This window comes from Limnothrix redekei LRLZ20PSL1 (assembly GCF_043235035.1).
Taxonomy (GTDB): domain Bacteria; phylum Cyanobacteriota; class Cyanobacteriia; order CACIAM-69d; family CACIAM-69d; genus CACIAM-69d.
This window is the reverse complement of sequence record NZ_JAZAQF010000030.1, coordinates 1-51,574: the sequence shown is the minus strand read 5'-3', so window position 1 is coordinate 51,574 and position 51,574 is coordinate 1. Positions and strand designations below refer to the sequence as shown.

The following is a 51,574-nucleotide window of genomic DNA, read 5'->3' as shown; positions in this document are numbered from 1 at the left end:
GAGCAAGGACTATGAGTTGTATTCGGAGACGAGTGAAGGGATGATCTATGGCTGCTTAATGCATTTGATGGTGAGAAGATTGGCTGCTCTAGATGCTTAATAATTGATTTATAAATCAGCTCTAATTCTAATCAGCTCCAATTAACCCAAGCCGGTTAAAACAAGACCAAGCAAATTCAGAAGAATAAAGATAAGCTAAGGCTACTCGATCGCCTCGGGATCAATCCCCTGTTGCCGCAACAGTTCCGCCAGGCGATCGGCTCGTTGTCGCTCTTGATTAGCCATTTGTTGGGCCGCTTGCAGATTCTCAACTAAATTTCCAATCTCATCGGGAATTGGTAAGAAGTTTCCTGTCTCTTCCTGTCCAAAGCGCAAGAGGGAACCTTGAACACTGAGCTGCAAACCTAAAACACGCGATCGATGGTCTTCAATGGGGATGTAGCGATCATCCCATAACCGATAGCCCTGAAGTTGCCCTGCAATCCACTCATTTTTAGGATCAAACAACCAATATTCTTGGATGCCCATTTGTTCATAAAGAGCATATTTGTGCCCTTGGTCTTCACTTTGGGTTCCCTTGGAAGTAACTTCAAAGATGATGCTCGGAATTTGACCCTCTTGCCAAGTCTTATAATTATCTCGGCCGCCGGGGGCTACTCCAAAGATCACCATCACATCAGGAGCAACCCGCAACCGAGGAAGATCTTGGCTGTAATACAAAAACTGATTGGCTAAAACAGTTGCTTGTTGTCCTTTAAGGTGTAGTTCTAGCGCTTTGAGAATGGCAATAATGGCGTTGAGATGAAGATAAGTTTCCGCTACAGGCTTTCCGTCAGAGGAGGGGTAATCAACTTCTGGATTTGAGAGATTTGAGAGTGAATCAGTTCCTGTTTTTAGGATGAAAGGTAACATGATTAGGGCAGCCGGCACTGCTAAGAAATTAACTAGACTAAGACTGCATTTAGATCGACCTTCATCATCAAGATGAGCTCTAGAAAGATGGTTAAATCGTCAGAAGCAAGATGTTGCTTTCTCAAAATTTATCCAGGGTTTTCCCAAAGACGATTGCCGAATCGGGGGGATTTTGCTATGATGTCTGCGCTTAAGCGGATATGGCGGAATTGGTAGACGCGCTAGATTTAGGTTCTAGTGCCGCAAGGCGTGTAGGTTCAAGTCCTATTATCCGCATGGGTTCAGCGCAGCATGTTGCGAATTGAACGGTTAACTAAATCCTATGATGATCGCCCGGTATTGCGAGGACTGAGTTTGTCCTTGCGACCGGGCGAAATTTATGGGCTGCTGGGCCCCAACGGCGCGGGCAAAAGCACGACGATTAATATCCTGGGTCGCCTGTTGGTGGCTGATGGGGGTGAGCTGTGGTTGGGCGATCGCCCCTTGGCCCAGGCTCCCCGCCACTGGTTGGGAATTGCCCCCCAGGACAACTTGCTCTACAAAAGCCTGACCTGTGCTGAGAATTTAGATTTTTTTGCCAGTTTGTATGGTCTGCGGCGATCGGAACGGCGATCGCGTTTGGCTCAGTGCTTGGCTTGGGTGGGCTTAACCGATCGTGCCGATAGTCCTGTGGAAACCCTCAGCGGCGGGATGCAGCGGCGGTTGAATGTGGCGATCGCCCTGGTACATCGGCCCAAGTTGGTGATTTTGGATGAACCCACAGCGGGTTTGGATTTGGAAGCCCGTTATGACCTGTGGGCCATGATTCGGGATCTGAAAAAGCAGGGTTTGACAGTGCTGCTGACCACCCATTTGCTGGAGGAGGCGGAGCGCCTGTGCGATCGAATTGGAATTTTGAGTCAGGGGGCGATCGCGCTGGAGGGAACTTTGGCGGAGCTGCGATCGACCATTCCCGCCGCTGAGTTGGTGCGGGTAACGACGGCCGATCGCGCCGGGACGATCGAACGGGTGGAGCAACTGGGCTGGCCCTGGCGGGAAGCTGGGGGAGAGCTGGTGTTGTGGTTGCCGGAGTCCCTCAGTTTGCCGGAGTTGCTGGAGCGGCTGTCGGGCCTGCCGATCGATGGCTTGGCCCGTCAGCCCGTGGGTCTGGAGGCAGTGTATTTGGAAATCACGCGCCGTAGCCTGGCGGTTGGGGCGCGATCCAACTCGGCTTGATTACTCTGCCTGATCTACTTGCTCGATCTCGATCAGTTGACTGGCTCACCATAACCGGCTCACCATCACTGGCTCACCCGCCTGATCGATGGGTTTGATCCACTTTGAAGGCTGATTAGCCTTGGGTGAGCCGCTCCAGGGTGGGCACAAAGTCCGGGTAGGAAATGGCCGCCGCCTCTGCCCGATCGATGGTGGTGGTTCCTTGGGCCACCAACGCCGCGATCGCCAGGCTCATGGCAATCCGATGATCCGTGTGGCTGTCCACATCGGCCCCCCGCAGTTGCACCGGGCCGGTAATTTCCAGCCCATCCGGCTGTTCCGTCACCTGGGCCCCCATTTTTTGCAGGGCCGCCGCCATCACCGCCAGGCGATCGCTCTCTTTCACGCGCAACTCTTCCGCATCGCGAATTACGGTTTTGCCCTGGGCCACGGTTGCCGCCACGGCCAAAATGGGGATTTCATCGACCAACCGAGGAATCAGGGCCCCGCTAATTTCGCAACCGTTGAGGGGCCCATAGCGCACCCGCAAATCTGCCACCGGTTCGCCCGCCGCGTCGCGCTCGTTTTCGAGGGTGATGTTGGCTCCCATCTGGTGCAGCACGTCGAGGATACCGGTGCGGGTGGGGTTAATGCCCACGTTCTCGATCGTCAGGTCAGAGCCGGGCACGATCGCCGCCGCCACCAGCCAAAAGGCCGCTGAACTGATATCCCCGGGCACGATCACCCGCTGGCCATGGAGCTTGGCCGGGCCGACCACCGTGGCGCTGATGGTGTCCGGATCCACGATCACCTCCGCCCCAAACGCCCGCAACATTCGTTCGCTGTGGTCGCGCGACAGGGCCGGTTCACTGACGGTGGTTTGTCCCTCGGTCATCAACCCCGCCAGCAAAATGCAGGATTTGACTTGGGCTGAGGCGATCGGGGATTGGTAATGAATGGGCTGGAGGGCCTGGCCCCGCACGGCCAGGGGCGCGAGGGTGTTGTCACGGCGGCCCCAGATTTGTGCCCCCATCGTGGTCAGGGGCTTCACGACCCGACCCATGGGCCGCGATCGCAGGGAGTCGTCGCCCGTAATTGTAAAGAAGCGATCGGGATGGGAAGCCAAAATGCCCAACATCAGCCGCAGGGTTGTGCCCGAGTTGCCCGCATCCAACACCCCGATCGGCTCCTGCAGATTGCCGATGCCAATGCCGCGCACGGTTACCCGATCGGTGTTCAGCTCGCTAATTTCGGCTCCCAAGGCTCGGAAGCAAGCGGCGGTACTGCGGGGATCTTCGCCTAGCAGCAGGCCCTCAATGGTTGTTTCCCCTTCCGCCAAGGCCCCTAGCATCAGGGCCCGGTGGGAAATGGACTTGTCGCCAGGGATCCGCACGCGACCCACGAGGGGGCAGCCCTCGGCAGTGGGAGAAAGGATCAGCCGTTGGCGGGCGTTTACAAATTCGGATGTTACGATCGGGTGGAGCATCGGAAGATCGACAGGGTTCGGACTCGCGATCGCGCCGGGAGAATTGCCACAGGCAGAATTGCCCTAGGCAGTGATTGGCTTACCGGGCCCTAAAGGCTTGGCAAACCCATCGCCCAGGCTCGCCCGACAATCCTATCGCTTTCCGGGTTTTGCGCGTGATGCTTCTCCTGAGCCAACAAGGCCGCAACCTATGTCGCCGATTCGTCACCGCCGTCCGATTAGCCTGTCGCTGTTGTCGTTAGATTTACCAACGGCCGCCTCGATCGAAACTTCCGCCACGATTTACGAAAATGAGCGCGATCGCTTCCATATTCTGCTGGCGGAACCGGCAGTGAAGGCGATCGAACCGGTGCTGATGCCCGGTTATGCGGCCAATGCGGAACCCCAGGGCGATCGCAGCTTGTGGCTGGAACTTTCCCCGCAGCGGGCTGTGTTAACCATGCAAAGCGCCAGCGGTTTCCACTACCGTCACCTGTGGGAACGGGGGGTCTATGGCATCAGCCGCTATTGGCTCCAGGAAGCCACAGACCAGGGCTACGAACAAATTCGCCTCCGCAACTTCACCCGCAGCCTCACCCTGTCGGGCCGGCCGGTTCCCGATTGGGTGCGTTTGGAATATGAGCTTTGGGCCCAGAATTTGCCTCTAGGTCGCTATGTGTTGAACCTAGAGGTGTTTTAGGTATCTCAATTTGGGGCCTCAAATCCCCAGAAACCGTGCCAAATCTCAGCGAACAAGGGGCTTAGGGCCTGTCGTCAAATCACCTGAAACCCTGATTCCACCGTTGGCAGATCGTGGGAGGCAAGGGGCTTAGGGCCTGTCGTCATTTCCATCGCCGTAGGGGTTGGGTCTCCCAACCCTAACCCGGGCGATCGCCACAACCCTGTCCACCCCTGGGAATACCCGAGGATCACGGGAACTGGGCGGGGAAACCCCGCCCCTACGACTGATTGGTTTAAAGAACGAGGTCATCAGGGTTTCAGGAAATTTGACGACACGCCCTAAGCCCCTTGTCCTGACGGCTGGGACATGGAAAATCAATGTGCCCGCGACCTGTGAGTTTTAAGCGGCTTTAGCGGCTTCGTAGCGCTGGTTAATCACCGGCCAATTCACCACATTCCACCACTGCTGGAGGTACTGATCGCGCCGGTTGCGATAGTTCAAGTAGTAGGCATGTTCCCAAACGTCGTTGCCGAGCAGGGGAATTTGACCCTCCATCCGCGGGCTGTCTTGGTTGGCGGTGCTGGTGACGGTGAGTTTTCCTTGGCGATCGAGCACTAGCCAAGCCCAGCCACTGCCAAAGCGCTTGGCTCCCGCTTGGTTGAACGCGGTTTGCAGGGCTTCAAAGCTGCCAAAGGTGTCTGTAATTGCCCGGGCGATCGCCCCAGTGGGTTGGCCGCCCGCGTTGGGGCCCATGCTTTCCCAAAACAGGCTGTGGTTGTCGTGGCCGCCGCCATTGTTGCGAACGGCGGCGCGAATGTCGGCGGGCAGCGCGTCGAGATTGCTGATCAGATCTTCGATCGAGCGCTTGTGCAGTTCGGGGTAAGGCGCGATCGCGGTATTCAGGTTTTTGACATAGGCGGCGTGGTGCTTGTCGTGGTGAAACTCCATCGTTTCCCGATCGATCGTTGGTTGCAGTGCGTCGTAGGCGTAGGGTAAGGGCGGTACTTTGAAAATTTCGGGTACGGTCGGGGTGGTTTGGGCGATTGGAGCGGCGATCGCCCCATCTTGTCCCCACAACAACCAGTCTGCCAGGGTGAAGCCCGCAGCCGCAGCCAAGGATTGCCGAATTAGCGCACGACGAGAGAGAGCCATAGGTGAAACCCTCGAATTGTTTTTTGTGATTTTTTGATTTTTTGAGGCCGGTTTGAATTTGGTCGCCTGCCCTAGGCCGGGAAGATCCGCAGGCGGCGGTTGGGTTCCTCGCCAAAGCTGGTGGAGGTGAGCTTGTAATGCTCGATTAGCTCGTGCTGCATTTTGCGCACATGGGCCGATCGCGGCAACAACTCCACCGGTTGCCCCTTGGGAATCACAATGTTTTCCACCGCCAGCCGCGCTTCTTCGAGGGCTTCCAGCTCGTCATCGCTGGCATTGTCCGCAAACAACCGCAGATCCACCGGTTCCACCTCACCGCCCTCGTCGTCCAGCTTCAGAATCCGGCGCAGGGTGCGGGCAATGTGGGCCGTGCTGTTGGACTTCAGGATATAGATCGGCAGTTGGCGGGTTTTGGCCAGGTGGCGCAACTTGGTGTGATTTTTCAAGTGGGTGCGCAGGGCCAGCACCGCATCGGCCGTGTCCAGCTCCTTGGTCAAAACCACCGGCAAATTCAACAACCGAATCGCCTGCTCCAACTGGTGGCGGCTGACGGCGTAGGGGTAGACGTAGAGATAGCCATTTTGCTTGAGGTCGTCCGTTTCATCGATCGCCCGGGGGCTGTAGTCTGTGCGATCGAGCAGTTGGGCGAATTCCTCGTGGGGCGTGGCGGCTCCCAAGGGCACGACGGCCCGGCGATTGGGCGGTACGGGGGTCATTTGCCCGCTCGATCGCCAGCCGCGATCGCCCTTGCTGGGGCCGCCGTTGCGGCCCGCTGGAGCCAGGGATCGATCGGTGCCCGCCGTTTCCGCTTCCGGCAGCTCGTGGGTAATCGTCACCTGGCCTGTTTCACTGATGGTGCGCACCTGCCGCTCGGGAATCCGCCCGCGCAACAGGGAATCCACCGTGGTGGCCACATCCTCATGCACCACCCAGCGGCTGCGTTCCTGCATTTCCACCGCCACCTCAAAGGTCGGCGGGGCCTTGCGTTCCAAGACGGTTTTTTGGGAGCCGCGTCGCCGGGCCTCTTCGTCGCCCAAGGTGACGGATTGAATCCCGCCGACCAAATCCGAGAGGGTCGGGTTTTTAATCAAGTTCGCCAACTGGTTGCCGTGGGCCGTGCCCACCAGTTGCACGCCCCGCTCGGCGATCGTCCGGGCTGCCAAGGCTTCTAGCTCTGTGCCAATTTCGTCGATCACGATCACCTGCGGCATGTGGTTTTCCACCGCCTCGATCATCACCTTGTGTTGTAATTCCGGCTCGGCCACCTGCATCCGTCGGGCCCGCCCGATCGCCGGGTGCGGCACATCCCCATCGCCCGCAATTTCGTTGGAGGTGTCGATAATCACCACCCGTTTCTGGAGTTCATCGGCCAACACTCGGGCAATTTCCCGCAGGGCCGTGGTTTTGCCCACGCCGGGCCGCCCCAACATCAAAATCGACTTGCCACTTTCCACCAGGTCGCGAATCGTGGCGATCGTCCCGAACACGGCCCGCCCCACGCGACAGGTGAGGCCAATCACGTCGCCCCGGCGGTTGCGGATGGCGCTGATCCGGTGCAGGGTTTGTTCGATCCCTGCTCGGTTGTCGCCGCCAAAATGACCAACCCGAGCGGTGGCATAGTCCAAATCGTCGCGGGTGACGGTTTTGTCGCTGAGGCTTTCGGTGCGGGCACCGGGGAACCGGGCCTCGGGCAACCGCCCAAAGTCCATCACCACCTCCACCAACTGACTCAAATCCGTATGATTTTCTAAAACTTTCCGCAGGTGAGGCGGCAAAATACCCAGAAGTTGGCTCAGGTCATCGGTGCTGCGAGTGCGACCCAGATCGATCGCTTCGCTACCCACAGCCGGTGCGCCAGCGGAATCAGCCATTGCTGCCAAGTCAGTTCCTTCCTTAACTTGTTGGGCGGTTTGCAAAGTCACGGGACGATCGCCAGTATCGGGAAACATCACCATAAGAGCTAATTAACAGCAAGAGGGCGCGGCAAGTTGGACTCGGAGCAAAGCAGCGCTACAAACCTAGCCACGGGCTAAGGCGGCAGCGCTGCCAGCGGAATCGGAGCATGGGGAGATTTGAGCGGAGCGAACAACGGTTGCGCCAAGGTCAGCGCCTCGGCCAGTAATTCGGGTTGGGTTTCGATCGGCACGGCTTGGCCCGCTGCCAGTTCCAGGGCCTCGAGCCGATCGGTCACGGGTTTCAGGAGCGATCGGGCATAGCTGCCATAGGCCACGCCGGCCAGGCGATTGGGCCCCAACAGATCTAAATCTCGGAGCTTGGGTACGGTGCGATCGTTCGTGCCCCCGGCCAACTGCACAAAGCCGGGTAGCCGCAATTGCAAAACTTTTTGGCCCAGGGCGATCGCCGCGCGCGTGGCCCCTGCGCCAATGTCGCCACTCATGGGCCGCCCGTCCGTTTGCCAAATCAGGGCGCAACCGGCCGCTCGCAAGCCGGGTGCCATCAAGTCGTAGAGCGATCGCAAGTAATCTGCCAAATTTGGGCCATCGGGACAACTGACCGCCACCAACTGCAACCGATCGAGGTGGGGTTCCACCGATCGCCACAGCCGCGCAAAATCATCATAGCGACCCGGAACCGTGTGGATCTCGATCGCCTCCACACCCAGGGGCAACACCAGCGAGGCGATCGCGCTGGGGGTGGACACGTACGATCGGGCCCCAATCAAATCCAGCGGGCAAATATGCAAACAGCGGCCGCAGCCGTAGCAAAGGCTTTCGGTTACGCCGCCCGGGTCGATCGCCCCCGTTGGACAAACCCGCTCGCAGGGCCGAGAACAATCACTAGGGCACTGAGTTGGGTTAAACTGGGCTTTGCGAAAGTGGGGGTCTTCACCGTCGTTCAAGCTAACCATTAGCCAGGGCGATCGACCCGATCGGGACTGGGCAACCTCCAAGCCCGATCGCGCTGCCGCAATCACCGCCGGATCAGCAGCCACATCCACACAGTCAGCCCCCGCTAGCCCATAGACCAGGGCCAGAGTCCGGATGGCCGGCAAATGCTGGAAACTCGCGCCACAAATCAGCTTGAACCAGCACCCCGACTGCAATGAAACCAGCGGCGAAGGAAAAAGACTCACCCTTCCATGCTACGCCCCCCCGCCAACTTTGCGATCGCCCTAATTTTGTCTAGATGCGTAGACGATGCAGTTGTGAAATAATAATTGCGGTTGCTTGACGGCTTCAGATATATCGCTCTAATAAGCTTTTTGAACTTTTTGTACACCCTTACCCAAGCATACTCAAAGCACGCAACCGGTGCATCTCAATCAGAATTTATCCTTGTTAGCTAGGACGACATCGTTTTTATCTAAAATCCGACCTGAAAGTCTTCATCTCTTTTGAATTTTTTGACAGTGTTTGGAAACAGAAGCCTCAAGCCTTGATAAATTATCAATATCCGGTTGTCTGCAGTTTATTCCTTATCTTGTGATCTGATGTTTGACGGCAAAACCATATTAATAACTGGTGGAACTGGCTCCTTTGGCAAACAGTTAGTCCGAACATTATTTAACCGCTACCAGCCCCGGAAAATCATCATCTACTCCCGCGATGAGCTGAAGCAGTATGAAATGGCTCAGGAGTTTACCTCGGAGATCATGCGTTTTTTCATCGGAGATGTGCGCGATCGCGATCGGTTATCGCTCGCCATGCAAAACATTGATTATGTTGTCCATGCAGCCGCCCTCAAGCACGTCCCGATCGCGGAATACAACCCGATGGAGTGCATTAAAACCAATATTCATGGAGCCAGCAATGTCATTGACGCTGCCATGGCTTGCAACATTACAAAGGTTGTAGCGCTATCCACCGACAAAGCAGCTAACCCCATCAACTTATACGGCGCAACTAAACTAGCCTCTGACAAACTATTCGTAGCTGCCAACAATGTGGTTGGAGCACAAGACACCCGATTCGCTGTCGTTCGCTATGGCAACGTCGTTGGTTCTCGCGGATCAGTCGTTCCTTTCTTTCAAAAGTTGGTACGTGAAGGAGCCACTGAAATCCCCATCACCGATCCTCGGATGACCCGCTTTTGGATTACCCTGCAGCAGGGTGTTGACTTTGTCATTAAAAGCTTTGAAAGAATGCAGGGAGGGGAAATTTTTGTTCCCAAAATTCCCTCTATGAAAATTACAGACTTAGCAACGGCCATTGCTCCGAACTTGCCCCATCGACTGGTAGGCATTCGCCCCGGCGAAAAACTCCATGAAGTCATGTGCCCAGCCGATGACTATCACCTCACCATTGATTTTCCCGATCACTACGTCATCCGTCCAACGATCGAATTTTCGAGACCTCTCGACTGGGCCTTCAATCGTTTGGGCGAGCAAGGCAAACCCGTGGGAGAAGGATTTCAGTACAGCTCCGATCGCAATGATCGCTGGCTGAATTCAGTAGAGTTGCTGGATATGATTTAGCTATGGAAACCGGCTACATTCCCTACGGCCGACAAGATATCTCAGCTCCTGATATCCAAGCAGTAGTTGATGTTTTGCAATCCGACTGGCTCACGCAAGGGCCGGCAATTCCCAGATTTGAACAAGCCGTGGCCGAGTACTGTGGTGCTCGATATGCTGTCGCTGTTAGTAGTGCCACAGCAGCCCTACACACCGCATGCTTGGCCGCCGGATTAGGGCCAAGCGATCGGTCTTGGACTTCACCCAATACTTTTGTAGCATCGGCTAATTGTGCACGCTATTGCGGCGCGAACACTGACTTTATTGATATTGACCCCAAAACCTATAACCTCAGCATTCCTGAGTTAACCAAACAGCTAGAGGCTGCTCACCATCGTCAACAGCTTCCCAAGGTCGTTATTCCTGTTCATTTTGCAGGACAGTCCTGTGACATGGCAGCCATTGCCCAACTGGCTCAGACCTATCACTTCACAACCATTGAAGATGCATCCCATGCCATTGGTGGGCAATACCGTGGTCAGCCCATTGGTTGCTGTGCCTACTCGGATATGACTGTGTTCAGTTTCCATCCTGTCAAAATCATCACAACTGGTGAAGGGGGGATGGTACTCACCAATCGTGCAGATCTGTATGAAAAACTGATTCGGTTGCGCTCCCATGGCATTACACGCGACCCCAACCTGATGCGAGGGTTATCCGACGGCCCCTGGTATTACCAGCAGTTAGAATTGGGGCTCAATTACCGCATTACAGATATACAGGCTGCTTTAGGTTTTAGTCAGCTTCAACGACTTGATGAATTTGTTGCCCGTCGTCGATTTTTAGCCGATCGTTATAATCAACTGCTCCAATCACTTCCCCTTATACTGCCCTATCAAGACCCCAACACTAACTCTAGCTGGCATTTATACGTCATTCAGTTAGCTGAACCTGATCTTATTCGTCGCCACCGATCCATTTTTGAAGCCCTTCGTCAAGCGGGCATTGGTGTTAATTTGCACTATATTCCAGTGCACCTGCAGCCCTACTATCAAGATTTGGGGTTCAGTCATCAATCGTTTCCCGCAGCAGAACAATACTACCAACGCGCTATTAGCCTCCCCCTCTACTATGGCTTAACGGAGTCAGCGCAAGATCGTGTCGTTGCAACACTAAAAGAGGTCTTGCAATGAATATTGCCATTATTCCTGCTCGAGGCGGCAGCAAGCGAATTCCTCGCAAAAACATCAAGAATTTTTGTGGAAAGCCCATTATTGCCTGGTCAATTCGTGCCGCGATCGACAACAGTTGCTTTGATCGGATCATTGTTTCAACGGATGATCAGGAAATTGCTGATATTGCTCAAGAGTGGGGAGCTGAAGTTCCGTTTATACGTCCAGCCAACCTAGCCGATGATCACACTGATACACTATCTGTCGTTAACCATGCCATTCAACAATTGATGCTAGATGGACAATCACCAGAGTTTGTCTGTTGCATCTATGCCACTGCTCCCTTTGTAGTCTTTACTAATTTAGCCACCGCCTTACAGTCCTTGATTGAGCACTCAAGTAACTACGCTTTCTCAGTGACTAGTTTTCCCTTTCCAATTCAGCGTGCTCTCAAAGTGACAGATGAGGGTCGAATTTCCATGTTTTATCCTGAATACCAAGCGACTCGATCTCAAGACCTAGAAGAGGCTTACCATGATGCTGGCCAATTTTACTGGGGACGTGCCCAAGCATTTCTTGATCGTCAACCCATTTTCTCGAATCATGCGATGCCGATTGTGCTTCCCAGATATCAGGTGCAAGATATTGACACCCTAGAAGATTGGCAACATGCGGAGCTATTATTCAGTACACTTCAAGAAATATCTAGTTCATCATCATTGACTCGCCCTCATCCAGATTGATAGCCAGTCAGCATATCTAAGCTCTTTTGTTCAGTATCCTTTGAGACGATGCGATGACCTTCCAAACCGAGCAAGAAAATTTTTGGGCAGGTGAGTTTGGCAGCGAGTACATTAGTCGCAATATAGGCAGTGACTTATTGGCTTCAAACCTCGCTTTTTTTGCCAAAGCGTTGGCACAAGCGAGTCAGCTTCACAGCTGCATTGAGTTTGGAGCGAATGTTGGAATGAATCTCAAAGCACTGCAGCTCCTGTATCCCAAGCAGGATCAGTATGCGATCGAAATCAATCCAACAGCGGCAGCAGAGCTAGCCAAACTCATTCCTTCTGATCAGATTCACGTCAATTCTATTTTGGGCTTTACACCCGATCGCACTTGGGATTTGGTGCTCATCAAGGGTGTCTTAATTCATATCAATCCAGACTGGCTCCCGCAAGTTTATGAGGCGCTCTATCAGTCAACAGGAAAATACTTGTTGATCTGTGAGTATTACAACCCTAGCCCTGTCACCATTAGCTATCGAGGCCATACTGACCGGCTCTTCAAACGAGACTTTTGTGGCGAAGTTCTTGATGGATACCCCGATCTCAAACTGATTGATTATGGATTTGCCTACAAGCGCGATCCTAACTTCCCCCAAGATGACATCACCTGGTTCTTGATGGAAAAGCGAGGTTAAACATGCTGACTTATTGCAATCGCTGCGTCATGCCTGATACCAAGCCGGATCTACATTTAGACGAGCAAGGAATCTGCAACGCTTGTCGAAATTACGAAAACCGAACTGCCATTGACTGGGATAGTCGCTATCAAGAACTACTTCAGGTTCTTGAAAAGTATCGCCGGCCAACCGGTAGCAACTGGGATTGCATTGTTCCAGTTTCGGGAGGAAAAGATAGCACCTACCAAGTCATTCGCATCTTGCAGCTAGGGCTAAACCCTCTTTGCGTCACATCAACGACCTGTGATCTATCCAGTATTGGTCGTAAAAACATTGAAAATATCAAGCGATTGGGTGTAGACCATATTGAAATGTCACCCAATCCTAATGTCCGGGCCAAACTCAATCGCATTGGCTTGACACAAGTTGGTGATATTTCTTGGCCCGAACATGTGGGAATTTTCACGATTCCTGTGCGAGCCGCTGTTCAGTTTAATGTTCCCCTGATTATTTGGGGGGAAAATTCTCAGAATGAGTATGGCGGGCCAGCATCCGCTGCTGAGAACAATACCCTCACCCGTCGCTGGCTCGAGGAATTTGGGGGGCTTTTGGGTTTACGGGTTTCAGATTTGATTGGCATGGAAGGTATTGAGGCCAAGCACTTAATTCCTTACACCTATCCCAGTGATGAAGACTTAGCAAAAGTTGGGGTGACTGGCCTCTTTTTAGGCTACTACCTACCTTGGGATGGATTGTCAAACGCTCTGATTGCTCAAGCCTATGGTTTCACCACCTATCATCAAGCAGTAGAGGGGTCAATGGTCAGCTACGAGAACCTCGACAACCACCAAACGGGCATTCATGACTACTTCAAATTTCTCAAGTTTGGCTTTGGCCGTGCTACAGATCTCGCTTGTTTACATGTCCGCCGAGAACGATTGACCCGCACTGATGCACTGAGTATTGTGCGGCGCTTGGATGGTCAATTTCCCTGGGAGTATTTGGGCAAATCCCTGGAAGATATTCTCGAACCACTGGACTTGACTGTAGATCAGTTCATTAAAATCTGCGATAAATTCACAAACAAGAAGATTTTTAAACGAGATGCGAATGGCAATTTAGTCAAAGATCACCATGGCAATCTTACCAAGATTAACTACGATAACCCATGAGCAAAGTTGCCATCATCAACTACGGAATGGGTAATCTTGGGTCAGTGCTGCGTGCTTTTCAAGCTATAGATGCAGATGCACTGATTGCGGATCAGCCCAGTCAATTAGAGGAAGCTAGCCATCTAGTTTTACCTGGGGTAGGAAGCTTTGCAGATGGCATGAACTCTCTCAACAGTGGTGGATGGGTCGATGTATTGACTAGATATATTGCAGTACAAGGCAAACCCCTCTTGGGGATCTGCTTGGGGATGCAGTTGCTGGCCACAACCGGCGAAGAGGGGGGTAATACACCTGGACTGGGGTTTATTCCAGGAAAGGTTAGACACTTACAGCAGTTGGGATGCCAACTACGAGTTCCCCACGTGGGTTGGAATTCGATCGTGCCGTCTTATCAACAGGCTCCAATTCTAGAAGCAATCCCTGAAGGAACAGATTTTTATTTCGTGCATAGCTACTCGTTTGTACTCGATGATAATGCGGATTGTTTAGCGATCGCCGATTATGGGGTGCCTATCGTTTCAGCAGTCCAAAAAAATCTTGTAATCGGGACTCAGTTTCATCCCGAAAAAAGCTCTAAGGCTGGCTTGCGCCTTTTGCAAAATTTCCTAACTCATTCAAAATGTTAAAAGTACGTGTCATTCCAACCCTCTTATGGAAGAATTTTGGGCTGGTTAAAGGAATCAGCTTCAATAGCTGGCGAAGAGTTGGGCCCGTGCTACCAGCGATTAAAGTCTACAATGTTCGTGATGTTGATGAGTTGATCCTGGTCGATATTACTGCCAGCTGCGATGATTCGGAACCAGATTATGAGTCAATTCATGACTTTTCTGAGGAATGCTTTGTACCCTTTACGGTAGGTGGTGGCATCATGCACCTCAATCAAATTCAAAAACTTCTACGAGTCGGTGCAGATAAAATTTGCATTAATACAGCGGCTTATACCAATCCATCTTTGCTGGAGCAAGCTGCCAGTCGGTTTGGTGTGCAATGCATTGTTGCAAGTATTGATGCTCAGCGAATGGATAATGGCTCCTATGAGTGCTTTAGTCATTCAGGGACAGTTCCTACGGGTCAAGATCCTGGCAACTGGGCAAAAACCCTTGAAGCTAGAGGGGCAGGTGAAATTTTAATTACATCCATTGACCGAGATGGCACAATGACTGGTTACGATCTTGAGTTAATTGACCAGGTTGTGCGATCAGTCAATATCCCAGTTATTGCTTCTGGAGGAGCTGGTACCTATGAACATATGCGCCAAGCAATTCAAGAAGGTGGCGCATCAGCCGTAGCAGCTGCAAGTATGTTTCATTTCACAGAGCAAACCCCGGCTGGAGCGAAAGCTTTTTTGTATCAGTTCGGGATACCAGTTCGCAGTAACTACTCTCCAGTCCAAATGGCGTGATCCTTACTCATGGGGAGAATTTATCAATCATTACTCGTTGTTGCGGCACACCCTGATGATGAAGTCCTGGGTTGCGGTGGAACGATCGCCCATCACGCCGCTGAAGGATCGACCGTAAACGTTATTTTCCTAGCCGATGGTGTCACCGCCCGTGATCGCGCCGATTCGGCAGAACATCAGCGTCGCCAAGCAGCAGCCAGCCAAGCTGCCAACTGCTTAGGCATCCACTCCGTACAATTCCATGATTTCCCAGATAATCGGCTCGACACCATTGAATTGATTAAGATCGCCCAGGTGATCGAACAGGCGATCGCCCAGCACCAGCCGGATACCGTTTTGACGCACCACGCTGGCGATGTCAATATCGATCACCAGCGAGTCCATCAAGCCGTTGTAACCGCTTGCCGTCCTCAACCAGGACATCCGGTGCGAACTCTCTTGTTTTTTGAAGTTCCATCCAGTACGGAGTGGCAGCCTCCGGGTTCTGCTCCCGCATTTACGCCCAACTGGTTTGTCGATATTTCCAGCACTTTAGACTGCAAATTAAAAGCACTAGATGCCTATGCTGAGGAGTTGCGAGTTTGGCCGCACCCGCGATCGCTCCAAGGGGTGGAGGCGCTAGCCCGGTGGCGAGGGGCAACGGTAGGAGTCGAGGCCGCTGAGGCGTTTATTTTAGGTAGATATTTAGGGTAGAAATCCCGTGACGGTTGCTTTTCGGGTCGATTCATCTCAGCAAATAGGCACAGGGCATCTGATCCGCTGTCGAACACTAGCAGAGGTGTTGCGCCAGCGAGGGCTTGAGGTGCGGTTTATTTGCCGCGATCTTCCTGGAAACCTGATTCCGCTGCTTCGTGAAGCTGCTTTTCCGGTGACGGTTCTGGCTGCACCGCAGGAGGGCGACCCACCGGAAATGTCAGAAAATTATGCGGCATGGCTAGGGGTGTCTCAGGAGACTGATGCTACGGAGACGATCGCCGCCCTAGCTGGAGAAAAACCGGATTGGCTGATTGTCGATCACTACGGACTGAGTAGTGAATGGGAACGGCGGCTACGTCCCCATGTGGGTCAAATTATGGTTCTGGACGATTTAGCCAACCGTCCCCACGATTGCGATCTGTTACTCGACCAAAATGAGAGTGTGACGGGGGCAAGTCGCTATCAGGCGTTGGTTCCAGAGTCTTGCCGCTTGTTGGTGGGATCTCGGTACGCTCTGTTGCGCCCGGAATATGCGGCCTATCGTCAAACTCAGTCGTCTCGAACGGGGGAGGTGCGGCGGGTGTTGGTGTTCTTTGGGGGGACTGATTCTCAGAATATGACTGGGAAAGCGATCGAAGCGTTATCGGCTCCTCGGTTCGGGTCTCTAGCGGTGGATGTGGTGGTTGGGGCGACCAATCCCCATCGCGCCACGATCGCGCAGCAAGTGGCGCAACGCCCCCATACTGTGCTACACGATCCTCGTCCTCATCTGGCGGATTTGATGGCTCAGGCGGATTTGGCAGTAGGGGCGGGGGGAACGACGACTTGGGAGCGGTTGTGTCTGGGGTTGCCCACGCTGGTGGTGAGCATCGCGGACAATCAGGTTTCGGCTTGTCAGGCGCTCCAGGATCGCGGGCTGATTGAGTACCTGGGCAGGGTTGAAACGGTGGATGTGGAGCGGTTGCGAAGTGCGATCGACTCACTGGTGCAATGTCCCTTGCGTCTTTTGGAAATGGCCGATCGGGCAAGGCTGCAAGTGGATGGGTTGGGAGCGCTGCGGGTAGCGGAAGCTTTGAAGCCAACCTCACCCGATCAACTCAAATTGAGACTGGCCCAAGCCGAAGATGCTCCCCTCTATTATGACTGGGTTAATGAGCCAGAAGTCCGCCGCCAGTCATTTCAAACGGAGCCGATTTCCTGGAAACTCCATCAAACTTGGTTTCAGAAAAAGCTTGCCGATCCAAACTGTTTTCTGGGAGTTTTAGAAGCTGAGACTCTGCCGGTTGGTCAAATTCGGTTCGATCTCAAAGGTGAAGAGGCGATCGTTGATTACTCCCTAGATGTTTTGGTGCGAGGGCGCGGCTGGGCAACTCAGCTTATTCGTTTGGGAATGCAACTGCTCCGAAATACCCAAATAGCTTATCTTCGGGCTGATGTGAAACCGGAAAATGCTGCATCGCGGATGGTTTTTTTACGCCTAGGCTTTGACGAACAATCCCCCCCCCCATTTTCAGGAATGGCCAATGTCTTTCGCTTGCCATTCTCTCCGACCGTCAAAGCTGGTTAAACGATCATCTGTACGATCTCGTATTAGCATGGATTCATGACGGTCACAGGGTTTTATGGACGCATCGGATTGAAGAACTGCAACCCGGAGATTTGTGCTTTTATCTCAGTTGTGGTCAGATTGTTTCCGGCGAAGTCTTGGCCCAGTTTCGCAATAATTTGGTTGTCCATGAAAGCGATTTACCGAGTGGGAAAGGTTGGTCGCCTTTGACCTGGCAAATTCTAGAAGGAAGGGATCGTATTCCCGTGACGCTGTTCGAGGCGGCCGATCAGGTAGACAGCGGCGATATTTATCTACAAGAATGGTTAGAGTTTGAAGGGCACGAACTCATCGACGAACTCAGGCAAGCTCAAGCGGCAGCAACTTTGCGCCTGTGTCGAGAGTTTGTCAACCGCTACCCAGAGCTGTTGCAGTCCGCCAAGCAACAAAATGGGCAAGAATCATTTTATCCTCGCCGAACACCCGAGAATAGCCGGTTAGATAGCTCTCAGCCTCTGGCAGAACAATTTAATCTTCTTCGTATCGTAGACAACGAAAAATATCCGGCATTTTTTAAGCTGAACGGAAGACAATATTCGCTAAAAGTGGAATGCTTGGAAAATGATAAGTAGAAAGAAGACATTGTCAACGAAAGACAGTATCGCAATTTATAGTCGCAACGACTTAAACAATATCTTACCTGGACTGAAAGAATTGTTGGACACTTGCTATCCCAAGCCTCCAAAAGATGTTTTTTATCGGTTGATTGAACAGTATAGAATTGGCTTTCCAGCTTATATTGCCATTGACAAGAATGAGAAAATTATAGGATTTACCTATCTAGCCCCTAACAGCAAAGGAGGAACTCTAGAGAGCTTGGCCGTACATCCTGACTTTAGAAGCCGGCAAATAGGCTCTGATATGATCCAGCTCTTGCTTGATGAAAACCCGGGAGTAATTCAAATCACAACACGCATCCCAGAGTTTTTTGAAAGGTTAGCATTTAAGCGTATAACTCAGCTTCCAGATAACTCGTATTTCATGATTAACCTCAACTTCTGATACCTGAATCATGGCTTTTAAAATTTCTACGCGCTCCGTTGGAGTTGACCATCCCCCGCTGATCATTGCTGAAATGTCTGGCAATCATAACCAATCACTGGAAAGAGCCTTGGCAATTGTCGAAGCGGCTGCCAAAGCAGGTGCTCATGCCCTCAAGCTCCAAACCTATACCGCCGACACCATGACCCTCGACTTAGAGGCGGGAGAATTCTTCATTGATGATCCTAAGTCGCTCTGGCACGGTCAATCTCTCCACAAGCTCTATCAGCAAGCCTATACCCCCTGGGAATGGCATGAACCCATTTTTCAGAAATGTCGAGAATTGGGGCTGATTGCTTTCAGTACGCCATTTGATGCAACCGCGGTTGATTTTCTTGAATCCTTAGACGTTCCCTGCTACAAAATTGCATCCTTTGAGAACACCGACCTTCCCCTTATCCGCAAAGTCGCTAGAACCGGCAAACCCTTGATTATTTCCTCTGGGATGGCCACAGTTGCTGAACTCGACGAAACCGTCCGCGCCGCGCGGGAAGCCGGTTGTCACGACTTAGTGTTGCTCAAATGCACCAGCACCTACCCCGCTACCCCCGAAAACAGCAACCTGGCGACCATTCCCCACCTTCGGGAACTCTTCAACGTCCAGGTCGGTTTGTCCGACCATACAATGGGCGTCGGCGCGTCGGTGGCTAGCGTGGCAATGGGCGCAACTGTCATCGAGAAGCACTTCACCCTCTCCCGTGCCGACGGCGGCGTAGATTCCACCTTTTCTATGGAACCCGCCGAAATGGCACAACTGGTCGTAGAATCAGAGCGAGCTTGGCAAGCCCTGGGTCAGGTTTCCTACGGTGCGACGGAAGCAGAGGCAAAATCTCGCATCTTTCGCCGTAGCCTATACATCACTCAGGATCTGGCTGCTGGCGATACACTCACATCGGATAACCTCCGCTGCATTCGCCCCGGGCTAGGTTTGCCACCCAAATACTATGATGTTCTGCTCGGTCAACGGGTCGGGCGATCAGTAAAAGCGGGCACACCCATGTCTTGGGACTTACTGATTTAACCTGATCTTGATCGCTAGTGTTCTGAGACTGAATAGTGAAAATTGATAAAACTGAATCTAAAAAGTTCCTTTTTTTCGCTCCCTATGGTTGGTGGGGCATTCACAACCAAGTGGATGCTGTTCTTGCCAAAGCACTAGAAATCAGAGGCTGTGAAAGCTTAATTATTCGGTGTGACGGGGTTTTCCGGGATTGCCCCGTTATCGGTAGACAATTGGATGAGACGTGGCATGGGCTTCAGTGTTCCAACTGTCATCAATTCGGGGAAGCACTATTTCAATCTTTTGGATTGCCCTGTCTCCAATTAAGAACCCTAATAACCTTACAAGATGAACAGCTAGTCGATGCTTGGCTAGATCAACTGCAGCCAACGGATTATGCAAATGCTCACTACCTTGACCTACCGGTAGGCAGTTGGGTTACTTCAACCATTTATACCCATTTTCGTATTGCGGAGCAGGGGCTTTCTGACCCCATTGTTCAAAAGGCCCATCGAAACCATCTGCGAGATGGACTCTTAACTTACTTAACCTTCAGCCGCTTAGTTCATGAATACAACCCCTGTAAAGTAATTATTTTTAATGCAAGGTTTACTCCCTATCGTGCGGCATACGAAGCAGTACGCCATCAAGGCATTCCAGTCTTAGTCCACGAACGGGGACTTATTGATGATAGCTTCAGCTTTTTTGAAAACCAAACATGCCTAAGTCAGGCACCATATCGTCAAATTGTCGATCAGTGGCAAAACATACCGCTAAAGGAACCTGAGCTGAAGACCGTTAGTCACTATTTCCTAGAGCGAGAACTGGGTCGCAATACCAACTGGGAACCCTTTTATACCTTACAAACAACTTACGAAGAGGTCAGGTCTTTCCTTCGCATTCCTCCGAATCGAAAAATTCTAGTTTTTTTCTCATCTAGCGAAGATGAGCTAGCTTGCTCTAAGGAGTGGCAAATAGGAATCAGTCAGCTAGAATTTTTAGAACATCTTATTGATATCTTCAGAGAGCGTGATGAATACCTCGTTATTCGTCATCACCCGCATATTGGTGGCATTGGCAACGATACACCTGAAGGCAACTTTCTAACAAAAGCTTACAAACAGGCTGAGACTTTGCCAAGCAATGTACGGATTATTATGCCAACGGAAGAAATAACTTCCTATGCGCTGCTTTGGACTATTGATATTTCACTATCGTTTTTCAGCACAGTTTCTATTGAAGCGGCTGCTCGTGGTGTAACCTCTCTGGTTGCTCAACAGTCACCCTATGCTAAGGGGCTACGTTTCTGCCTGACTGATTTAGATAAGCCGAGTTTGGCCAGACTTATTGATAATCTATTTCAGGAAACATCCCTATTAGACATTGAAGATCTTAGGGTTTTATACCGCTTTACCTATAGTTATTATTTTAGATTCGCAAAAAGGTTTAATTCCTTTGGAGTGGCTAATCGCCATCAGCTAGATATCCGTATCCAATCCTTGGATGACTTAAAACCTGGGAAAGATCCTGAGCTTGATCGCCTCTGCGATCATTTATTGGATAATGTTCCTCTCTATCCTCAACCTGAGAACTCGGTAGACACTTACTCCACTGACATTGAAATTGAAACAACCTTCCTAAGACAGAAATCAGAGGAAATTCAAGCTCTGCGAGAGTCTATTTGCCAAAAAGGGATCGATCTCTCTCGACAGAATTCAAACATTGAAGGGGCCAGTATTGCTCTGATTGTTCCGGTGAGATCATCGAAACAGGAGATTGCCAGGTCTTTGCCTCTGGGAATTCAGACTTCCCGGCATCAAAAGATTCGAGTGTATCCGATTACTATTCAAGACCCGCTTCTTAATGCCGAATCTCTATTATTACAAGTTAAGGCAGTCACAGAAAACTACTGTCTTATCGCCCATGATTGCCTGCAATATGATGAAGCATTTCTAAGTACTGGCCTTGCAAGGCTGATACAGATAGACTCATGGGATATTCAGGCTATTCGCTTTGGGGTATGGATCGAAAAGAATGGCAGAATTACCGAGTCTGTATTTACAGATCGGTCTCCCGTCTACAGTGTTGAGGAGGCAATTGCCCGCAGTAGTTTCTTTTCTGATCCGTTAGCTCCTCTGTATTGCGGTTTATTTAGAACCACTGCACTGGTAGAGATCCTAGAAAAAGCGCTCTCAATCACCCAAGTACAAGGTAAAAAAATACTGGGACATTGGGTATTTGAGCGCATGAATCATGATGATGTCCTCCGATCGTCTGTCTGCATGGTGGTCGTTCGAGAGCATAGCCGTACAGAGTTGGATGTGGTCAGGGATGAAAAGTCTCAACTTGGTACACCGATCGCCCTGCTGATTTTTAATCGTCCCCAGTTAACGGCTCGGGTGCTGGATATTCTGCGGCAGGTGCGACCGACCAAGCTGTTGGTGGTTGCGGACGGGCCGCGATCAGATCGTCCTGGGGAGGCGGCTCTCTGTCAGCAAACGCGGGACGTGATTGAGCAAGTGGATTGGCCCTGCGAGATTCTGCGGCACTATGCCGATCAGAACTTGGGCTGTCGGCGGCGGGTGGCCAGCGGTTTGGATTGGGTGTTTTCGCAGGTGGAGCAGGCGATCGTTCTCGAAGATGATTGCTTACCCGATCGCAGCTTTTTTCAGTTCTGCGAGGCAATGCTCGATCGCTACCGCGATGATGATCGGGTGATGGCGATCTCGGGCGATAACTTCCAGGGCGATCGCCCCGTCACGGAAGATAGCTACTACTTCTCCCGCTATCCGCATATTTGGGGCTGGGCCACTTGGCGGCGGGCTTGGCAGCACTACGACCTAGCCATGGCCGACTGGCCAGCCCTGCGCGATCGCGGCTGGCTGTTTAAACTACTGCGCGATCAAGCTTCAGCACAGTACTGGACCAATATTTTTCAGGGCAGTTACGAGGGCTTCGATACATGGGATTATGCCTGGGTATTTGCCTGCTGGCGGCGGGGTGGCTTGACGATTTTGCCAGCGCGCAACCTGGTCTCGAATGCGGGATTTGGCGAACAAGCCACCCACACCAAGGGCGACAGTCCGCTGGCTAATCTACCGGCTGAAGCTTTGCCGTTTCCGTTGCGTCACCCGAGCCGAGTGGTGCATTGCGTCGCCGCAGATGATTTTTCGGAGTCACGGTTGTTTAGTGGGAGTTCTATGCTGTCGGAATCGCTCGAACAACGCCAATGGGTCGATCGCGCCGCCAGCTTGCGGCAAATGCTGCTCCAACAACCGACGCTGGCTGGAGCCTACAGCGCCTTGGGTGAGGCCCTCGATGGGCTAGCCGATCGCTCGGCGGGCGATCGAGCCAGACAGATCGATCAGCAATTGCAGCAGCATTACCGGGACTACATCGCACCGGGCTTGCAGCCGGTTTTCCCCGATGCTCATTTTCCGAACCTGACCCTAGGCGATCGCACCCCGATCACCTGGCCCTATCTGCGTAAGGAAGTTCCCCACAACTGGTACGTTGATCGCCGCAGTCCCACCGTCGGCTTCCTGAGCCGCGATGAGGCCCACCTGCTCTACAACATGGCTCTGGCCTTCCAAGGTAAGCCCGCACTGGAAATTGGCTGCTGGATGGGCTGGTCGGCTTGCCATTTGGCCCTGGCGGGGGTGCAGTTGGATGTGGTCGATCCGCTCTTGAGCGATCCCGGTGTCCATCAAACTGTGTCCGATTCACTGACCTCGGCGGGGGTGCGCGATCGCGTGAATTTGGTGCCCGGCTACAGCCCCCAAGCAGTGCAAGAGCTAGCGGCTCAACGCCAACAGCCCTGGTCGCTGATTTTCATTGATGGCAACCACGAGCGTCCCGGCCCCCTCGAAGATGCAATGGTTTGCGCCCAACTGGTAGCCCCGGACGCGGCGATCGTCTTCCATGACCTCGCCTCGCCCGATGTAGCTGAAGGGCTGGAATACCTGCGCCAACAGGGTTGGAACACGATGGTGTACCAAACCATGCAAATCATGGGTGTGGCCTGGCGCGGGCAAGTGCAGCCGGTGCGTCACCTGCCCGACCCGAGCGTGCGGTGGGAACTGCCCGCCCATCTGCAAAGCTTTATGGTTAGCGGCATTTCCGATGGGGCGATCGCCGATGGTGGCTTAACCGAGTTTCAGCAGTGGTTGCCGGTGGTGCAGCCCTACACCTTCCTGAGTGAGGCGCGGCTGCTGTCGCTCTATCGCTTGACCAAGGACATTTGCTTGGCGGATTTGCCCGGGAATATTGTCGAGTGCGGCACCTGCAAAGGGGGGGCTGCTGCTCTGATTGCCGCCACGATCGCGCGCTACAGCCGCCGGCCTCGCAAGGTCTATGCCTTTGACACCTTTGAGGGCATGCCTGACCCCACGGAGGTCGATCGCGCCAACGGAGTTCCCGCTAACGACACTGGCTTTGGGGCGGGCACGTTGGGCGCACCGATCGAACAGAACCTGAATGTGGTTTGCCGAGCCTTGGGTGTGGAGTTGATCGTCGTGCCGGTGAAGGGCCTGTTTAACCAAACCCTGCCGGTTACCCGGGGGCAAATTGGCGACATTGCCCTGTTGCATGCCGATGGCGACTGGTACGAATCGACGATCGACATTTTCCACCACCTCTACGGTCAAGTCGTGGCCGGCGGAGCGATTCAAATTGATGACTATGGCCATTGGGAAGGCTGTCGCAAGGCGATCGACGACCTGCAAACCCAATGGCAAGTGCAGTTTGGACTACAGCCGATCGACTACACCGGGGTTTGGTTCCGCAAAGACCCGGCCGCCACACCCCGCGCTGGATTGTAGGCCATGAAGGCAGCGATCCTAGCAGGCGGCTTGGGCACGCGCTTGCAAGAGGAAACCACCGTGAAGCCCAAGCCGATGGTGGAAGTGGGCGGGCGGCCGATCCTGTGGCACATCCTGAAAATCTATGCCGCCTATGGCATTCGGGAGTTTGCGATCGCCCTCGGCTACAAGGGTGAAGTGATCAAGGACTATTTCCTGAACTACCGCCCCCGGGCCAGCAGCCTCACGGTCAAGCTGGGAACCGGTGAAGTCACCGTCCACAATGGCGATTGCGAAGATTGGACGATCCACCTGATCGACACGGGGCTGCAAACCCAAACCGGCGGGCGGATTCGCCAAATCGCCGACTTCATTGGGCGCGAGCGGTTTCTGTTGACCTATGGCGACGGCGTGGCCGATGTGGATATTCGTCAGCTGATCGCGTTCCATGAGCGATCGGGACGGCTGGCCACTATGACCGCCGTGCGCCCCCCGGCCCGCTTTGGTAGCTTGCGGTTTGATGGCGACCTCGTGGCCGAGTTTGAAGAAAAACCGCAGGTGGGCGAGGGCTGGATCAACGGCGGCTTCTTTGTGCTGGAGCCGGCCGCCGTGGACTGCATCACAGAAGACTGCATGTTTGAACATGGCCCCCTCGAAAAAATTGCAGCGGCGGGGCAACTAGCGGCCTACCGGCATGAGGGGTTCTGGCAATGCATGGACACTCTGCGCGACGTGCGACTATTGGACGGTCTGTGGCAGGAGCAGCGCGCCCCCTGGAAGGTTTGGTAAAGGAAGGTAGGGATGAATCAAGACGGGTTTTGGCGCGATCGCCGCGTGTTGGTGACGGGAGCCACGGGGGTGGTTGGGGCTTGGTTGGTGAAGGCGCTGCTCGATCGCGGGGCGGCGGTCACGGCCTTGGTGCGCGACCCAGATCCCCAATCCGAGTTTTATCGCAGTGGCGACTATCAACGCTGCTCGATCGTCTCGGGGCGTTTAGAAGACTTCTGGACACTGGAGCGGGCGATTAATGAGCCGGAAATTCAGACGGTGTTTCACCTGGCGGCCCAAGCGATCGTCGGGGTGGCGCACCGATTTCCTTGGCAGACCTTTGAAGCCAATGTGCGCGGCACCTACAACCTGATGGAGGCCTGTCGGCTCCATGCCGGGTTGGTGCAACAGGTGGTGATTGCCTCCAGCGACAAGGCCTATGGTTCGCCCGAGCAGTTGCCCTACGTGGAAACCATGCCCTTGGCGGGTCAGCATCCCTACGAGGTGTCCAAGAGCTGCACCGATTTGATTGCCCAAAGCTATGCCCACACCTACGGTCTACCGGTGGCGATCGCCCGGTGCGGCAACATCTACGGCGGTGGGGATTTGAACTGGAGCCGTATCATTCCCGGCACGATTCGATCGCTCCTGGCGGGTCAGCGGCCGATCATTCGCAGCGATGGCCAGTTCGTGCGTGATTACGTTTATGTGAAAGATGCGGCGGTGGCCTATCTCCAGTTAGCCGAAGCCGTGAACCGACCGGACGTGTTGGGTCAAGGGTTTAACTTCAGCCCCGAGACCGCCCTGAGCGTGTTGGAGGTGGTGGATGCGGTGCGGCGGTTGATGGACTGCTCGCATCTGGAGCCGGATATTCAAAACACCGCCAAGGGCGAGATTCGATCGCAATATCTTGACTCCACCAAGGCGCGCACCCTACTGGGCTGGCAACCGCAATACAGCCTGGACGCGGGGTTGGCAGAAACGATCGCCTGGTATCGCCAGTTTTTGCAGCCATGATGGTGCCTGCTCGCGAACCGCTCACCGTGGCCTTAACCGGAGCCACGGGTTTTGTGGGGGCCGCCGTGGTGCGATCGCTGCTGCGGGCAGGCCACCGCCCGATCGCCCTGGTGCGGCCCGAGTCCGATCGGCGACGGTTGGCGGGGCTGGACTGCGCGATCGTGGAATCGGCCGCCTTAACCGATCCTGATTTGGTCGATCGCCTCCAGGCCGAGCAACCGATCGCCCTGATTCATCTGGCCTGGAGCGGCACAGCCACGACAGCGCGGGACTCCGGTTGGCAAATTACCGAGAACTTGCCCCTAACGATCGCCTCGGTGCAACTGGCAGCCGCGATCGGTTGTCGGCAATGGGTGGGCATTGGGTCGCAGTTGGAATATGGCAACCCGAACGTGCAAACCGATGAGCGATCGCCCGCTCTGCCCACCTCGCTCTATGGGCAAGCCAAGCTGGCGGCCTGCTGGACGGGCTTGGGCTTGGCGGCGGCTGCCAATTTGGTGGGAACCTGGGTGCGAATCTACACCGTCTACGGGCCGGACGATGCCCCTCAGCGGTTGTTTCCCTACCTGATCAGGGGATTTGCGGCGGGGCGATCGCCCGCTGTCACCCCCTGCGAACAGCAATGGGACTTTTTGCATGTGGACGATGCGGCCGAGGCGATTCGCCGCCTAGTCGAAACCCAATCGGCCGGGATCTTTAACCTCGGCTCCGGGCAAGTCGTCCCCCTGAAAACGGCCGTGGAAACGATCCGCGCCCTCACCAACCCGGCGATCGAACCGGCCTACGGGGCCATTCCCTACCGCCCCGATCAGGTGATGTACCTACAAGCCCAGATCGATCGGCTGCAAACCGCCACCGGCTGGCAACCCCAAATCGATCTGCAACGGGGTATCCAGCAAACGGTAGACTGGTTCTGGCAATCGGCCGACTAGCCCAGCCATCCTGAATTTATTCCGCCTCACCGCTCCCTCACCCGCGCGATCGCCATGTCAGCACCCCTGGTTAGCATCCTGGTTCCCGTCTACAACCGCCGCACCATCCTGCGGCAATCGGTGGAATCAGCCCTGGCGCAAACCGTCCGCGACATTGAAGTGGTGATTGTGGACAATGCCAGCACCGATGGCACTTGGGAAGTTTGTCAGGAGCTGGCCCGCCAAGACAGCCGCGTGCGGATCTTTCAGCAGCCCACCAACACCGGGCCGATTCGCAACTGGCAGCGCTGCATGGCCGAAGCCCGCGCCTACTATGCCAAATGCGTCTGGTCTGATGACCTGATTTCGCCCGATTCCCTGGAAAAAACCCTACCCTACCTGAGCGATCCGACGGTGGGCTTGGTGTTTAACGCGGCGCGGATTTTTAGCGATCAGGGTGTGGGTGAGGTGCTCTACGACCACCATGGCGATCGCCCCGGCTACCTGAGCCGCGATGAATATTTGAGCCTGATGCTCTACAAACAGGGAGCCAGCGTCCCCAACTCGCCCGTAGCCTCCCTGTTCCGGCTGAAGGACTTGCGCGAAAGCGTGTTGCTGGAGGTGCCCTCACCGATCGTCAAAGATTATCCCGACCACTCGATGGGCACCGATGTGTTGGCCCATTTGTTGGTGGCCCAGCGGTATGAGCGGGTGGCCTACGTGCCGGAACCGATGACGATGTTTCGATCGCACCCCGACTCGATCACCACGTGGGCCCTGACCGAAGCCAGCGAAAAATGGACGGACAGTTACCAGCAGGTCAAAATCTGGTTTGCCCTAGCCCACAACCGCCCGATCGACTTGCATATGTTGATTGCCCAAGAATGGTGGCGGATTTTCACCATTCGTAACCAGGGCCGGCAAGCCATGCCGCTGATTGACGTGGCTCGCCGCTTCTTGGAGCAGCCCGACCAGGCCGGCATTCCGGATCATCGCGGTGATGTATTATCCGATGCGCGCTACATCCGCAGTGTGTTTGCCACCTTCTGGGCGAATCTACCCGATCGCCACCTCGATGATATTTTCCAGGGCGAAGCAGGCAGTTTCTATCGCACAGCCCTCTACAGCGATCTAACTGAGCAGCCCCTCACCAACGACGAGCAGGCCCTCTTGCAGCAGTTTTCAGCCAAGGTGGCTGCGGGTTTGGAGCAACCGGGCGGCCTCGGGGCGCTGATGGCTTCGATGCTCTACCTGAAGCCGGGAACCATGCGAGTTCGGGACGCAGCCACCCGCCTCCCGAGCTGGTTATTGCCGGATTACCAGCAGCGTTTTGAGGCAACAATGGCTCCCACCGCGCCCGCACTCGCCGCTGCGCCGTCGTCACCGGCTCCAGCGGCCGCCGCACCGGCCCAACCCCCAACCGTGCCGCCCTACGAATCTTTGGTGGAGCTGAATCGACTGTTGGGGCTGGCGCATCTGTACTACATCGATCCCACCGAGCCGATGGTGATCGAAGAGTGTCGCAAGCAGCGGCGATCGCTTGTGGATTGGATCGCCCAAATGCCCGGCGAGCAGTTAGCCGCCATCTATGCCGGTGAGTTTGGTCGTCGCTACCGAGCCTTTTTGACCTGCGGCATTCAAAACGAACAACCGGACGCGGCCGAGCAAGCCCTGCTGCAATCTCTCAGCAGCCAAATTGCCCAAGGGTTTGATCGCCCCCAAGGTGTCCAAGCCCTGATGGCCGCCATGTTGTATTACCAACCGGGTCAAATGCGGGTGCGCGATGCGGCCAGCCGTTTGCCCGCCTGGTTGCTGGCGGACTATCAACAGGTGTTTGAATCGAACAGCCCGATCGTCCCACCCCAGCCAGTCGAAACCCCAGCCCCGATCGCCCCGCCAACCTCAGCAACCGCGCCACTTCATCAGGACATGACCTTCCTGAATCGGTTGTTAGGCTGTGCCAATCTTTACTACATCGACCCCGAAGAGACCTCGATCGCAGAAGAACTGCGGCTCATCCGTCAGCAGGTGGGGCAAATTTGGGCGCAAACACCCCTTGAGCAACTGGAGTCTCTCTACAAGAGTGAATTTGGTCGCCGCTACTTGGCCCTGCTTGACAGTGGCTATCAAAACTATCCCTTACGCCCGGAAGAGGAGTCCGTTGTTCAGGAGTTGACGGGGCTGATCAGTCAGGGAATCGATCGCTACCCGGGGCTGAATGCGCTGTTGGCAATCATGATGTATCTGCCACCGGGCAAAATGCAGGTACGGGACGCAGCCAATCGCTTACCGGCTTGGTTGCTGCCGGACTATCAGCGAATTTTTGAAGCGGGTCAAGCGACGACTGCTCCCTTAGTGCCGTCACCGCAACCAACCGTCCCCACGGCCGCCCCGACTGCTGCTGCTCCACCCGCCGTGAGCCAGCCCCCCAATTTGGCGGAGGACATGGTGTTTCTGAACCGCTTCTTGGGCTGCTCCAATCTCTACGAAATCGACCCGGAAGATGGGGAAACGGTGGCGGAACTCCGCCAATTGCGACAACGGGTGGCTGAGTTTTGGCTGACGGTTCCCCCGTCTCAACTGGAGGCTGTGTTCAACAGTGAACTGGGTCGCCGTTATGGCATGTACCTGAAATCAGGATTCCAACGGGAGCCGTTGACGGATGGGGAGCGGGAACTGCTGGTGAAGCTGGCGGAAACAGCAGCGCGTGGTTTCGAGCAGCCCGGTGGTTTGAATGCGTTCTTGGGCGCAATGATGTACTACGCGCCGGGACAAATGCAGGTGAAGGACGCGGCAACCCGTTTGCCCGGTTGGCTGTTCCCGCTGTACGCGGCGGTGTTTGAGTCCGAGGCTCAAAAAAAAATGACATCCTAGGGAACGCTGAGGCTGGCAGTCCTCGATTGTCTGAGTTAACGGAGGTGGCTGGCTCCGAATTGGGGGCCAGTGATCGGGCAGAGTCTGCTACACCGTCAGCCCCAGACCCCAATGCTGGGCTAATGAACGCTGAGGGTCGGTTTTGTCACTGGCGCGATCGCCCCTGGGACTCAGTGCGCCCCATCCAAACCTCCTTCCTGACGGGTAGCGACGCGGTGGCGATCGAGATGGCCGCTCGCAGCTACCGCTATCGGGGCATTCAGACCATCAAAAATCCTTTTGACTGGGCGCTCTATTCCCTGCTGCTCTGGGAACTGAAGCCGCGCACCATTTTTGAAATTGGCTCCTTTGCCGGGGGAAGCGCGCTCTGGTTGGGAGATCACCTGAATAATTTTGGAATTGATGGGCATATCTACTCGATCGACATCAACCCGGTGACCGATGTGAGCCATCCAAAGGTGACCTTTTTGGCAGGGGATGGCCGAGACTTGGGGCAAACCCTTTCGCCGGACTGGTTGGCCAGCCTACCGCGCCCTTGGTTGGTGATTGAGGATGCGGATCACTCCTACGGAACAACTATTGCGGTGTTGGAGTTTTTCCACGGCTGGCTTGACCAGGGTGATTATGTGATTGTGGAAGATAGCCTCAGTGCCGGGAAACCACTGCAAGCCTTGGAAGAATTCTTGATGGTTTGCGGGGATGAATATGAGATTGACACCTATTTCTGTGACTTCTATGAACGGAATATGACCTGGTGTCTCAACGGTTTCCTCCGCAAACGGACGGCCGCCGGGGCGATCGCCCCTTCATTCCCGCCGCGCGAACTGGGAGAGCCGGGATTGCCAGAATGGGACGAGTTTTGGTTGAACTGGATAGATAACTGCTTGGATCTTTACGAGCGATCGCCTGAACATTCAGGAGCTTTGGCAGAACTGAGCAATGCCCGTGCTCAATATTCCCAACAGTGGTACGGGACTCCAGCAGTGGAGTTGAAAACGGCCTGGCACACCCGGAAAGGCCAACTCTATCAGCGGCTGATTGCTAGTCATTTTTCTCAGCGGCCAATTCTGCCTTCGGATTGGGAATTTTTACAAGATTTTGTGGAATATTGCAGTGGTCTGCCGGAACCCGAATCGGCCATCCGGACGGCATTGGTGGCCATCGCCTATCCAATTCCAGCGGTCGATCGCTCAGTGTGGGAGCGAATCTATCCTCAGTTACCTGATTGGTTGGCTCCAGCGGTAACCGCCGCTTTGGAAGCATGGCAGCGGCGTTGAGGATCTACCTCGAAATTGGGGAGCGGGTGTGAGTCAGCAGACGCTAGACGAAATTGAACAGCAAGCGCAAGCGGCCTTTGAACGGGGAGATTGGATTGCGGCGATCGCGGCCTGTCGGCGGTGGATTGCGGAAGAGCCGGAGCGGCCGGACGGTTACCGGGCGCTGGGGTTGGTGCTGGCGGCTTGTGAGCAGCCGATGGCCGCGATCGCAGCTTGGCAACGGGCGATCGCCCTTGACCCGCAGGATTGCGATCTGTGGGTGCGGTTGGCAAGGCTCCACGGCGACCTGAACCAAGGAGAAGCGGCGATCGCGGCCTATGATCGGGCGATCGACCTTGCGCCCCACCGTCCCGATTTGCACTTGGCTTGGATCCGATCGGCGATCGAGCTGGAGCAAGATGGCTGGGCGATCGAGCGGTTGAAGGCACTGTACCTGAGCCATCCCTTGGCTATTGATGAGACGGTGATCCGCGAGCTAGCTGATCGCTGGTCGGCCCTTGATCGCTCGCGATCAATCCTTACTCACACCCTGACCCTGTTGCAGGCAGACCCTCGCCTGTGGCCGTTTTACGGGTTGTTGGGTCATCTCTTGCAAGCGATCAATCGCCCTCGGGAAGCCACGGATTGTTTTAATCGCGCCATTCCCGCCACAGTGGTGCGAGATTTTTCGCCTCACAGGCCCTTTTGCGAAATCATTGCTGCTGCTCATCCGGCGGTGTGCCTGGAGTCGATCACCCTCGCAACCCAGGCTAAGGGAATGGTGCTGCCGCCACCCCAAACGATCGGCCCCAACGACTATCCCCTCTGGCGGGACGATCAAGCCGATGACCTCAATCCCTACCTGGCTTGGGTTACCGGTGGTCGGGTCTGGAGTGACTGGTCTAATACGGTGGTGATGGGCCCCGATGGGCGACTGTTGGATGATCTGTCGGGCCATAGCGCGGCCCTGGTGGCAGCCTCTCAAACCTTGCCACCCTGCGAATCGCTGTCGGGAACCGTGGCTTTTTTGCCGATTGCGGGGGGAACCAATTATTTTCATTGGATGATCGATTTCCTGCCGCGCTTTGAACTGCTACGGTGCAGTGCCAAGGGGCTGACGGAAATTGACTGGTTTGTGGTGTTTAGCCGATCGCTGGCTCCCTTCCAGCGGGAAACGCTTGATTGGCTGGGCATTCCCGCCGACAAAACGATCGAAAGTGCCTGGCAACCGCATCTCACGGCCGATCGCCTGGTGGTTCCCTCGATCGCCTGTCGCTACGGTAATTGGAAGCCACCGCGTTGGGGCTGTCAGTTTTTGCGCGATCGATTCGCCGGGCTAGGGGAGGGAGCGGCCCCAGATTGGGGGAGCGATCGACTCTATATCAGTCGCCGGGATGCCAACTATCGCCGCGTGGCCAACGAAGAGGCCCTGTTAGCTGTCCTAGAACCCCTCGGGTTTCAAACCGTTACCCTCAGCCGCCTGTCCTTAACAGACCAAATCGCTCTGTTTCAGCGGGCTAAGGTAATTGTTGCGCCCCACGGTGCTGGGTTGGTTAACCTTGTGTTCTGTACGCCCGAAACTTGCGTGATTGAGTTATTTTCGCCCAAATCCGTCCCGGGTTTGTTTTGGGTGATTAGCCATTACATGCACCTGCATTACGGCTATTTGCTGGGGGCAGACCCGGAGGGGCTGGGTTTGTCGAGCGAACAATCCCGGGCCGTTGCCAATCACGAAGATATTTGGGTAGAGGTGGCGGACTTGGTGCAACTGCTCGATCGCTTGGGCGCGTTGACCTGAGCAAGCAAAGCGGATCCGCACAGGTCAACCGTGACCAACTTGGAACCGCCCCAGAAAACCGTTATTCTCGACTCGATCGCCCCCCAAACCCTAAACCAGCCCGCAACTCCGATGGCCGACAATTCCCCGCCGCGTACCTACCACCAATGGTCGATCGCGAACCGGCCCACCGCCGCCGACCTCGATCGCATGGCCACCACGGTGCGGCAAGGATTCCGCTACCGGCCGACCATCAGCATTGTGATGCCCACCTACAACACACCGGAGCAACTGCTGATTGAGGCGATCGAGTCGGTGTTGGCCCAGGTCTATCCCGATTGGGAATTGTGTATTGCGGACGATTGCTCCACTGCGCCCCACATGCGGCCGCTGCTTGAGCAATATCAACAGCGCGATCCGCGAATTAAAGTCGCCTTCCGTACCGAAAACGGCCATATTTCCCGTGCCTCCAACTCCGCTCTGGAGATTGCGACGGGTGAATATGTTGCTCTGTTGGATCATGACGATCTGCTTACGCCGGATGCCCTGTTTGAAGTGGCCTCGCTGCTGCAACTGCATCCCGATGCGGACATGATCTACACCGACGAAGACAAAATCGATGAAAAGGGGATTTTGTCGGAACCCACCTGTAAGCCGGCCTGGTGTCCCGACTCGTTTTTGACGCGGATGTATATCTGCCACTTGACCGTTTACCGGCGATCGATCTTGACCCAGGTGAGTGGGTTTCGTGCGGGATTTGAGGGCAGCCAAGACTATGACTTAGCCCTGCGCTTTACGGAGCAGACCGATCGGGTCTATCACATTCCCCGGGTGCTCTATCACTGGCGGATTCACTCCGGATCAGCGGCGGGTTCCACCGAAGCCAAGCCCTATGCCTATGAGGCGGCGCAAAAGGCTCTGCGGGAAGCGATCGAGCGGCGTGGGGAACCGGGGCAAGTGGAAACCATCGCCAAACGGCCGGGCCACTACCGAATGCGTTACCAAATCGCCGAGCGCAAATTGGTTTCCCTGCTGATTTTTGTGGGCAATCGCCCCGCCGACCTCGATCGCTGCCTGAACGGAATTGTTCGCCACACGGACTATGGCCCCTATGAGGTGCTGGCTGTGCTGGGAACCACGCAACCGGAGCCGAGCCTCTTGCAGGTGTTGCAACGGTGGCAAACCCAGTTAGGAACCGATCGACTGCGGGTTGTGCCCTGTGAGGATTTCAACTGGGCTGCTGCTGCCAATCAAGCGGCCCAACAGGCCCGGGGCGATTATCTGGTGTTTTGGGAAGATGGCATGGAGCCGATGGGAACCGCTTGGTTAACCCGTCTGGTGGAACAGGTTCAGCGATCGCGCATTGGTGTGGCTGGCCCCATGGTGTTGGATCCAGAGCAGCAAATTGAACAGGCGGGCCTGACCTTGGGCCTCAATCCCGAGGGGCTTTGTCTCTATCAGGGTTTGGATACCAAGGTGTCTAACTACGCCAACCTAGCCCACATAGACCTGGCCAATAATGTTTCGGCCTTGCGCTGGACGGGGATGTGTTGCCGCCGATCGACCTGGGCGCGGGTGGGTGGTGTGGATCCGCGTTTGGGCATTTTTGCGGCGGATTTGGATTTCTGTTTGAAGTTGCGATCGGCCGGCTATCGCCATATCTTTGTGCCCGAATCGCGCCTGCGCCAGCACCACTCCCTGGCTTGGCAACATCAGCTCACGGATCCGGAAACCCAGCGCCAGGCGGCATTGCGGGTTTTGGAAACCAAGTGGGATCTCCAGTTGCGCTATGACCTTTGCTATAGTCCCGCCCTGGCTGGTTTGCTCGATCGCCCGGGATTTCGCCGGGACTATGAACGGTTGCAAGCCCAAACCATCCATAGCCAACAGCCCCTCGTCACGATCGCCATTCCCACCTATAACGGACGGCGCTATATCGATGAAGCCCTAGCCAGTGCCCTTCAGCAGAGCTATCCCCACCTGGAAGTGTTTGTCAGTGACGATGGTTCCACCGATGGGACGATCGAGCAACTGCAAGCCGCAGCGGCTCAAGATCCCCAGCGGATTCAACTGGTGGCGGGGCCGCGGGCGGGCATGGTGGCCAACTGGAACCACTGTGCGGAATTTGCGCGGGGCAAATATCTGAAGTTTTTGCACCAAGATGATTTGCTCGATCGCGACTGTCTGAAGGCCATGGTGGCCTTGGCGGAAAGCGATCCGGAAATTGCCCTGGTGTTTGCCCCCCGGCGCTTGTTGCTGGATCCGTCGGCGGCCCAGGACCCCGCTTCTCAACGGTTGGCGGCCGGCAGTGAAAACTTGCACCATGGTTGGTCGCACTTGCAGGCGGTGCAACCGGGGGTAGACCTACTGCGAGATCCGCGCTTGCTGCTGGCTCCCACGGATCCGACCAAGCTGGACAAGCTGAAAAAGCTGTTTCAGGATCCGGTGGATCCCGTGGAAAAGGTGGGGCAAATCAACAAAATTGGCGAACCGAGCGCGGTGTTGGTGCGCACCGATGCTCTGTTGGCCGTGGGTGGTTTTGATCCGGCCCTGAAGCAATTGGTGGATTTGGATCTTTGGTTGCGGCTGTTGGCCAAGTACAAGGTGGGCTTTATTGCGCGTCCCCTGTCCAGTCGGCGGATCCATGCCCAGCAGGTGACCCAGCTAAATTCGGCGGAGAAAGAGTTGGAAACCGATGCTCGCCGGTTTTATCACAAGCTGGTGGCGGCTCCCTGGTTTGATCAGCTCCATTCCCGATCTCAACAAATTGCTCAGGCAATGACCAAGCACATGGATCGGCTGCTGAAATCCGAGCGGCCGCGTCTGGCTACAGTTCCGGCGGGAACGGAGCGGCCCCTGTGGTCGGTGATGCTGCCGGTTTATAACCCCGATCCGCAGCAATTGGCCTTGGCGCTGCAAAGTGTGTTAGATCAGGCCCTACCGGCCGATCGAATGCAAATCGAGGTGTTGGATGATGCGTCCGATCGGGTGGATGTGCGGGCGATCGTGCAGCGGGTGGCGGGCGATCGGGTGCTGTATACCCGTCAGCCAAAAAATCGAGGACTGCTAGGCAATTGGCAGGATTGTTTGAGTCGATCGTCTGGCCAGTGGGTGTTGCTGTTGCACCAGGATGATGGGCTGCTGCCGGGATTTGTGGAGCGGATGACCCGGGCGATCGAACAGGCGGGTGATCGGGTGGGCATGGTGCTCTGTCGGCATCACCACATCGATCACCAGGGGCGAATTGTTTGGACTTCTGAACTGGAGCGGGAAACGGCCGGGCCGGTGAGTGATTGGGTCGATCGAATTGCCCAGCGCCAACGGGTGCAATTTTCCGCCATGGTGGTGCGCCGCGCGGCCTATGAGGAATTGGGAGGGTTTGACCCGGCGGCGGCTTCGGCGGCCGATTGGGAAATGTGGCAGCGCCTAGCCAGTCGCTGGGGTCTGTGGTTTGAGCCAGAACCCTTGGCGGTGTTTCGGCGGCATGACGGCTCCACCACCTCCAAGCTCACCCGCACCGGGGCCAACATTGCCGACACCCGCCGCGCCATTGACCTGGCCCGAGCCTATCTCCCCACCGATCGGCGCGATCGCCTAGCTCGCCGCGCCTTGCAATACTATGCCCAATACGCGATCGGGGTGGCCCAAGGCAGCCTGAAGCGGGCCGACTGGGAAACGGCGATCGCGCAACTGCGGGAAGCGCTCCGTTGTGAGGATTCGATCGAAACCCGATCGGCCGTCATTGACTGTCTGTTGCAAACGGCTCCCGCGGCCCCGGACTCACCCGCTCCGGCGGATCCAGCCCCGATCGCCCCCTTGGCCATAACCACCACAACTGCCACAACTGCTACAACCGAGGAGACCCAAGCCTTAGTTCGAGAAATTACCCCTTTGGCTTCCATGGTGGTGCTGTTTGTGCCCTTGGTGAACGAGGTGAAACAGGCCGTGGCTGCCTACCGTCAGCATTCCACCGATCCCAAGGTGATTGAACGGTTGCGGAATGCCCGTCGCCAATTGGCGGAACAATGGTTGCGAATTCCGTTCGATCGCCTCGATGAGGCCTACCTGGCCCGATTGGGTCAAGCGAACAAGGCCTTGGTGGAAACGGACTTGCGCTATGAACCCTGGACCGCTGACGAGCGATCGTTCATTGAACCCCTGATCAGCAGTCTCCAGGGAGGCATCAAAACCCTGAGCCAGCTTCGCAATTTCATCATTCTGATGATGTATTGCCGGGCCTATCAACTGCCCTTGGAATATGGCGCGATCTACTTGCCCCAATGGTTCCTAGAGGCCTATGCCCTCTACATGCAGGAAGCCCCCCTCTATTTCCAAGAGGTGGGCGATGCCGATCGCTTTGCCCAACACATCACCCGTTGGACTAACCAGGTCTATCGCACCAACGAAACGCGCCCTGAAGATGAGGTTTCCCAAAAACTGGCCCGCTGGCTGGCCTATCGCGGCACTTTCACACCTCTGTATTTCACCGCCGACAGCCCAACGGATATCTATCGCAAGCGAGCATTCCTGATTGCGAAAACCCTGAAGGATCAGGGTGAAGTGGTTGATTATCGGTTTGGGCCCAGGGATCCCCAGCGGCAAAAGCTGCGGGTGGGGATTTTGAAGGATCACTTCACGCCCCAAACGGAAACCTTCACCACCCTGCCCGCCTTTGAATATTTGGATCGATCGCGCTTTGAGATCATTCTCTATAGCGTCTTTGCCACCGGTCATCCCCTGGAGCAATATTGCGCCAGCCGCGCCGATCAGTTTGTGCATTTGCAAGGGAGCTTGGCCCAACAGGCGGCCCGGATGCGGGCCGATGACCTGGATTTGCTGCTGATTGGCACGAACGTCACCATGGTGACCAATCCGATCACGGTGTTGGCGGTGCAGCGCCTGGCCCGAGTGCAGGTGATGTCCACCTCAGCACCGGTCACCACGGGGATGGCCTATGTGGATGCCTATATTTCCGGGTCGCTGACGGAGACCACCGATGCCCAAACCCGCTACACGGAAAAGCTGTTGGCGGTTGAGGGGCCGGCCCATGCCTTTAACTATGACGTGTTGCCCCAAACGGCGACGATTCAACCCTCGCGGGCTTCCTGGGGAGCTACGGATCAAACCACGGTTTATATGTCCGGAGCCAATTTCAACAAAATTGTGCCGGAGTTGCGATCGGTCTGGGTGAAACTGCTGGCACAGGTGGCGGATTCGGTGCTGGTGCTCTATCCGTTCAATCCCAATTGGGGGCAAAATTATCCCGCGCAACCGTTCATCGATCGGTTCCGATCGGACTTGGCCGCCGTGGGTGTGGATCCGCAGCGCCTAGTGATTTTGAATCCCTTGCCCACCATGGCCGACATTCGCGAGTGCCTGAAGCTGGGGGATGTTTATTTGGATTCGTTCCCCTTTGCGGGGGTGAATTCCACGATCGATCCGTTGCTGGTGGGAATGCCACCCGTGGTGGTGGAAGGGGTGGCGTTCCGATCGCGGATGGCCTCGGCCCTGTTGCAATCGCTGCGAATTCCGGAGCTGATTGCGGCCGATGAGGCGGACTATCTGCGATTGGCGGTGCGGTTGGCTAAAAACCGCGACTGGCGGCAGGCCTTGAGCGATCGCATCCAGCGGGCCATGGCGGCCAACCCGGTTTTCTTTGACAGTCGCCGCTATTCAACACTGATGGGGCTAGCCTTTGAGCAACTGTTTGCCGCTTGGCAACGGGGCGAGCTAGGGGCCCGCTAGGTGATTTGGAAACGGCGATCGCAACCCTGGACTCACAACTGCTCTTGAACCCAGATTCTTGAGCGCCCTTCGTCAATCAACATTCGGGAGCACCTCGTGAAACTGACTTTTATCATTGACCCGATCGAACGACTGGATCCGACCCACGACACCAGCGTTGCCCTGATGGAAACGGCCCAACTGGCGGGCCACCAGGTTTTCATGACCCAAGCCACGGATCTGAGTGTGCGGGATTCCCAAGCCTGGGCCAAGCTGTTGCCGGTCACCTTGGCCCCCGTGACCCTGGGCGAAGGACGCTGGTTAGCCGTTGAGGACTGGTTCAGCTTGGGCGAAGCGCTGTGGCAGCCTCTGGAGGCCATGGATGCGGTTTTTATGCGCACCGATCCGCCCGTGACCGTGCCCTATCTTTACGCCACCTATCTGCTGGATTATGTCAATCCGACTAAAACCCTGGTCATCAACCGCCCCAGCGGGATTCGGGCTGCCAATGAGAAAATGTATGCCCTGCAATTCACTTCGGTGATTCCCGAAACGATCGTCACCAGCGATCGGGAAATCATTCGGGCGTTTGTGGAGCGGCGCGGCGCGGCGGTGTTGAAACCCTTGGGCGGCAAAGCGGGCGAGGGCATTTTGTTTCTGGAGCCGGGCGATCGCAACTTCAATTCGCTAGTGGAAATTAGCACCCAGCGGGGTCAAGTGCCGGTGATGGTGCAGCAGTTTTTGCCGGAAGCCAAGGCCGGCGATAAACGGGTGATTTTGTTGAATGGCGAGCCGATCGGGGCGGTGAATCGGGTTCCCACCGGCAGTGAGTTTCGCGGCAACATGGCCGTGGGCGGGGCGGCCGTGAAGGTGGCCGTGACCGATCGCGATCGGGAAATTGCGGCCGCCTTGGCCCCCACCCTCCAGCGCGACGGGTTGATCTTTGTGGGCATTGACGTAATCGGCGGCTACTTAACCGAAGTGAACGTCACCAGCCCCACGGGAATGCGCGAGATCGATCGGCTCGACGGGGTGCGTTTGGGCGATCGGGTCTTGGATTGGTTGGCCCAAAATTCCCCGGCCCAGTAAGGTTGCATCGGCCCAGCTCCTAGCGAATTAGGGATGCTGGCAGCGATCCCAGCCTTCCAGCACCATCAAGCTTTTGACGGCTTCCGCTGTCGCCACCTCCGCGTGGCCCAGCCACTGAAGCCACTGTTGTCGGCCAAGGTTTGGATCGCTCAATTGACGGAGGGTACGTCGATCCCAACGGAAACTTTGCCACCGATCGCCGGGTTCAGGAACCCAACCATCCAAATCGGAACAGCGCTGAATTTGGCCGCTGACGGGGCCGAGGAGGGAAACATGGTAGGACATGACCGAGGGCAGTGCGGAACTCACACTGGCGAAACAGCTCCCCGAGGCGCGTTTGGGGCCGCGAGGGCGGCCTCGTCTTCGCGCGATCGGGGCCACATCCTCATGCTGCCATGGGTTTCAGGAATCGCCTGCCATAATCATGACGCTTCCGTCGATCCCGGCCATAACTTCAGATTGGCTTTAGATTTTTTGGATTGGCTCTAGATTTTTTGGCTCTAGATTTTGTGAATGGCAGCGGCTCCAATGGGCAGTTGCTGAACTTAATCGGGAAATTCAAATTCCTGATTCTGAGCACTTGATCCTTGACCAGATCCTTGGCCCAATTGAGCCTTCGCTTTCTGCCAAAGGGCTTCCAAGGTTTCAAGGCTGTACTGTTCCAAGGGGCGATCGCTCAGGGCCTCCATCATTTGCAACCGCTGCACAAACCGCTGATTGGTTCCATGGAGCGCCGCCGAAGGGTCAATGCCCTGCCAGCGTGCCAATTGCACCACCGTGAATAGCAAATCGCCCAATTCCGAGGCCTGGTGTTCCGGGTCGCCTTGGGCGATCGCCCCTTGCAGTTCCGCCAACTCTTCGTGAAATTTCTCCCAAACCCCCTCCAGGCTGTCCCACTCGAAGCCCGCCGCCGCTGCCTTTTCCGACATCTTCAGGGCTGCCATCAAGGGCGGCAAGCGGTTGACATAGCGATCGAGTTTGGCGCTGAGGGGGGGCGGTTGGTCGATCGGCTCCCCCTTTTCCGCAGCCTTAATCTGTTCCCATTGCCGATGCACCGCCGCCGCATCGGTGGCCTCAGCCTCGCCAAATACGTGGGGATGACGACGCACCAACTTATCGGCAATGCCGTTGGCCACCTGCCCCAAATCAAAATCCCCCGCCTCGCTGGCCAGTTGCGCTTGCAACACCACCTGAAGCAACAAATCGCCCAATTCCTCCGCCGTTTCCGCGCGATCGCCACTGCGAATTGCGGCCACGGTTTCGTAAGCTTCTTCCAGGATGTAAGGCACGAGGCTTTCGGGCGTTTGTGCCAAATCCCAAGGACAGCCCCGCACCGGATCGCGCAACTGGGCCACCACATCGATCAAACGTTGCAAGGCTGTCAGGATTTCAGACGGGCGATCGAGCGAAGACATAGGCAACCATGCATCTGCTATGCATCGAGGAGAAAACCACTGCCAATCCTAACGGTTACCGCCCCGAAAAATTGCTGGCCGATACGCCAATCCTGGGGAAGTCATCCTGTGCTAAGACCTAAACACCGGGTCTTGAGCATGTATTAAACATGTATTAAACATGCACGGGAATGTGCATTGAATGTGGATTCAATTGAATTTTTCCGTTGGAGATTTTATGGCTCTTGTTTGGTCTGCAAAACGCTGGGCGATCGGTCTCAGTACCCTGACTTTAACGGTCACCAATTCAATCGGTCTAACTATTGAAACTGCCCAAGGAACCACGCCCTACGGCCCCGCCGTGGAGCATCCTCAAAATATGGGTTACCAAGCAGAACAACGCGGAGATTTTGATACTGCAATCATTAACTATCGCCGGTCTTTGAATGCGGCGGCTGAGCTGTCTGATCCCGTCTTACGCGATTGTGGCGTGGCCGGTGCGGAAGCCAGGTTGCGAGGGGCCGAAGCCGCCAAAATCTATATTCAGAAATATGGGCGTTCTTCCGATCGGTTGAGCCAAGCTCTTGAACGCTCACAGGCCGCATTTCAGGATTATTGGAATGAATTTGATCAACGCCGTCCAGATTTAGTGAATGGCTGTCCCTAACAAGAATGTCTGAACAGTATCTTGAAGCTCTAGTTAAGTCCTAATAGTCGCGGGGCAATGGGCTTAAGCCCATTGTCTTGGCCTGATCGCTGAGGCAATCGGTGTATCAATTCTGGCTTTTTAAATCTGCTCTAAGTTTTGATCGTGGCAATTTGTCGTAGCAATCTATTGCGGTGACACTCAGTGGGCAGCGATAGGAAAGGGCGGCGATCGCTGACAGGCTAGGTGTCACCGCAAATGCCTTGATATAGCTCCGAAATCAGCCGCAGCGTCAGTACCAGAACCAGCGCTCAAGTCAAGCAATATTGCAGCCTTAAATCAGAATCTGCACTATGACTTTTGGCTGGGTTGGGGTGATGGATTGGCGCGAGGGTCACAGGGTTGCTAGTTGGGGCCGCAACAGGGCGATCGCCCGGCCGCGGTGGCTCAGTTCATGTTTTTGGGCGGCGGACATTTCGGCGTAGGTGAGACCCAACTCAGGCATCAGAAAAATGGGGTCATAACCAAAACCCTGCTCTCCCCGGGGGGCTGTGGTAATTTCACCGGGACAAATGCCCTCGGCTTCGGCAGCCACCGTGCCATCGGGCCGCACGACCACCAACGCACAGACAAATTGGGCCCGGCGATCGGGCTGGTTGGCCAGTTCGCTGAGGACGCGGTTGATCCGATCGGCATCGGTGACTCCATAGCGAGCGGAGTAGAGACCCGGTGCGCCATTAAGGGCATCGATCGCCAAGCCAGAGTCATCCGCGATCGCCCATTCACCGGTTGCCAGGGCCACTTGGGTGGCTTTCAGGCGGGCATTTTCGAGGAAAGTTTGGCCCGTTTCTTCAATCTCTAGCTCCGGGGGTTTCAGGGCCAGCTCCCAGCCCAAATCATCCAAGTAGGCCTGTAGTTCTTTGAGTTTGCCGGGGTTTCCGGTGGCAACAACTAAACGGGGCATGGCGAAAAAAGAAATTTCAGGATGGACAGAACTCCCCAATTGTCCCGATCGGGGGTGATTTGGCAAAGGGCAACCAGCGGCGATGACCGCCAAAAAATCACCCGGGGATCAGCCCGGGCGAACCAAGTCCAGCAGGTTTGGGTTAAATCAAGAGCGCCTGGTTTGTTTTGGGTGGGGTGTGCCCGTGGGAATTGAGCAGCAACCTCAGGCGGCGGCAGCTTCGGCCCATTGGCGGGCCCATTCCAGGATTTCATGCACCCGATCGAGCGTGACGGCTTCGCAATAGAGCCGCAGGACGGGTTCCGTGCCGCTGAAACGCACCATTAACCAATCGCCACTGGTCAGGCGAAATTTATAGCCGTCGGTGGTTTGGCAGTGGGTGACCGCTTGCCCGGCGATCGTTTGGGGTGGGTTGGTTTGCAGTTGTCCCAGCAGCCGATCGCGTGCGGCCATGCTGGCCAGGGCTAAATCAATACGATCGTAGGCATTGAAAAAGTTGGTTTTGGTTTGCAGATCTCCGTAAAGCTCGTTCAGGCTTTTGCCCGCTTTCACAACGGCTTCCAGCACATACAGAGCCGAAAGCAGCGCGTCCCGTTCGGGAATGTGGTTGCCATAGCCCACGCCGCCGGACTCTTCGCCCCCAATCAACACCGGCACGCTCAACATGCGATCGGCGATGTATTTGTAGCCCACGGCGGTTTCATGAACCGGCAATTGATACAGTGCGGCCACCTTGGGCATCAGGTCGGAACCGCTGACGGTTTTAACCACTTCGCCGGTTTGCTCGCGCACCACGGCCAAGTGCTGAATCAAAATCGGAATCAAGATCTGGGAGGTGAGAAATTCCCCAGACCCATCGATCGCGGCGATTCGATCGCAGTCGCCATCAAAGACCAGCCCCACGGCCAACTGGTCGGGATGGGCCTGTTGGTGGTCGCGAATTTGGGCGATCGAGCGGGTGGTGTATTTGGGCAACGGTTCCGGCGCGCCCCCTTCAAACAGCGGATCGCGATTGGTGTTCAGCTCCTGCACGGCAACATCCAGCACCTTGCTGAGGCCGCCGGCCGAAGCGCCATGCATCGCATCCACAAACACCGCCAGCTTGCCATCGGCAATGGCAGCTCGGATGGCAGCAAGATCAACAAATTGCCGCAACGCTTCACAGTAGCCGCTTTCCCAAGGATTAAACGACTCGATCGGCTCCGGATGCTCCACCTCGGCCGGAACCGTTTCGGCCGCCAACATCGTCTCAATCTTTTGGGTCACCTCCGGCGACACGGAACCCCCAAAGGCTCCCTTGACCTTCAGACCCAAATAGCGACCAGGATTGTGGCTGGCCGTCAGGACGATCGCCCCAAGGGCCTGTTCATGGTGGGCAATCCAGCTAAATACCGGCGTGGGGGCATAGCAGTCCGACAGCTTCACCCGATAGCCGATCGCCTGGATGGCCTCAGCAGCCACCCGCGCAAAATCTTCAGCCATGAACCGGCGATCGTAGCCCACCAAAATGGTGCGGCTGCCGGTGCTGGCCCCAAACTCCTGGGCCAACGCTTCCGCCGCCAGCGGGGCCACCCGGGCCACCCGCTCGATCGTGAAGTCCGCCGCAATCACCCCCCGCCAACCATCCGTGCCGAACTTAATTGGGTTGGCCGCCGCCGCTCTCAACGATTGACTCATGAATCAAAAACCTCTGCTTTGTGCGCTGCAATACCGCTCAGATTGGGAATCTAGGACGCAAACGACTGGGGGCGATCGTCCTGGGCTGCTTTGGCCGGGCCGATCGATCGCCCCCGTCCCTTCCGGATTTCCTGAACCACCCCACCCCAACGCCGTGCGGGTGTCACCCCAGGCAAGCCTATGTTAACAATCGGGTTTGCCCCCTCCCGATCGCCCCAGGAATCCAGGCCAATTCCTGACCTTGCCGGCCCCATCTCTCCGCCTTGCACCCGCCCCAAACCCGCCATTTTCGGCACATCCCCCATTTGACAACCCCAGAACAAATCGACCATCATCGATTCGCGCGAGCCACACCCACCATCACCCCATCTTCAGCCTTCTCACGCATCGGTTCGCCCGCAGGACTGTAGCCCACCTTGGAGCGCCCCATGGCCATCATTAACGGTAACAACCTTCCCAACCTCCTCACCGGAACCAACGACAACGACCAAATTTTTGGCAACGAAGGGAGCGATACCCTCATTGGCTTAGCCGGTAACGATGCCCTCCAAGGGGGCCGCGACAACGACATCCTCAATGGCAACGATGGCAACGACTTCCTGCAAGGGGGCTTTGGCAGCGATCAACTCTTTGGCGGCAAGGGAAATGACACCCTTTACGGCAACGAAGATAACGATCTGCTGGATGGGAACGATGGCAACGATCTGCTCTTCGGTGGCCAAGATCCCGACATCCTGCGAGGCAGCCAAGGCAACGACACCCTATGGGGCGACGTGGGAGTCGATACCCTCTACGGTGGCCAGGGTGATGACCTGCTGCAAGGCAACGAGGGCGACGACATCCTGTTTGGAGATTTGGGCAACGATGTCATCTTTGGTGGCCAGGGCAATGACCTGATTTTTGGCAGCCAAGGGAACGATCGCGTCGATGGCAGTCGAGGGGATGACGTAGTCTTTGGCGGCCGAGAAGCCGACACCATCAATGGCGGCGATGGTAATGATGACCTCAATGGCGATAGCGGCGCTGATCTGATTCTGGGCGGCCGCGACATCGACATCATCAACGGTGGCGAAGGCAGCGACACCCTCAACGGCAACGGCGATGCGGATACGATCAACGGCGGCGACAACGAAGATGCAATCTTCGGCGGAACCGGGGACGATCGCCTGTCCGGGGATAACGGTAACGACACCCTGTATGGCAACCAGGGCAGCAACACCCTGATTGGGGGCAATGGCGGCGACACCTTCATCGTGTCAGGCCAAGCGGGTGGCGTTGACATCATTGCTGACTATGACTTCACCCAAGACCTGATTGGGTTCGAGGGCAACATTGCCGCGCGGGTGGTGGTGGTTCCGGGAACGGGGCTGAATGCGGCCGATACGTTCCTGACATTGGTGGATACCAACAACACGGAGCGGCTGATTGCGATCGTGAAAAACAGCCAACGCCTCAGTTTTCTCACCCCCGTGGGTACAGACACCACCACGGGCGGCGTGAGCGGCAGCACGGGCGGCACGGGCAGCACTGGTTCCACCCAGCCCTCCACCGGCAATGACAATATTCAAGGCACGTTTGGGGATGACACGATCGATGCTTTGGATGGCAACGATACGGTCACCGGTTTGGGCGGTGCAGATTTGCTGAAGGGCAGTGGCGGCAACGATTTGATTGATGGCGGCGAGGGCAATGACTCCATGGAAGGGGGAGTGGGGGCTGATACGTTGCTGGCCACGGGGGGAAGCGACTTCTTCATTTACAACACGCCCGCTGAAGGGGGTGATGTGCTGACGGACTTTGACCCCACGTTGGACAAATTGGTGATTCGGAGTACCGGATTTGGGGGAATTACGACCCTGCGGGTGTTCTCGGTGGATCCGGAGCGGGGCGGGTTTGCCTTTGTTAGTAGCGGCACGGGGGTCGCGTTGCAGTTCAATAACGGATCCGGTGTGCAAACGATCGCCACCTTCCCCAATGCGCCTGCCAACTTGTCCAGTAGTTTCAACAGTTGGGCCATCCTGGGCTAGGGCTGGGCGATCGGGTAGTAGTCGTAGATTTCGGCCAGGATCTCAGCCCAGTTGCGGGCGAGCAGTTCGATAATCTGTTCGCCCCGATCGGCCGCCGCCGCCGTTGGGTCACCAATCACGCCACTTTGGCTCAGATCTTGAATTGTCCAGGCGTAGGTTAAGGCTCCTTTGGGCCCCAATCGCTTGCCCGGATGGATGAAGGGCATCTCTGCTTGGGCCCGTTGCATCCGCACCCGATCGGGATCAAGGGCCAACATCACACAGGTTTCCGCATCGCCCGCGTGCATTCCCAGGGTTTCCGCCGGGTTCAAAAGGGGCTTGTAATTGGCCGATCGCCACACAAAACAGGAATAGGTCCAAAAGTCGGGATATCGCTCATGGAGATCCGTGGCGGCAATATCCAATATCTGGGGCTGTCCTCCGTGGCCATTCAGCAACAACAACTTCCGAAAGCCCGATCGATAGAGGCTGTGGCCAATGTCCATCACCAAGGACAGGAGCGTGGTGGCGCTGAGGGAAATGGTTCCCGGCAGCGCCAGATGCTCGTTAGATTTGCCGTAGAACAACGGTGGCAGGGCATAGGCCACCACGTCAGGCCGTTGTTGATCGAGCCATTGGAGCGATCGCCCGAGAATTCCGTTCACGATTGCGCTGTCCACATTCAGGGGCAAGTGGGGCCCATGCTGCTCGATCGCCCCCACCGGCAAAATCACCACGGCCCGCTCCCGATCGGGCAAGGCCGCGATATCTTGCCAAGTTAGATAAGCAAAAAAGCGATGTTCCGGAATGGGCCCATGCATATAGTTGGCTCGTCCAAATCAGCATCAGCGGTTAACCCAGAGCCATGAGCGCCCTCAAGCTTCTGAAGCCTCAGAAGCCTCCGGAGTCTCAGACGATTCCGCAGTCTCAGTGCTGGGAGCGGCCTTGGCCGCCAAGGCCTGCTCAGCGGAGAGGAAGTCGATGAACTGGCGAGCCGTGCGACCCGATCGCCCATTGTGACGCGTGGCCCACTGCAAAGCTCGGAACCGCAATTCTGCCCGATCGATCCCGAGATTGGCTAAATCAGCCAAATGATTCACGATTTCTAAATAGGTGTCTTGGTCGGCCGCCTCAAAGGTCAACGTCAGGCCAAAGCGATCGGCAAAGGAGAGCTTTTCCTGCACCGTATCCCAGGACTGCACCTCATCCGCATCGCTGGGCCGGGGGCGATCGGCAAAATATTCCCGCACCAAATGTCGTCGGTTTGAAGTGGCATAGACCACCACATTCTTTGGCTGCTCCGTGATGCCGCCCTCCAGGCAAACCTTCAACGCCTTGAAGGCCTCGTCATCCTCCTCAAAGGACAAATCATCCACAAATAGGATGAACTTTTGGGGCGCGCTCCGCAGCAAGTCCACAATCTCCGGCAGATGATCCAACTCTTGCTTGGCCACCTCCACCAATCGCAATCCCCGATCGCCATAGGCCGACAGCAGCGCTTTCACGAGGGATGATTTTCCCGTGCCCCGTGCCCCATACAGCAACACGTTTAGTGCCCGGTGACCGGCCAGCAGAAATTCCGTGTTTTGGATTAGTTGTGCCTTGGGGCCGTCATAGCCGGCCAGGTCGGGCAGGTCGATCGGGTCAGGATGGGTCACCGGCACAAGCTGCCCCGATCGCCAGCGGAAAGCTCGGGACTCGCTGAACTGTCCCCGATCGGCCTCTGCCAAATAGCGCACCAAAGCTGGTGTGGCTGTTGCCCAGTCGTCCAGGTTGCGCAACTGGGTTCGAAGTGCGTTTTTTGGATTGAGTTTAGTTTCCGGCTTGGTTACCGGTTTGGTTTCCGGCTCGGTGACGGCAGATTGATCCGACACATCGGATTGATCCGACTCGTTAGATTGATCCGTCGCATCGGATTGATCAGGCTTGTCCAGTTGATCAGGATCAGGCGCAGTCAATTGATCGGGCTTGTGATCGGGCTTGTCCAGTTGATCAGAGACATCAGGCGGATCAGATGCGTCGAGTGAATCCAATTCCATTTCTGAGTCAGCACTGGGCCCACTCCAGGCCACTAGCTCGATCGCCCCACCCGCCAACTCCTGGGCCCACTGACAAGCCAAGGCCGGCTCGAACTGCCACAGTTGCTGAAATGCGCGTAAATCATGCTCGATCGCTGCGATTGTGGCCGAGGGCAATTGCTCGATCGTCTTGCCTTTGAGCACCGGAGCCAACACTGCATCCACCGTTACCAGGCGATCGAGCAAATAATCGCCCCAGCTTTGGCCCGTTGTCATCAGCGCCCGAAACCAGCGCCCATAGGCCAACGTAATATCCGTCGCATCGCGCGATCGCTCCAGCACCGTTCCCAAAAACTGCGCAAAAGCCTTGCCCACCTCGTTATCCAACACTCCCGGCAACACCAGCAGCGAGGCCAGCAACCATTGCAGCCGTTCAGCCTCCTCCTGAATTTCCCGTAACCGACCGGGACTAATTTTCGGCCGCTGGGAGGATGGGTCGTCAGTCCGCAAGTAGGTCATAGGCCAGATCTCGTTGTTTCATTGATCAGGAGTTTGCACCGGGCAGCCACCCTTGAAAGCCATCAGCAGTGCGATCGCCCTAGCTTGAAGTGGCAATCAACAGCTTAACTGCCCAGAGATCGCTCGCAAAATGAACCAGCACAAGAATCAATCACCGCCCGAACTAACCAGCCAGCATTAAGCCACATCAAGCCCCATCCACATCAGAACCCATCAACACACAGGAGGGAGAACAACTCAACATTGCTCTCCCTCCCGTGGCGATGGATTCGTTTTGCGATCCCAGTTTTGAGACCCCGCCTATTTTTTCAGGTCTTTAGCCATGCTGCGGAACGCATCCAAATTGCGATCGGCCTTGCGGCGTTCCAGGGTTTCGCCGGCCGTGCTGGCCGGAGCGCTGCTGGTGGGTTCTGCAGCCTTGGCCTTCGGCTTGGCCGGTTGTTCAACGGGCGTAGTTCCCTTGGGGAAAGTCTTGTGGACTTCCACTTCCTTGCGCATCCGCTCAATGTCCCCGAAGGTGCGAGCGCTGTCAAAATCCAAGAAGAAATCCTGGGTTTCCTTTTGGCGAGCGGGTTGGGGCGCGGGGGCTTCTTCTTTTTTGTTGCCGCCGAACAGGCCACGAATGAATCCGGTCATGGTTGGATCTCGTTCTCTAAAGGTTTGGGCTGGAGTTGCTGAGAAATTTTAGACAAAACATTAATTTCTGTGAACCAATTATAAGGATTTATTCTTCAAGAAATTTGGGCATTCCCCAAAATTCCGTCAGGATTTCGGGACTGAAGGGGAAGTTCCGGTGTGCCTTTTAAAATTGGAGAGCGATCGCCCCGGCGAGTCGGCTGCAAAATTTGGGTCAAAACCTTTTATCAACCACCTTAAATTTCAACCCAGATCCGAAAATCTCAACCCAGATCCAACCCAGGAGCCGAGGTTTGTCATCGAATTCGATCGATTGAGGCGAAAATGGCTGATTTTCCTGGCCTAACCGCCTCAAACAAGGGGCTTAATCCCCTTGCTTCCTAGGATCTCGCCTTGCTTCCTAGGATCTCGCGACGGCAGGATCAAAGGCTCACGAATCCGAATCACAGCCCTCAATCCACGATCCCAATCCATCCTTGAATTCTCTGCCCTTCTTAGCACCATGCCTCCAGAGTCTCCCGAATCCACTTTGAATCCGTTGTCTCCTCCATTGGAGTTGCCCCCGCACCATGACCTACCCAAACAGCCCCCTAAGATTTCCCTGCCGGTGATGTTGCGCTTGGGCCTGTTTCAAATGGGTCTGGGCATGATGTCGGTGCTCACCTTGGGGCTGCTGAACCGGGTGATGGGCAATGAGTTGGCCATTCCCCTGGATGTGGCGGCGGGGGCGATCGCTCTGCACCAGTTCATTGCGCCTGCCCGTGTTTGGTTTGGGCAACTGTCCGATGCCAAGCCCTTGTTTCGATTGCATCGATCGGGCTATGTCTGGTTGGGATCGATGGTTTTTGCTGTGCTCTCGTTTTTGATTGTGCAGGTGATGTGGAAATTGGGCGCGGCGGTGGCGCAGGCGGGCGGTTGGTCTTGGGAGGGAACCACGGGCCTCTGGACGATCGCCCTTGGGTTGCTGTTTGCGGGCTATGGCCTCTCCATCAGCGCTAGTTCCACACCCTTCGCAGCTTTGTTGGTGGATGTGTCGGACGAAGATGATCGATCGCGCCTAGTGGGTGTGGTTTGGTCAATGCTGATGGTGGGGATCATCATCGGGGCCATCCTGACTTCGATTCTCCTGAAACGGGCCGAAGCGGCCAACAGCCTCGCCGCTTTGCAAGGGGCCTTGAACCAACTGTTCATCATCGTGCCTGCGACTGTGGTTGGGTTGGCCTTTGCGGCCACCTGGGGTGTGGAAAAACGGTTTTCGCGCTACGGCCTGCGATCGCACTTGGCGGAACGGGAAGACCAAATTACCCTCGGGCGGGCCCTGCGAATTTTGACCGCCAGTCGGCAAACGGGCATCTTTTTCGCATTCTTGCTAGCCATGACCCTAGGCCTGTTTTTGCAAGAGGCCGTTCTCGAAAACTACGGCGGCGAAGTGTTCAACATGCCCCCTTCGGCCACCACGAGTTTGAATGCATTCTTTGGTACGGGAACCCTCTTGGGGTTGGTGGCCACGGGCTTTGGCCTCATTCCCCGGTTGGGCAAACAGCGCACCACAAAGCTCGGTTGTTTGCTGACGATCGCAGCGCTGGGGCTAATCATCTTGGCGGGATTTTCCAGCAATCCCAATCCCGGGGCGATCGGGGCTAATCCCACCGTTTTGCAAGCGGCCGTGGGTATTTTTGGCCTCACCTCGGGCGTTGTCACCACTGGGGCCTTGACCCTGATGTTGGATCTAACGGCGGCGGAAACGGCCGGCACGTTCATTGGGGCTTGGGGTCTGGCTCAGGCCTTGGCCAAGGCCCTGTCTACCTGGTTGGGTGGCTTAATTTACCAACGGGTTGGGCTGGCGCTGTTTGGGCAACCGATCTATGGCTTCATCACGGTGTTTGCGGCGGAAGCGTTGATGATGGCGATCGCGATCGGGCTGCTGTGGTGGGTGAATGTGCGGGAGTTCAAAACCGATTCCCAACAGGCGATCGCCAACGTTTTGCAGGTGGAAATGGACTAAAGCCTGCTGCTGGCGGCGGCTGAGTCGTGGCTAAGTCGTGGCTGAGTCGTGGCTAAGTTAACGTGAATTCGGGATAAGGGGAGCGAAGGAAAGACGGGGCTGGTTAAGCTGAGGCATTAACCAAAACAACACTCAGCCCAACCCCGCCATGCTCAGTCTAGAAGCTCTGTTCTGCAAAATCGAT

Annotated in this window: 40 protein-coding genes and 1 tRNA gene; 27 read left to right on the top strand and 14 right to left on the bottom strand. The window is 55.7% G+C overall.

All coding sequences use genetic code 11. From position 1 onward, the window contains the following. Positions 1-201: 201 nt before the first annotated feature. Complete coding sequence (locus VPK24_RS06430) at positions 202-912, bottom strand: Uma2 family endonuclease (RefSeq protein ID WP_393011460.1); 711 nt, start codon at positions 910-912, stop codon at positions 202-204. A gap of 194 nt (positions 913-1,106) precedes the next feature. Here VPK24_RS06430 and VPK24_RS06425 point away from each other — a divergent pair. Next, positions 1,107-1,188 (top strand) — tRNA-Leu (locus VPK24_RS06425). A 15-nt stretch (positions 1,189-1,203) separates the two neighbouring features. Then, positions 1,204-2,127: an ABC transporter ATP-binding protein gene (locus VPK24_RS06420; protein ID WP_393011458.1), complete on the top strand. Its 924-nt coding sequence runs from the start codon at positions 1,204-1,206 to the stop codon at positions 2,125-2,127. A gap of 115 nt (positions 2,128-2,242) precedes the next feature. Here the strand turns inward: VPK24_RS06420 and aroA are convergent, their stop codons facing one another. Then, positions 2,243-3,592, bottom strand: coding sequence for a 3-phosphoshikimate 1-carboxyvinyltransferase (gene aroA / locus VPK24_RS06415; RefSeq protein ID WP_393011456.1), 1,350 nt, complete (start codon positions 3,590-3,592; stop codon positions 2,243-2,245). 190 nt (positions 3,593-3,782) lie between these two features. Here aroA and VPK24_RS06410 point away from each other — a divergent pair, with 190 nt between their 5' ends. Continuing rightward, entirely contained in the window at positions 3,783-4,271 is a 489-nt protein-coding gene (locus VPK24_RS06410) for a hypothetical protein (protein WP_190354167.1), read from the top strand. Positions 4,272-4,652: 381 nt separating this feature from the next. Here the strand turns inward: VPK24_RS06410 and VPK24_RS06405 are convergent, their stop codons facing one another. The 3 genes from VPK24_RS06405 to ldpA all read right to left on the bottom strand — a co-directional run bounded on the left by VPK24_RS06405 (position 4,653) and on the right by ldpA (position 8,499). Next, positions 4,653-5,405, bottom strand: a complete 753-nt coding sequence (locus VPK24_RS06405) for a superoxide dismutase (RefSeq protein WP_099534651.1) — start codon at positions 5,403-5,405, stop codon at positions 4,653-4,655. Positions 5,406-5,476: 71 nt separating this feature from the next. Then, positions 5,477-7,276 (bottom strand): R3H domain-containing nucleic acid-binding protein, encoded by a 1,800-nt coding sequence (locus tag VPK24_RS06400; RefSeq protein ID WP_393011462.1) that lies wholly within the window; start codon positions 7,274-7,276, stop codon positions 5,477-5,479. A 158-nt stretch (positions 7,277-7,434) separates the two neighbouring features. Then, positions 7,435-8,499: a circadian clock protein LdpA gene (ldpA, locus tag VPK24_RS06395; RefSeq protein WP_393011453.1), complete on the bottom strand. Its 1,065-nt coding sequence runs from the start codon at positions 8,497-8,499 to the stop codon at positions 7,435-7,437. A gap of 357 nt (positions 8,500-8,856) precedes the next feature. Between ldpA and pseB the strand changes: the two genes are divergently transcribed. The 21 genes from pseB (at position 8,857) to gshB (ending at position 39,525) form a co-directional block, all read left to right on the top strand. Beyond that, positions 8,857-9,840: a UDP-N-acetylglucosamine 4,6-dehydratase (inverting) gene (gene pseB, locus VPK24_RS06390; RefSeq protein ID WP_393011451.1), complete on the top strand. Its 984-nt coding sequence runs from the start codon at positions 8,857-8,859 to the stop codon at positions 9,838-9,840. A 2-nt stretch (positions 9,841-9,842) separates the two neighbouring features. After that, positions 9,843-11,012, top strand: coding sequence for a UDP-4-amino-4,6-dideoxy-N-acetyl-beta-L-altrosamine transaminase (gene pseC, locus VPK24_RS06385; protein ID WP_393011449.1), 1,170 nt, complete (start codon positions 9,843-9,845; stop codon positions 11,010-11,012). After that, positions 11,009-11,734 carry a pseudaminic acid cytidylyltransferase gene (gene pseF, locus VPK24_RS06380; protein ID WP_393011447.1) on the top strand — a complete coding sequence of 242 codons (726 nt, stop codon included), beginning with the start codon at positions 11,009-11,011 and terminating at the stop codon, positions 11,732-11,734. The genes pseC and pseF overlap by 4 nt, the downstream gene beginning before the upstream one ends. A gap of 53 nt (positions 11,735-11,787) precedes the next feature. Continuing rightward, on the top strand, positions 11,788-12,411 hold the full coding sequence (locus tag VPK24_RS06375; RefSeq protein ID WP_393011445.1) for a pseudaminic acid biosynthesis-associated methylase: 624 nt from the start codon (positions 11,788-11,790) through the stop codon (positions 12,409-12,411). A gap of 2 nt (positions 12,412-12,413) precedes the next feature. Next, positions 12,414-13,565: an N-acetyl sugar amidotransferase gene (locus VPK24_RS06370; RefSeq protein ID WP_393011443.1), complete on the top strand. Its 1,152-nt coding sequence runs from the start codon at positions 12,414-12,416 to the stop codon at positions 13,563-13,565. Then, entirely contained in the window at positions 13,562-14,191 is a 630-nt protein-coding gene (gene hisH / locus VPK24_RS06365) for an imidazole glycerol phosphate synthase subunit HisH (RefSeq protein WP_393011441.1), read from the top strand. The genes VPK24_RS06370 and hisH overlap by 4 nt, the downstream gene beginning before the upstream one ends. Continuing rightward, the gene (gene hisF / locus VPK24_RS06360; protein WP_393011439.1) at positions 14,185-14,967 is read left to right on the top strand and encodes an imidazole glycerol phosphate synthase subunit HisF; all 783 of its coding nucleotides are present in this window, start codon (positions 14,185-14,187) and stop codon (positions 14,965-14,967) included. Before hisH ends, hisF begins: the two co-directional genes overlap by 7 nt. Before the next feature lie 9 nt (positions 14,968-14,976). Further along, positions 14,977-15,660, top strand: coding sequence for a PIG-L deacetylase family protein (locus VPK24_RS06355; protein ID WP_393011437.1), 684 nt, complete (start codon positions 14,977-14,979; stop codon positions 15,658-15,660). 7 nt (positions 15,661-15,667) lie between these two features. Further along, entirely contained in the window at positions 15,668-17,230 is a 1,563-nt protein-coding gene (gene pseG / locus VPK24_RS06350; RefSeq protein ID WP_393011435.1) for a UDP-2,4-diacetamido-2,4,6-trideoxy-beta-L-altropyranose hydrolase, read from the top strand. A gap of 92 nt (positions 17,231-17,322) precedes the next feature. Then, on the top strand, positions 17,323-17,841 hold the full coding sequence (locus tag VPK24_RS06345) for a formyltransferase family protein (protein ID WP_393011433.1): 519 nt from the start codon (positions 17,323-17,325) through the stop codon (positions 17,839-17,841). 10 nt (positions 17,842-17,851) lie between these two features. Then, entirely contained in the window at positions 17,852-18,271 is a 420-nt protein-coding gene (locus tag VPK24_RS06340) for a GNAT family N-acetyltransferase (RefSeq protein WP_393011431.1), read from the top strand. A gap of 10 nt (positions 18,272-18,281) precedes the next feature. After that, entirely contained in the window at positions 18,282-19,331 is a 1,050-nt protein-coding gene (gene pseI, locus VPK24_RS06335; protein WP_393011429.1) for a pseudaminic acid synthase, read from the top strand. A gap of 2,261 nt (positions 19,332-21,592) precedes the next feature. Beyond that, positions 21,593-24,130 carry a class I SAM-dependent methyltransferase gene (locus VPK24_RS06330; protein WP_393011427.1) on the top strand — a complete coding sequence of 846 codons (2,538 nt, stop codon included), beginning with the start codon at positions 21,593-21,595 and terminating at the stop codon, positions 24,128-24,130. 3 nt (positions 24,131-24,133) lie between these two features. After that, complete coding sequence (gene rfbF, locus VPK24_RS06325) at positions 24,134-24,898, top strand: glucose-1-phosphate cytidylyltransferase (protein WP_393011425.1); 765 nt, start codon at positions 24,134-24,136, stop codon at positions 24,896-24,898. Between the two features lie 12 nt (positions 24,899-24,910). Further along, positions 24,911-25,894: a GDP-mannose 4,6-dehydratase gene (locus tag VPK24_RS06320; RefSeq protein ID WP_393011423.1), complete on the top strand. Its 984-nt coding sequence runs from the start codon at positions 24,911-24,913 to the stop codon at positions 25,892-25,894. Continuing rightward, positions 25,891-26,826 (top strand): NAD-dependent epimerase/dehydratase family protein, encoded by a 936-nt coding sequence (locus VPK24_RS06315; protein WP_393011421.1) that lies wholly within the window; start codon positions 25,891-25,893, stop codon positions 26,824-26,826. Before VPK24_RS06320 ends, VPK24_RS06315 begins: the two co-directional genes overlap by 4 nt. A 54-nt stretch (positions 26,827-26,880) precedes the next feature. Further along, positions 26,881-29,679 (top strand): glycosyltransferase family 2 protein, encoded by a 2,799-nt coding sequence (locus VPK24_RS06310; RefSeq protein ID WP_393011419.1) that lies wholly within the window; start codon positions 26,881-26,883, stop codon positions 29,677-29,679. Between the two features lie 44 nt (positions 29,680-29,723). Continuing rightward, positions 29,724-30,956, top strand: a complete 1,233-nt coding sequence (locus tag VPK24_RS06305) for a CmcI family methyltransferase (RefSeq protein ID WP_393011417.1) — start codon at positions 29,724-29,726, stop codon at positions 30,954-30,956. A 28-nt stretch (positions 30,957-30,984) separates the two neighbouring features. Next, on the top strand, positions 30,985-32,733 hold the full coding sequence (locus tag VPK24_RS06300) for a glycosyltransferase 61 family protein (RefSeq protein WP_393011415.1): 1,749 nt from the start codon (positions 30,985-30,987) through the stop codon (positions 32,731-32,733). A 30-nt stretch (positions 32,734-32,763) separates the two neighbouring features. Next, positions 32,764-38,457 carry a glycosyltransferase gene (locus VPK24_RS06295; RefSeq protein ID WP_393011413.1) on the top strand — a complete coding sequence of 1,898 codons (5,694 nt, stop codon included), beginning with the start codon at positions 32,764-32,766 and terminating at the stop codon, positions 38,455-38,457. A gap of 96 nt (positions 38,458-38,553) precedes the next feature. Continuing rightward, a complete protein-coding gene (gene gshB, locus VPK24_RS06290; RefSeq protein WP_393011411.1) occupies positions 38,554-39,525 on the top strand; it encodes a glutathione synthase in 972 nt (323 codons plus the stop codon). A gap of 27 nt (positions 39,526-39,552) precedes the next feature. On the opposite strand, the gene VPK24_RS06285 is transcribed toward gshB, so the two are convergent. Together VPK24_RS06285 and mazG are read right to left on the bottom strand one after the other, a co-directional pair. Next, a complete protein-coding gene (locus tag VPK24_RS06285; protein WP_143473140.1) occupies positions 39,553-39,810 on the bottom strand; it encodes a hypothetical protein in 258 nt (85 codons plus the stop codon). A 260-nt stretch (positions 39,811-40,070) separates the two neighbouring features. After that, positions 40,071-40,940, bottom strand: a complete 870-nt coding sequence (gene mazG, locus VPK24_RS06280) for a nucleoside triphosphate pyrophosphohydrolase (protein WP_393011409.1) — start codon at positions 40,938-40,940, stop codon at positions 40,071-40,073. 217 nt (positions 40,941-41,157) lie between these two features. Between mazG and VPK24_RS06275 the strand changes: the two genes are divergently transcribed. Continuing rightward, the gene (locus VPK24_RS06275) at positions 41,158-41,586 is read left to right on the top strand and encodes a hypothetical protein (RefSeq protein ID WP_393011407.1); all 429 of its coding nucleotides are present in this window, start codon (positions 41,158-41,160) and stop codon (positions 41,584-41,586) included. Between the two features lie 373 nt (positions 41,587-41,959). Here the strand turns inward: VPK24_RS06275 and rdgB are convergent, their stop codons facing one another. The 3 genes from rdgB to VPK24_RS06260 form a co-directional block, all read right to left on the bottom strand. Next, on the bottom strand, positions 41,960-42,529 hold the full coding sequence (gene rdgB / locus VPK24_RS06270) for an RdgB/HAM1 family non-canonical purine NTP pyrophosphatase (protein ID WP_393011405.1): 570 nt from the start codon (positions 42,527-42,529) through the stop codon (positions 41,960-41,962). A 204-nt stretch (positions 42,530-42,733) separates the two neighbouring features. Continuing rightward, the gene (locus tag VPK24_RS06265) at positions 42,734-44,206 is read right to left on the bottom strand and encodes a phosphoglucomutase/phosphomannomutase family protein (protein ID WP_393011403.1); all 1,473 of its coding nucleotides are present in this window, start codon (positions 44,204-44,206) and stop codon (positions 42,734-42,736) included. A gap of 50 nt (positions 44,207-44,256) precedes the next feature. Further along, positions 44,257-44,541 (bottom strand): hypothetical protein, encoded by a 285-nt coding sequence (locus VPK24_RS06260; protein WP_393011401.1) that lies wholly within the window; start codon positions 44,539-44,541, stop codon positions 44,257-44,259. 93 nt (positions 44,542-44,634) lie between these two features. Between VPK24_RS06260 and VPK24_RS06255 the strand changes: the two genes are divergently transcribed. Beyond that, complete coding sequence (locus VPK24_RS06255; RefSeq protein WP_393011399.1) at positions 44,635-46,233, top strand: calcium-binding protein; 1,599 nt, start codon at positions 44,635-44,637, stop codon at positions 46,231-46,233. On the opposite strand, the gene VPK24_RS06250 is transcribed toward VPK24_RS06255, so the two are convergent. The 4 genes from VPK24_RS06250 to VPK24_RS06235 all read right to left on the bottom strand — a co-directional run bounded on the left by VPK24_RS06250 (position 46,230) and on the right by VPK24_RS06235 (position 49,603). Further along, positions 46,230-47,033 carry a creatininase family protein gene (locus VPK24_RS06250; protein ID WP_393011397.1) on the bottom strand — a complete coding sequence of 268 codons (804 nt, stop codon included), beginning with the start codon at positions 47,031-47,033 and terminating at the stop codon, positions 46,230-46,232. The two genes, VPK24_RS06255 and VPK24_RS06250, sit on opposite strands and share 4 nt — an antisense overlap. Before the next feature lie 54 nt (positions 47,034-47,087). Then, complete coding sequence (locus VPK24_RS06245) at positions 47,088-48,749, bottom strand: ATP-binding protein (protein WP_393011395.1); 1,662 nt, start codon at positions 48,747-48,749, stop codon at positions 47,088-47,090. A 300-nt stretch (positions 48,750-49,049) separates the two neighbouring features. After that, the gene (locus VPK24_RS06240) at positions 49,050-49,385 is read right to left on the bottom strand and encodes a hypothetical protein (RefSeq protein WP_099534674.1); all 336 of its coding nucleotides are present in this window, start codon (positions 49,383-49,385) and stop codon (positions 49,050-49,052) included. A 95-nt stretch (positions 49,386-49,480) separates the two neighbouring features. Next, a complete protein-coding gene (locus VPK24_RS06235) occupies positions 49,481-49,603 on the bottom strand; it encodes a hypothetical protein (protein ID WP_255508925.1) in 123 nt (40 codons plus the stop codon). A gap of 284 nt (positions 49,604-49,887) precedes the next feature. Between VPK24_RS06235 and VPK24_RS06230 the strand changes: the two genes are divergently transcribed. Beyond that, positions 49,888-51,390, top strand: coding sequence for a BCD family MFS transporter (locus VPK24_RS06230; protein ID WP_393011392.1), 1,503 nt, complete (start codon positions 49,888-49,890; stop codon positions 51,388-51,390). Positions 51,391-51,574: the final 184 nt, after the last annotated feature.

Excerpts from the sequence above, each read along its gene's own strand:
- VPK24_RS06430 (WP_393011460.1), bottom strand. The coding sequence starts at position 912 with ATGTTACCTTTCATCCTAAAAACAGGAACTGATTCACTCTCAAATCTC.
- VPK24_RS06420 (WP_393011458.1), top strand. The coding sequence starts at position 1,204 with ATGTTGCGAATTGAACGGTTAACTAAATCCTATGATGATCGCCCGGTA.
- aroA (WP_393011456.1), bottom strand. The coding sequence starts at position 3,592 with ATGCTCCACCCGATCGTAACATCCGAATTTGTAAACGCCCGCCAACGG.
- VPK24_RS06410 (WP_190354167.1), top strand. The coding sequence starts at position 3,783 with ATGTCGCCGATTCGTCACCGCCGTCCGATTAGCCTGTCGCTGTTGTCG.
- VPK24_RS06405 (WP_099534651.1), bottom strand. The coding sequence starts at position 5,405 with ATGGCTCTCTCTCGTCGTGCGCTAATTCGGCAATCCTTGGCTGCGGCT.
- VPK24_RS06400 (WP_393011462.1), bottom strand. The coding sequence starts at position 7,276 with ATGGCTGATTCCGCTGGCGCACCGGCTGTGGGTAGCGAAGCGATCGAT.
- pseB (WP_393011451.1), top strand. The coding sequence starts at position 8,857 with ATGTTTGACGGCAAAACCATATTAATAACTGGTGGAACTGGCTCCTTT.
- pseC (WP_393011449.1), top strand. The coding sequence starts at position 9,843 with ATGGAAACCGGCTACATTCCCTACGGCCGACAAGATATCTCAGCTCCT.
- pseF (WP_393011447.1), top strand. The coding sequence starts at position 11,009 with ATGAATATTGCCATTATTCCTGCTCGAGGCGGCAGCAAGCGAATTCCT.
- VPK24_RS06375 (WP_393011445.1), top strand. The coding sequence starts at position 11,788 with ATGACCTTCCAAACCGAGCAAGAAAATTTTTGGGCAGGTGAGTTTGGC.
- VPK24_RS06370 (WP_393011443.1), top strand. The coding sequence starts at position 12,414 with ATGCTGACTTATTGCAATCGCTGCGTCATGCCTGATACCAAGCCGGAT.
- hisH (WP_393011441.1), top strand. The coding sequence starts at position 13,562 with ATGAGCAAAGTTGCCATCATCAACTACGGAATGGGTAATCTTGGGTCA.
- hisF (WP_393011439.1), top strand. The coding sequence starts at position 14,185 with ATGTTAAAAGTACGTGTCATTCCAACCCTCTTATGGAAGAATTTTGGG.
- VPK24_RS06355 (WP_393011437.1), top strand. The coding sequence starts at position 14,977 with ATGGGGAGAATTTATCAATCATTACTCGTTGTTGCGGCACACCCTGAT.
- pseI (WP_393011429.1), top strand. The coding sequence starts at position 18,282 with ATGGCTTTTAAAATTTCTACGCGCTCCGTTGGAGTTGACCATCCCCCG.
- VPK24_RS06330 (WP_393011427.1), top strand. The coding sequence starts at position 21,593 with ATGGTGGTCGTTCGAGAGCATAGCCGTACAGAGTTGGATGTGGTCAGG.
- rfbF (WP_393011425.1), top strand. The coding sequence starts at position 24,134 with ATGAAGGCAGCGATCCTAGCAGGCGGCTTGGGCACGCGCTTGCAAGAG.
- VPK24_RS06320 (WP_393011423.1), top strand. The coding sequence starts at position 24,911 with ATGAATCAAGACGGGTTTTGGCGCGATCGCCGCGTGTTGGTGACGGGA.
- VPK24_RS06315 (WP_393011421.1), top strand. The coding sequence starts at position 25,891 with ATGATGGTGCCTGCTCGCGAACCGCTCACCGTGGCCTTAACCGGAGCC.
- VPK24_RS06310 (WP_393011419.1), top strand. The coding sequence starts at position 26,881 with ATGTCAGCACCCCTGGTTAGCATCCTGGTTCCCGTCTACAACCGCCGC.
- VPK24_RS06285 (WP_143473140.1), bottom strand. The coding sequence starts at position 39,810 with ATGTCCTACCATGTTTCCCTCCTCGGCCCCGTCAGCGGCCAAATTCAG.
- mazG (WP_393011409.1), bottom strand. The coding sequence starts at position 40,940 with ATGTCTTCGCTCGATCGCCCGTCTGAAATCCTGACAGCCTTGCAACGT.
- VPK24_RS06275 (WP_393011407.1), top strand. The coding sequence starts at position 41,158 with ATGGCTCTTGTTTGGTCTGCAAAACGCTGGGCGATCGGTCTCAGTACC.
- rdgB (WP_393011405.1), bottom strand. The coding sequence starts at position 42,529 with ATGCCCCGTTTAGTTGTTGCCACCGGAAACCCCGGCAAACTCAAAGAA.
- VPK24_RS06265 (WP_393011403.1), bottom strand. The coding sequence starts at position 44,206 with ATGAGTCAATCGTTGAGAGCGGCGGCGGCCAACCCAATTAAGTTCGGC.
- VPK24_RS06260 (WP_393011401.1), bottom strand. The coding sequence starts at position 44,541 with ATGATGGTCGATTTGTTCTGGGGTTGTCAAATGGGGGATGTGCCGAAA.
- VPK24_RS06255 (WP_393011399.1), top strand. The coding sequence starts at position 44,635 with ATGGCCATCATTAACGGTAACAACCTTCCCAACCTCCTCACCGGAACC.
- VPK24_RS06250 (WP_393011397.1), bottom strand. The coding sequence starts at position 47,033 with ATGCATGGGCCCATTCCGGAACATCGCTTTTTTGCTTATCTAACTTGG.
- VPK24_RS06245 (WP_393011395.1), bottom strand. The coding sequence starts at position 48,749 with ATGACCTACTTGCGGACTGACGACCCATCCTCCCAGCGGCCGAAAATT.
- VPK24_RS06240 (WP_099534674.1), bottom strand. The coding sequence starts at position 49,385 with ATGACCGGATTCATTCGTGGCCTGTTCGGCGGCAACAAAAAAGAAGAA.
- VPK24_RS06230 (WP_393011392.1), top strand. The coding sequence starts at position 49,888 with ATGCCTCCAGAGTCTCCCGAATCCACTTTGAATCCGTTGTCTCCTCCA.